Origin of the sequence: Veillonella sp. oral taxon 158 (assembly GCF_018376515.1) — a bacterium.
Taxonomy (GTDB): domain Bacteria; phylum Bacillota; class Negativicutes; order Veillonellales; family Veillonellaceae; genus Veillonella; species Veillonella rogosae.
In genome coordinates this window covers 115,343-173,013 of the sequence record NZ_JAHABE010000004.1, presented here as the reverse complement: position 1 = coordinate 173,013, position 57,671 = coordinate 115,343, and the positions used below count along the sequence as shown (strand labels likewise).

At 38.7% G+C, this 57,671-nt stretch carries 55 protein-coding genes and 2 riboswitches (2 of these 57 running past the window's edge); of the genes, 11 read left to right on the top strand and 44 right to left on the bottom strand.

The window, feature by feature from the left end:
- Together selD and KH364_RS04255 are read right to left on the bottom strand one after the other, a co-directional pair.
- Positions 1-954 carry the 5' portion of a selenide, water dikinase SelD gene (gene selD / locus KH364_RS04260; RefSeq protein WP_273298732.1) on the bottom strand. It extends 78 nt beyond the left edge of the window, so only the first 954 of its 1,032 coding nucleotides appear in the window; it begins with the start codon at positions 952-954; its stop codon lies off the left edge, out of view.
- 9 nt (positions 955-963) lie between these two features.
- A complete protein-coding gene (locus KH364_RS04255) occupies positions 964-1,167 on the bottom strand; it encodes a DUF951 domain-containing protein (RefSeq protein WP_004693828.1) in 204 nt (67 codons plus the stop codon).
- Between the two features lie 803 nt (positions 1,168-1,970).
- Here KH364_RS04255 and rbr point away from each other — a divergent pair.
- Positions 1,971-2,516, top strand: a complete 546-nt coding sequence (gene rbr, locus KH364_RS04250) for a rubrerythrin (protein ID WP_054748060.1) — start codon at positions 1,971-1,973, stop codon at positions 2,514-2,516.
- 191 nt (positions 2,517-2,707) lie between these two features.
- Here the strand turns inward: rbr and thiM are convergent, their stop codons facing one another.
- From thiM to thiW, 3 genes are read right to left on the bottom strand one after another with little or no spacing between them, the layout of a single operon-like run.
- The gene (thiM, locus tag KH364_RS04245) at positions 2,708-4,225 is read right to left on the bottom strand and encodes a hydroxyethylthiazole kinase (RefSeq protein WP_273298731.1); all 1,518 of its coding nucleotides are present in this window, start codon (positions 4,223-4,225) and stop codon (positions 2,708-2,710) included.
- A gap of 4 nt (positions 4,226-4,229) precedes the next feature.
- On the bottom strand, positions 4,230-5,072 hold the full coding sequence (thiD, locus tag KH364_RS04240) for a bifunctional hydroxymethylpyrimidine kinase/phosphomethylpyrimidine kinase (protein WP_273298730.1): 843 nt from the start codon (positions 5,070-5,072) through the stop codon (positions 4,230-4,232).
- Positions 5,072-5,551: an energy coupling factor transporter S component ThiW gene (thiW, locus tag KH364_RS04235; protein WP_265138495.1), complete on the bottom strand. Its 480-nt coding sequence runs from the start codon at positions 5,549-5,551 to the stop codon at positions 5,072-5,074. The genes thiD and thiW overlap by 1 nt, the downstream gene beginning before the upstream one ends.
- A 63-nt stretch (positions 5,552-5,614) precedes the next feature.
- A riboswitch (TPP riboswitch) is annotated at positions 5,615-5,709 on the bottom strand.
- An 82-nt stretch (positions 5,710-5,791) separates the two neighbouring features.
- Positions 5,792-5,897: riboswitch (TPP riboswitch) on the top strand.
- A 56-nt stretch (positions 5,898-5,953) separates the two neighbouring features.
- On the opposite strand from thiW, the gene cytX reads away from it, so the two are divergent.
- Entirely contained in the window at positions 5,954-7,150 is a 1,197-nt protein-coding gene (cytX, locus tag KH364_RS04230; protein ID WP_273298729.1) for a putative hydroxymethylpyrimidine transporter CytX, read from the top strand.
- Positions 7,151-7,361: 211 nt separating this feature from the next.
- Here the strand turns inward: cytX and KH364_RS04225 are convergent, their stop codons facing one another.
- The 3 genes from KH364_RS04225 to modA all read right to left on the bottom strand — a co-directional run bounded on the left by KH364_RS04225 (position 7,362) and on the right by modA (position 9,554).
- Entirely contained in the window at positions 7,362-7,991 is a 630-nt protein-coding gene (locus tag KH364_RS04225; RefSeq protein ID WP_273298728.1) for an ATP-binding cassette domain-containing protein, read from the bottom strand.
- Positions 7,992-7,999: 8 nt separating this feature from the next.
- Positions 8,000-8,668, bottom strand: a complete 669-nt coding sequence (modB, locus tag KH364_RS04220) for a molybdate ABC transporter permease subunit (protein WP_105081592.1) — start codon at positions 8,666-8,668, stop codon at positions 8,000-8,002.
- 97 nt (positions 8,669-8,765) lie between these two features.
- Positions 8,766-9,554, bottom strand: coding sequence for a molybdate ABC transporter substrate-binding protein (gene modA, locus KH364_RS04215; protein ID WP_105081591.1), 789 nt, complete (start codon positions 9,552-9,554; stop codon positions 8,766-8,768).
- A gap of 378 nt (positions 9,555-9,932) precedes the next feature.
- Here modA and KH364_RS04210 point away from each other — a divergent pair, with 378 nt between their 5' ends.
- Entirely contained in the window at positions 9,933-10,922 is a 990-nt protein-coding gene (locus KH364_RS04210; protein ID WP_273298727.1) for an AEC family transporter, read from the top strand.
- A 54-nt stretch (positions 10,923-10,976) separates the two neighbouring features.
- Here KH364_RS04210 and KH364_RS04205 read toward each other — a convergent pair whose 3' ends face one another.
- The 10 genes from KH364_RS04205 to glmS all read right to left on the bottom strand — a co-directional run bounded on the left by KH364_RS04205 (position 10,977) and on the right by glmS (position 20,373).
- Positions 10,977-11,852: a DMT family transporter gene (locus KH364_RS04205; protein WP_227283262.1), complete on the bottom strand. Its 876-nt coding sequence runs from the start codon at positions 11,850-11,852 to the stop codon at positions 10,977-10,979.
- A 102-nt stretch (positions 11,853-11,954) separates the two neighbouring features.
- Positions 11,955-12,245 (bottom strand): metalloregulator ArsR/SmtB family transcription factor, encoded by a 291-nt coding sequence (locus KH364_RS04200; protein ID WP_024063797.1) that lies wholly within the window; start codon positions 12,243-12,245, stop codon positions 11,955-11,957.
- Positions 12,246-12,438: 193 nt separating this feature from the next.
- Positions 12,439-12,885, bottom strand: coding sequence for a universal stress protein (locus tag KH364_RS04195; protein WP_105081589.1), 447 nt, complete (start codon positions 12,883-12,885; stop codon positions 12,439-12,441).
- Between the two features lie 170 nt (positions 12,886-13,055).
- Positions 13,056-14,327: a hypothetical protein gene (locus KH364_RS04190; protein WP_273298726.1), complete on the bottom strand. Its 1,272-nt coding sequence runs from the start codon at positions 14,325-14,327 to the stop codon at positions 13,056-13,058.
- 8 nt (positions 14,328-14,335) lie between these two features.
- Positions 14,336-15,094 carry an amino acid ABC transporter ATP-binding protein gene (locus KH364_RS04185; RefSeq protein ID WP_054748040.1) on the bottom strand — a complete coding sequence of 253 codons (759 nt, stop codon included), beginning with the start codon at positions 15,092-15,094 and terminating at the stop codon, positions 14,336-14,338.
- Between the two features lie 153 nt (positions 15,095-15,247).
- Positions 15,248-15,904: an amino acid ABC transporter permease gene (locus KH364_RS04180; RefSeq protein WP_009352132.1), complete on the bottom strand. Its 657-nt coding sequence runs from the start codon at positions 15,902-15,904 to the stop codon at positions 15,248-15,250.
- A 123-nt stretch (positions 15,905-16,027) separates the two neighbouring features.
- Positions 16,028-16,840 carry an amino acid ABC transporter substrate-binding protein gene (locus tag KH364_RS04175; RefSeq protein ID WP_273298725.1) on the bottom strand — a complete coding sequence of 271 codons (813 nt, stop codon included), beginning with the start codon at positions 16,838-16,840 and terminating at the stop codon, positions 16,028-16,030.
- 142 nt (positions 16,841-16,982) lie between these two features.
- Complete coding sequence (locus KH364_RS04170) at positions 16,983-17,459, bottom strand: hypothetical protein (protein WP_273298724.1); 477 nt, start codon at positions 17,457-17,459, stop codon at positions 16,983-16,985.
- Positions 17,460-17,495: 36 nt separating this feature from the next.
- Entirely contained in the window at positions 17,496-18,482 is a 987-nt protein-coding gene (gene trpS / locus KH364_RS04165; protein ID WP_273298723.1) for a tryptophan--tRNA ligase, read from the bottom strand.
- 58 nt (positions 18,483-18,540) lie between these two features.
- On the bottom strand, positions 18,541-20,373 hold the full coding sequence (glmS, locus tag KH364_RS04160; RefSeq protein WP_273298722.1) for a glutamine--fructose-6-phosphate transaminase (isomerizing): 1,833 nt from the start codon (positions 20,371-20,373) through the stop codon (positions 18,541-18,543).
- Positions 20,374-20,873: 500 nt separating this feature from the next.
- Here glmS and KH364_RS04155 point away from each other — a divergent pair, with 500 nt between their 5' ends.
- Entirely contained in the window at positions 20,874-22,286 is a 1,413-nt protein-coding gene (locus KH364_RS04155; protein ID WP_273298721.1) for a hypothetical protein, read from the top strand.
- A gap of 98 nt (positions 22,287-22,384) precedes the next feature.
- Here the strand turns inward: KH364_RS04155 and KH364_RS04150 are convergent, their stop codons facing one another.
- The 18 genes from KH364_RS04150 to KH364_RS04065 all read right to left on the bottom strand — a co-directional run bounded on the left by KH364_RS04150 (position 22,385) and on the right by KH364_RS04065 (position 40,897).
- Complete coding sequence (locus tag KH364_RS04150) at positions 22,385-22,612, bottom strand: hypothetical protein (protein ID WP_273298720.1); 228 nt, start codon at positions 22,610-22,612, stop codon at positions 22,385-22,387.
- A gap of 201 nt (positions 22,613-22,813) precedes the next feature.
- Positions 22,814-25,135: an ATP-binding cassette domain-containing protein gene (locus KH364_RS04145; RefSeq protein ID WP_273298719.1), complete on the bottom strand. Its 2,322-nt coding sequence runs from the start codon at positions 25,133-25,135 to the stop codon at positions 22,814-22,816.
- Positions 25,104-26,207, bottom strand: coding sequence for a ThiF family adenylyltransferase (locus KH364_RS04140; RefSeq protein WP_273298718.1), 1,104 nt, complete (start codon positions 26,205-26,207; stop codon positions 25,104-25,106). Before KH364_RS04140 ends, KH364_RS04145 begins: the two co-directional genes overlap by 32 nt.
- The gene (locus KH364_RS04135; RefSeq protein WP_273298717.1) at positions 26,197-27,288 is read right to left on the bottom strand and encodes a ThiF family adenylyltransferase; all 1,092 of its coding nucleotides are present in this window, start codon (positions 27,286-27,288) and stop codon (positions 26,197-26,199) included. The genes KH364_RS04140 and KH364_RS04135 overlap by 11 nt, the downstream gene beginning before the upstream one ends.
- Positions 27,281-27,724: a JAB domain-containing protein gene (locus KH364_RS04130; protein ID WP_273298716.1), complete on the bottom strand. Its 444-nt coding sequence runs from the start codon at positions 27,722-27,724 to the stop codon at positions 27,281-27,283. Before KH364_RS04130 ends, KH364_RS04135 begins: the two co-directional genes overlap by 8 nt.
- Positions 27,725-27,777: 53 nt before the next feature.
- The gene (locus tag KH364_RS04125; RefSeq protein WP_197922992.1) at positions 27,778-27,957 is read right to left on the bottom strand and encodes a hypothetical protein; all 180 of its coding nucleotides are present in this window, start codon (positions 27,955-27,957) and stop codon (positions 27,778-27,780) included.
- Positions 27,958-28,695: 738 nt separating this feature from the next.
- Entirely contained in the window at positions 28,696-30,051 is a 1,356-nt protein-coding gene (glmM, locus tag KH364_RS04120; protein ID WP_273298715.1) for a phosphoglucosamine mutase, read from the bottom strand.
- Between the two features lie 166 nt (positions 30,052-30,217).
- Positions 30,218-31,816, bottom strand: a complete 1,599-nt coding sequence (locus KH364_RS04115) for an FAD-dependent protein (protein ID WP_273298714.1) — start codon at positions 31,814-31,816, stop codon at positions 30,218-30,220.
- Positions 31,817-32,091: 275 nt separating this feature from the next.
- The gene (locus tag KH364_RS04110) at positions 32,092-33,012 is read right to left on the bottom strand and encodes a CdaR family protein (protein WP_273298713.1); all 921 of its coding nucleotides are present in this window, start codon (positions 33,010-33,012) and stop codon (positions 32,092-32,094) included.
- Entirely contained in the window at positions 33,009-33,821 is an 813-nt protein-coding gene (gene cdaA, locus KH364_RS04105) for a diadenylate cyclase CdaA (protein WP_009352084.1), read from the bottom strand. Before cdaA ends, KH364_RS04110 begins: the two co-directional genes overlap by 4 nt.
- 189 nt (positions 33,822-34,010) lie before the next feature.
- Positions 34,011-34,325, bottom strand: a complete 315-nt coding sequence (locus KH364_RS04100; RefSeq protein ID WP_009351937.1) for an XdhC family protein — start codon at positions 34,323-34,325, stop codon at positions 34,011-34,013.
- Complete coding sequence (locus KH364_RS04095; protein WP_273298712.1) at positions 34,315-35,043, bottom strand: XdhC family protein; 729 nt, start codon at positions 35,041-35,043, stop codon at positions 34,315-34,317. Before KH364_RS04095 ends, KH364_RS04100 begins: the two co-directional genes overlap by 11 nt.
- On the bottom strand, positions 35,027-35,839 hold the full coding sequence (yqeB, locus tag KH364_RS04090) for a selenium-dependent molybdenum cofactor biosynthesis protein YqeB (protein WP_273298711.1): 813 nt from the start codon (positions 35,837-35,839) through the stop codon (positions 35,027-35,029). Before yqeB ends, KH364_RS04095 begins: the two co-directional genes overlap by 17 nt.
- Positions 35,836-36,558 carry a nucleotidyltransferase family protein gene (locus KH364_RS04085; RefSeq protein WP_273298710.1) on the bottom strand — a complete coding sequence of 241 codons (723 nt, stop codon included), beginning with the start codon at positions 36,556-36,558 and terminating at the stop codon, positions 35,836-35,838. The genes yqeB and KH364_RS04085 overlap by 4 nt, the downstream gene beginning before the upstream one ends.
- A gap of 6 nt (positions 36,559-36,564) precedes the next feature.
- Positions 36,565-37,323 carry a selenium cofactor biosynthesis protein YqeC gene (gene yqeC / locus KH364_RS04080; RefSeq protein WP_105081578.1) on the bottom strand — a complete coding sequence of 253 codons (759 nt, stop codon included), beginning with the start codon at positions 37,321-37,323 and terminating at the stop codon, positions 36,565-36,567.
- A 42-nt stretch (positions 37,324-37,365) separates the two neighbouring features.
- Positions 37,366-39,660: a molybdopterin cofactor-binding domain-containing protein gene (locus KH364_RS04075; RefSeq protein WP_273298709.1), complete on the bottom strand. Its 2,295-nt coding sequence runs from the start codon at positions 39,658-39,660 to the stop codon at positions 37,366-37,368.
- Between the two features lie 2 nt (positions 39,661-39,662).
- Positions 39,663-40,115: a 2Fe-2S iron-sulfur cluster-binding protein gene (locus tag KH364_RS04070; protein WP_009351984.1), complete on the bottom strand. Its 453-nt coding sequence runs from the start codon at positions 40,113-40,115 to the stop codon at positions 39,663-39,665.
- Positions 40,115-40,897, bottom strand: coding sequence for an FAD binding domain-containing protein (locus KH364_RS04065; RefSeq protein ID WP_009352146.1), 783 nt, complete (start codon positions 40,895-40,897; stop codon positions 40,115-40,117). Before KH364_RS04065 ends, KH364_RS04070 begins: the two co-directional genes overlap by 1 nt.
- A 166-nt stretch (positions 40,898-41,063) precedes the next feature.
- Between KH364_RS04065 and KH364_RS04060 the strand changes: the two genes are divergently transcribed.
- Positions 41,064-41,948 (top strand): QueG-associated DUF1730 domain-containing protein, encoded by an 885-nt coding sequence (locus KH364_RS04060; RefSeq protein ID WP_273298708.1) that lies wholly within the window; start codon positions 41,064-41,066, stop codon positions 41,946-41,948.
- A 215-nt stretch (positions 41,949-42,163) separates the two neighbouring features.
- Here the strand turns inward: KH364_RS04060 and yfbR are convergent, their stop codons facing one another.
- From yfbR to KH364_RS04045, 3 genes are all read right to left on the bottom strand, one after another.
- Positions 42,164-42,754, bottom strand: a complete 591-nt coding sequence (yfbR, locus tag KH364_RS04055) for a 5'-deoxynucleotidase (RefSeq protein WP_009351919.1) — start codon at positions 42,752-42,754, stop codon at positions 42,164-42,166.
- A gap of 127 nt (positions 42,755-42,881) precedes the next feature.
- Positions 42,882-43,739, bottom strand: a complete 858-nt coding sequence (locus tag KH364_RS04050; RefSeq protein WP_273298707.1) for a D-alanyl-D-alanine carboxypeptidase family protein — start codon at positions 43,737-43,739, stop codon at positions 42,882-42,884.
- Positions 43,740-43,762: 23 nt separating this feature from the next.
- Positions 43,763-44,692, bottom strand: coding sequence for a mechanosensitive ion channel family protein (locus tag KH364_RS04045; RefSeq protein ID WP_273298706.1), 930 nt, complete (start codon positions 44,690-44,692; stop codon positions 43,763-43,765).
- Between the two features lie 164 nt (positions 44,693-44,856).
- On the opposite strand from KH364_RS04045, the gene KH364_RS04040 reads away from it, so the two are divergent.
- Positions 44,857-45,633, top strand: a complete 777-nt coding sequence (locus KH364_RS04040) for an adenosylcobinamide amidohydrolase (RefSeq protein WP_009351950.1) — start codon at positions 44,857-44,859, stop codon at positions 45,631-45,633.
- A 329-nt stretch (positions 45,634-45,962) separates the two neighbouring features.
- Here the strand turns inward: KH364_RS04040 and KH364_RS04035 are convergent, their stop codons facing one another.
- Genes KH364_RS04035 through KH364_RS04025 form a run of 3 tightly spaced genes read right to left on the bottom strand, consistent with a single transcriptional unit; the run spans position 45,963 to position 49,206 of the window.
- A complete protein-coding gene (locus KH364_RS04035) occupies positions 45,963-46,940 on the bottom strand; it encodes an asparaginase (RefSeq protein ID WP_009352004.1) in 978 nt (325 codons plus the stop codon).
- 38 nt (positions 46,941-46,978) lie between these two features.
- The gene (gene nadE / locus KH364_RS04030) at positions 46,979-47,746 is read right to left on the bottom strand and encodes an NAD(+) synthase (RefSeq protein WP_009352127.1); all 768 of its coding nucleotides are present in this window, start codon (positions 47,744-47,746) and stop codon (positions 46,979-46,981) included.
- Between the two features lie 8 nt (positions 47,747-47,754).
- Complete coding sequence (locus KH364_RS04025; RefSeq protein WP_273298705.1) at positions 47,755-49,206, bottom strand: nicotinate phosphoribosyltransferase; 1,452 nt, start codon at positions 49,204-49,206, stop codon at positions 47,755-47,757.
- A gap of 314 nt (positions 49,207-49,520) precedes the next feature.
- Between KH364_RS04025 and KH364_RS04020 the strand changes: the two genes are divergently transcribed.
- From KH364_RS04020 to KH364_RS04005, 4 genes are all read left to right on the top strand, one after another.
- Positions 49,521-50,969 (top strand): aminoacyl-histidine dipeptidase, encoded by a 1,449-nt coding sequence (locus KH364_RS04020; protein WP_273298704.1) that lies wholly within the window; start codon positions 49,521-49,523, stop codon positions 50,967-50,969.
- A gap of 343 nt (positions 50,970-51,312) precedes the next feature.
- Entirely contained in the window at positions 51,313-52,182 is an 870-nt protein-coding gene (locus KH364_RS04015; RefSeq protein ID WP_273298703.1) for a GTP-binding protein, read from the top strand.
- Positions 52,179-53,714, top strand: a complete 1,536-nt coding sequence (locus tag KH364_RS04010) for a permease (RefSeq protein WP_273298702.1) — start codon at positions 52,179-52,181, stop codon at positions 53,712-53,714. The genes KH364_RS04015 and KH364_RS04010 overlap by 4 nt, the downstream gene beginning before the upstream one ends.
- A 23-nt stretch (positions 53,715-53,737) precedes the next feature.
- On the top strand, positions 53,738-54,502 hold the full coding sequence (locus KH364_RS04005) for a TIGR03943 family protein (RefSeq protein ID WP_273298701.1): 765 nt from the start codon (positions 53,738-53,740) through the stop codon (positions 54,500-54,502).
- 183 nt (positions 54,503-54,685) lie between these two features.
- Here the strand turns inward: KH364_RS04005 and KH364_RS04000 are convergent, their stop codons facing one another.
- The gene (locus KH364_RS04000; RefSeq protein ID WP_273298700.1) at positions 54,686-55,252 is read right to left on the bottom strand and encodes a biotin transporter BioY; all 567 of its coding nucleotides are present in this window, start codon (positions 55,250-55,252) and stop codon (positions 54,686-54,688) included.
- A gap of 354 nt (positions 55,253-55,606) precedes the next feature.
- Here KH364_RS04000 and KH364_RS03995 point away from each other — a divergent pair, with 354 nt between their 5' ends.
- Positions 55,607-56,194 (top strand): PepSY domain-containing protein, encoded by a 588-nt coding sequence (locus tag KH364_RS03995; RefSeq protein ID WP_273298699.1) that lies wholly within the window; start codon positions 55,607-55,609, stop codon positions 56,192-56,194.
- 523 nt (positions 56,195-56,717) lie between these two features.
- Here KH364_RS03995 and KH364_RS03990 read toward each other — a convergent pair.
- Positions 56,718-57,671: the 3' portion of an O-acetylhomoserine aminocarboxypropyltransferase/cysteine synthase family protein gene (locus KH364_RS03990; protein ID WP_273298698.1), read on the bottom strand. Its footprint extends 318 nt past the window's final position; 954 of the gene's 1,272 nt are visible here — the last part of the coding sequence; the start codon falls outside the window, past its right edge; its stop codon occupies positions 56,718-56,720.

Genomic DNA, 57,671 nt, shown 5'->3' with positions numbered 1-57,671 from the left:
ATGTAAGGAATCAACTAATTGAGTCCCTTCGCTAGCAGGTACGGAGAAGAGTAAGCCCCCAGAAGTTTGTGGATCAAAGAGAATATCCGTCCATACAGGGTCCAAAGCCTGATCTACTTGAACGTCTGTTATAGCTTTGCGATTCCCATAGGATGCAGCTGGTACTAATCCCATCTGAGCCGCTTCGATGACATCATCAAAGAGAGGAATGTCGTAAGCCTTAATGTGTATTGTCACATCCGAGGCACTAGCCATTTCTACAGAGTGCCCCATAAGACTAAAACCAGTCACATCAGTACAAGCATGCACAGTATAGTTGTGAGCAACCTCTGCACCTACTCTATTTAAAGTACTCATGCTAGTGACAGCTTGCTCTGTACCTACAGGGAATAAATCTGCTTTCAGCGCATTATTCATGATACCTGTTCCAATACGTTTTGTTAGTACCAATACATCCCCTACTTGGGCCCCTTTGTTTTTCCAAATACAATTAGGATTTACTTGCCCTGTCACAGACATACCAAAGATGGGTTCTTTATTTTCTATGCTATGGCCACCTACGATAGCTGCACCAGATTCGGCGACAATTGAACCCGCGCCGTTTAACACGTCTGTTAATATTCCTTGCTCAACAAGAGGTACTGGAAAGCCTACGATGTTCATGGCAGTCAATGGAGTTCCACCCATAGCATACACATCGCTTAATGCATTAGCAGCGGCAATCTTACCAAATAAAACGGGATCATTCACCATAGGGGTGAAGAAATCTAAAGTCTGTACCAATGCCAATGTATCAGAAATTTTATATACACCTGCATCATCAGAACCAGTCATATCCGCTAAGACTTGGTCATTTGTAACAGGTGTCACTGCTTTCAAAACACGATTTAATATATGCGGACCGATCTTACACGCACAGCCCCCATTTGTCACATAGTCGGTAAGTCGTACCATAAGACCTCCTTACTCATTCTCTGGCAATCGAGAAACGATTTTCTTGACAGCCTTTTCAAATTTAGGGCGCGGCATCAGCAGTTGATGACCACAGCCGTTACATACGATGAGAAAATCCGTGCCAATACGTTTCACTTCCCACTCGTCACTACCGCAAGGATGTGATTTTTTCATCTTCACCACATCGCCTACATAATATCTAACAAATGCCATAGCGCCTCCTTTTACGTTAGTATGTATATACTTATTATACATAAATCAATTGATTCTATAAATATATCTTAATTCTATAGTTCAACCATCTTATATATAACAACATACTATTTATTCTATTTATTTTACTGAATCTATTTATTCTATCTTATTCTATTTACCGTTCTTATTTAGTTTATTCTGTTCTGTTTTACAATTTCTAACTTTGATTTATATGTCGCTTACCTGTTGATCAGTAATTATATTTAACATTTTATAGTTATAAGCCAAAAATAATTTTGGCTAACAAGCTCTATATTATGAGGAATTATTAGTACATCTAAAGAAAATAATATCAACAACTAATCAATAATGATTTTTCATTTAGTTATCATTCTCAATATCAAAATGACTATTTTTTGTAAATCCCATACTTTTCATTCTTTAAGAAACCGCATTCTTACTACGTTGATAATATTTATCATTTAGAAAATTTTCGAAATAAATTTTACAAAAACACTTGCATTTCTCATTTAGTATGTTACAATATAGTCAACAATGATTATTCGTTAAGTATACGGATAGCACATTGTATATAAAACTGTTAAGACGGCAAGTGCCGAAAAACACAAATAAGTAAGTACTATTTTAAGAGTTAGACAAGTGTCTATTTGATCTAAGAATAAGTTTTCTTACCAAGGCGAAGTCGCCCACGAAAATTGTAGAATAAGTATTCTATTATTTGAATTCACAACCAAGTGGTTATGAATATATAAGTTAAGTAACAAATTTGAAAATTATCGTAAGTACAAAGGAGTATTAAAATGGCTGAATTAAAAGGTACAAACACTGAAAAAAATCTTCAAGCAGCATTCGCTGGCGAATCCCAAGCATTCCAAAAATATACTTTCTACGCAGCAGCAGCTCGTAAAGCTGGCATGAACGAAATCGCTGATTATTTCGAAGAAACAGCTCACAACGAATCCGCTCATGCTAAATTGTGGTTCAAAGCTCTTCATGGTGGCGACGTATCTTCCGATATCGAAGCTAACCTTCGTGATGCAGCAGCTGGTGAAAACTACGAACATACTACAATGTACAAAGATTTCGCTGACGAAGCTGAAAAAGAAGGCTTTGCAAAAATCGCTTACCAAATGCGCGAAGTTGGTAAAATCGAAGCTCGTCATGAAGCTCGTTACCTTGCATTAGCAGCTCAAGTATCTGGTAACAAAGTATTCCACAACGACCAACCAGTAGCTTGGATCTGCGCTAACTGTGGCTATGTACACGTTGGTGAAGAAGCTCCTAAAGTTTGCCCAGTATGTGCTCACCCACAAGCTTTCTTCCACCGTTTCGTTGAATCCATCTAATCTGTAAGTACTACACTAACTAAACTAACAACCTGTAAGTACAGATTTTAATGAAACTATACATGTAAGTACACTTAATCTTACAGTAAGTACTGACAACTTCCTTAATAAAAAGACGATGACTCAAGTCATCGTCTTTTTTTGTGTTCTATTTACTATTAAAGAGTATATTCTATTATCTAATATACTAACTACTTAATACCATCAACTAAATGTTTAAATTCTTGCGCCGCTTCATAAGGACTATCTGCATGAGCAATAACAGAAATTACAGCCACACCAGAAGCCCCTGCTTGTAGTATAGGTTTCGCATTATCTAAAGTGATGCCACCAATTCCTACACATGGTAATGTTAGCCCTTCTGCTTGTAGTTCAGTAATTCGATTTGGTCCGCACGGTACTTGAGCGTCAGGCTTACTACTTGTAGCGTACATAGGTCCTACACCTACACAATCAGCGTAGATTACATCGGTCTTATGTAGTTCCTCCACAGAGTGAATAGAAATACCAACCACCTTATGGCCCACAAGATTACGCACCTCTTCTAGACGCATATCTTCTTGACCTACATGTACACCATCAGCATTAACAGCTACTGCTAAGTCTACATCATCGTTGATAACATAGAGTACATTGTACTTTGCACAGATTTGTTGTAATTGTTGAGCTAACTCTAGTTTCTGTTGCCCCACTAAGGTACCTACGCCCTTTTCTCTAAATTGGAAACAAGTCACACCGCCTCGACAAGCGTCCTCTACGATAGAGAGCAAACGATTTTCATTCAGTTCCACATCTTGCGTACCACTGATGAAATATACTTGTAATTGATCTGGCACAACTATAGGCCGTATACGATTTTCAGACATAAGCACCGCATCATCCAGTGTATATAAGCTATCCATAAAGGCTACACTAAAGCTACCAGGTTGTACGCCACTTACCTGCACTGCACTTTCACCGGCCAAACCATAGTATGCCAATGCATAGCCGAGAAACTCACCCATAGATAGTCTATTTTTACATGGATAATAAGCACTGAAGAAAGCCGCCAATACAGCCCCTAATAGACAGCCCGTGCCCGTTACAGCCGTCATAATAGGGTGTCCGTGTGGAACGGCAAATACCCGAGTTCCATCGGAAACATAATCCTCTTCGCCAGTAGCTACAACAGGACAGTTGATAAGGCGCGCTAGACGATAGGCGATAATAGCACTATCCTCGATCTGTCCTCCATCTACACCTTTACCGGTAGTGGATATATCTGCCTGAGTATTAGGACTTAAAGCATTGTAGATAGCTTTAATTTCACTTTGATTACCTCGTACTAATGAGATATCACCAGTCTTAATCAAGTCTAACACCACAGATAGACGATAAGCCCCCGCATGACAACCTACTGGATCTAAAACGATAGGAACCTCATGTTTCTTTGCCAGTGCTATGGCATCTTTGTAGTAACTAACTTTGTCTGGTGTAAGAGTACCAATATTGATGAGTAGCGCCGATGCATGGACGATGAGATTTTTCAAATCTTCACTACACTCACTCATCACAGGCGATGCGCCAATGGCGAGTAAACCATTGGCCGTAAAGGTCCTCACCACATCATTGGTAATACAAATAACGAGAGGGTTTCTCTGGCGCAAGATTTCTAATATATTGAGTTCAGGCCAAATTTGACCATTCATATATGGATTTTCATAGGTCATATCACTATCTCCTCTCGTCATTTTTCAAGAGCTCATCCATCGTTTCAGGTCCATTAGATAAGAGGCCATAAGCCATATGATTAACGGGACCACAGCCATTTCCCAGCCCGGGATTATGTTTAATAGCAAGTGCAATATAGTCCTTGGCAATACCAATAGCATCCATTACATCACGGCCCTTTGCAAGCTCCGCCGTAATCACGGCGGAAAAGGTACAGCCTGTACCATGAGTATGCACTGTATCATATTTAGGGCTTGTCCAAGTACGGACGCTACCATCTTTAGTGAAAGCATAATCCGTTGCATCTTCGCCTATGTGACCGCCTTTAATGATAACTACTTGAGGCCCTAAGTCCTGTAAGATACGATTCGCCGCCGTTGTTATGTCGCTTTCACAATTAATAGCCATGTCCGCTAAGACCTCAGCCTCGCTGCGGTTTGGTGTAATCACTGTAGCCGTCGGAATAAGTTTGGATTTCAAGAAATTTACTGCCTCATCTGATACAAGTTGGTCACCGCTAGTAGCAATCATAACGGGATCCATTACATAAGGAATTGGTTTACTCACATAAGGATAGATAAGATCCATCATCTCCGGCAAAGCAATCATGCCCGTCTTAACGGCTTGAGGTTCAATATCAGAATACACATCGTGTAATTGTCGGTCAATACTCTCTAGCGATAGATGTTCTACATGATGTACGCCCGTCGTATTTTGGGCTACCACAGAGGTAACAACAGCCATGCCGTATACGTGACGACTTTGGAAGGATTTCAAATCGGCCATAATACCAGCACCACCACTTGGATCAGTACCAGCAATTGTCAATGCAGTATGTAGTTTCATTATGCCTCCTTATGTAATAGATGACGACGAGATAAGATTTGTAATACTATGAAACCAATGCAAGCACCTGCCACAGAGCTCATGGCGAAGGATGTAATCAAAGTCAACAATGCCAAAGGTTTACCTAACAAGAAATTGGCTATAGGATAACTCACAAGAGCACCGATAAGGCCGGTACCAATGATTTCGCCTAGAGCCGCCGCCCATAGAGCGTTATATTTCTTATATAAATAAGCCGATAACCAAGCGCCAATCATGCTGCCAGGAAAGGCTAAAGGAGAACCTAGTGCCAATACATTGCGTAAACAAGATGTACTAAAGGCAGCACCTACGGAAAATCTTGCCCCCACTACAACGGCTAAGATAACATTAATCATATGTTGAAACGGAAAAATACGAGCCGGCCCAACAGGAATTGATGTAGTAGATAATACTACACCTAAGGCCACACATATGCTAGCAATAATCAGTTTTTTCATAATACCTCCAAACATATAAAAACAAGACCACTCCAAATGGAATGGTCTCGTAATAGTTTAGTATTATGTTGCACTCCACTTCCCTACGCCGGTATTATCTGGATCAGGTCTAGGGTTTTGAATGGTCAATCTCAGCAAAAGCACCCCTAGTGGCAATATATTTTTATACTCTAGTTATAACATCATTATACAATCTATGCAACAAAAAGAATTGACGGTTTTCTATTATCCGCATATAATGAAGCCATAACGGGGTGCTCACAAGAGTGGGCTGAGAGTAAGCTATCGCTTTAACCCATAACCTGATTTGGATAATACCAACGTAGGGAACATAGAGGATTAATAGCCGAGTTCCTTTTTGGGGACTCGGCTTTTTCTATGACTTCCTGGCAAGGAGGACGTATGAAAGACACATACATTACACAACCACAGTTCGCCATGATATGGTTTGGTGCCGCTCTATCTATAGCGGAAATTATGACAGGAACCTATCTGGCCCCCTTAGGGCTCACTCAAGGTCTATATGCCATCATACTGGGGCATATCATCGGCGGTATATTGCTCTTTGGAGCGGGCCTCATCGGTGGACGTTTACGGCAAGGTAGTATGAATACTACCGCCTTCAGCTTTGGCCCACTAGGGGCTAAAGGCTTTGCCGTTTTAAATATGCTTCAACTTATCGGCTGGACTAGCATCATGATCTACGATGCTATGTTAGCCTTACAAGAGCTAGCACCTCTATCCCCTATGATTTGGACGATAGCTATCGGAGCACTTGTCATCTTGTGGCTTTTCATCGGCCTCCACAATACGGGCTATATTCAAGCCATCGTATCAGTTCTATTGTTAGGACTCACCCTCTACATGGGCGCTCACATGATATCGCAGTGGCCTAGTGAAGGTATCCTTCTAACTAGCGGAAACATGAGTTTCATCGCTGCCCTTGAGTTATCTATTGCCATGCCACTATCCTGGCTACCTCTCATCAGTGATTATACCCGTGAAAGTAAAAAACCTTTCTCCGCATCACTTACAAGTGCTACAGTCTACACTGTAACAAGTATCGTTATGTACACCTTAGGTCTTAGTGCCGCAATCTTTGGCGGTGGCGACTCCATCATTACGATCATGATGAATGCAGGACTGGGCCTTGCGGGCCTTATCGTTATCATCTTCTCTACCGTTACTACAACCTTTATGGACGCTTACTCTGCAGGCGTATCTAGTACAACTATCTATAATGGTGCATCTAGTAAAGGTATCGCCGTCATCGTTACTATCGTGGGCACTATTGCAGCTATTCTATATCCAATGGATGATATTACAGACTTCCTATACCTCATTGGTTCTGTATTTGCGCCGATGATTGCCATCTTATTGGCGGACTACTTTATCAATCGCCAACAAGTACAAACATTATCCGCTTATCTCGTGCGAGGTCTTATTTGGGCCGTATCCGTTGGTTTATACCACTATATGTTACATAGTGAAAGCACAATAGGTGCTACATTACCAGCCTTTACAATGGCATTTGTCGTTACAGCTATCGTTGGATTTATAAGTAAAACAGCGCACACATCTGCTGAAATCAAGCAATAACAAAAATGAAAGTACATACACTGCTATCATTAGTATTAACTAGTTAAGAAAAAACACCTTCACAATCCGCCAGTAGTGAACTGCCTCCCAAAAATTGGACACAATTTTTGGAGCTGTAGTTCATAGGATTATGAAGGTGTTTTATGTATCTCTGTTTAATTTTAAAGTATTTTATCACTGTATCAAAACTATATGATTTGAATGTTTATCATCATTCAGCAATCGTAATAAGTCCGTTTTCACAGGTCCAGTGTCTATCGCCTACGCTTTCTGCTTCGCTTTCATCATGGGTAACCCATACGCAAGGTACATCCCATTCACGGATGATAGATACGAGATCCTCACGAACTTGTTTTCTCAAGTTCCAATCTAGTGCAGATAAAGGCTCATCGAGGAGCAACACAGTCGGTTTAGAGTAGAGAGCACGACCAAGTGCAACCCGTTGTTGCTCACCACCAGATAATCTACCCGCCTTAGTATGGCGGTATTTTTCTAAACCTAACCGTTGTAACAACGTATTACACATGTCAGGTGTGCCTCGTTTGCTATAGGTAATATTCCGTTCTACCGATAGATGGGGGAACACAATATTGCCTTGTGGCATATAGCCTACTTGGCGCTCTTGAGCGGGCACCCAAAGCTTTTTATCGCGATCAACCCACGTTGTTTCATCACATTGAATACTGCCAGTTGTGGGTTTCACGAGGCCCGCGATGCATTTGATAAACGTACTTTTACCACTACCGGACTGCCCAGTCAGCACAGTAATGCCAGACGGCAGAGCACCATCGGCTTTCACAGTCACAGAAGGTCTAGCTACAGTAAAGGAAAATGTAATCATAGAGCCTCCTAATTATTATCTGTATGGCGGAACAAGGAACCTTTTGTAATAAGGTGAATCCCGCTCAGTAACGCCAATGTAAGAACACAAATATAAATAACTAGCTCAAAGGCATCCATATACTGCCCTGCCTCTACATAGGAGTAGATAGCTAACGGCATAGTACGTGTTACCCTTGGAATATTACCAGCAATCAAGATGGTCGCACCAAACTCGCCCATAGCACGGCAGAACGCTAAAATACTACCTGTTAAAATACCTTTCCATGCGAGCGGTACAGATATGGTAAAGAAAATGCGTAGTTCTGAAGCACCTAATGTTCGAGCTACATCCTCCATATTATGATCTACGGACTGCAATGCAGAACGTACCGTTTGATAAAACAGTGGAAATGCAATAACAGAAGAGGCTATGACAGCACCAGAAGCGGCAAAGACGACGCTCATGCCATGAGCTTCAAGCCAAGCCCCAAAGGCATAGCCCGGTGTAAATACCATAAGCAGCGCAAAACCAACGACTACAGGAGGTAGTACTAGAGGCAATGTAATAAGAGCATCAAGAATAGCAATGCCGCCCCATTTACAGCGATTCATCCAGTAGCAAACGGCTAAGCCACTTAGGATAACAATAACGAGGGCAATGCTCGCCACCCACAGCGATAGCCAGAATGGACTCATGCCACTCCCCCTTTCTATATACAACAAATTTAGGCTATGTACAATATCTATATTGTACCATAAGAAAACGCTAGCCATGAGAGCTAGCGTTTTACCCTTATTTAGAAGTGGAGAAACCGTATTTCTCTAATACTTTTTGGCCCTCTGGGCTCATTACGTACTGGTAAAAGTCTTTTGCCAATGCATTGTCATATTTTTTAATGATACCAATTGGATAGATAACTGGATCATGAGAGTCTGCAGGTGTTACTGCGGAAATTTGAACGGCATCACCTGCTGCAATAGCATCCGTTTTGTAAATGAAGCCAGCATCACCAGCGCCTTGGCTAATAGATGCGGTTACAGCTTTTACATCTTTTGCATATACTACATTAGGCTCTACTTGTTCCCAAACGCCTAATTTTGTTAACACTTGTTTACCATAGTTACCAGCTGGCACTGTTTCAGGGTTGCCCAATACAATGCGTTTCACAGTAGCAATTTGATCTAACTCAACTTTAGGTTGACCTTTTGGAACTACGAGAACGAGTTCATTTGTAACGAATGGTTTTACATCACTTACAAGGTCTTTTTCTTGTAACATTTTCATATTTTTTTCGTCAGCAGAGATGAATAAGCTAGCTGGTGCACCTTGTTCAATTTGTTGACGTAATGTGCCAGAACCAGCAAAGTTAATAGCAATTTGATCGTCTGCTAAATTATGACTTTTTTTGTAAGCATCAGCCAGTTCTGTAAGAGCCCCTTTAAGACTGGCAGCAGCTTGTACCGTAATCTTTTCAGATGTACTTGGTTTACCTGTTTCTGCCGGTTTGCTTGCATCGTTACCACAGCCTACTAGAAAAGCAAGCATAAAAACGCTCATTAATACTAATAGAATTCGTTTCATAATTCCTCCTGTGCATCCCTCCGGACTCCACACTGTGAAAGCTATGGTCAAACCTTGAGACACATCGACTAACAAGAAACTAAATATACAATATATTCACATTATACTATAAATACATAGTTTAGGTCGTATGCAAAAGCTCACATTCTGCATAGATATTTCTGATGATTATGATTAGTAATCATAATAGATAAATTTTTAAACCTCAAATAATACATACTATGGTATGATAATACTATAGAGGATAAGAAAGTTCCGAGCAGATTTTGAAACTTATCCACTAATCATTCATATAATACTAACTGTATATTTACTCTATACAGTTATATAATAAGTTAATACTATGTCCTATTTTAATAAGAAACTCTAGGTGAGATAATGAATTTATTCGTATTAATAGGCCATATCTTTATGAATTCCATGATACCTATTTTAATACTTATAGGGGTTGGATTTATATTAGATAGAAAATTTAAACTTGATCTGTATACGCTGAGTAAGCTGAACTTCTACATATTATTACCTACTTTTATATTTAGAGCTATGTATGAAGCAAAGCTTAACTCAGGCACATTAGAAATTGTATTTGTTGCATTCTGTGTACTCATACTAAACTCCATACTATCGGATGTAGTTGGTCGAATGCAGGGTTATGACGTAGCCAAAATCGCGACCTTAAAAAACTGTGTTATGTTTAACAATGTAGGGAATATGGGTGTCGCCCTTGCTATATTTGTATTTACAAACGTCCCCTATGTTATTGATGGCGCCACCCCCTATGCAAACTTAGGTCTTGTAAGTGTCGTATCCATCATGATTATTCAAACCATCAGCAGTAATACGTATGGGTTCTACCAAGCTGGTGCGGGCAGGCTAAGTCCTCGAGATGCACTAAAAGTAGTGTTCCACATGCCAATGGTTTATGCCATCCCAATGGCTCTACTCTGCCAGTTGTTGCCCTTTGATTTACATGGTCTCTTCTTCTTTGCACCGCTTAATATCTTCGCCAACGCTTTCGTCGGTGTTGCTATGATTGCCTTAGGTGTACAAATTAACAGAACGCCATTAAACTTCTTTAAACTAGATGTTATGCTTGCAACGACGTTGCGACTTGTAATAAGCCCACTCATAGCCGCTGCTATGACCATACTCTTCATCAAGTTCTATGGCCCTATGCATCCAATAGCGGCTCAAACTATTATCATAACCTATAGCGTACCAACAGCTATCAATATGTCTCTCATTGCAATTGAAATGAAGAATAATCCTGAATATGCTACGCAAATCGTTATGGGCACCACCATTCTATCGGCAGTAACTATGCCTCTATTTATTACAATCGCCTATTACCTTTTCCCATTATATTAAAAATATAAAAATTATAAAAAAATCACTCATAGTCATCAACTATGAGTGATTTTTTTACGCCTTAGCATTTAGTCTCGTCAAACAAGTCACACAAAGTGTAACTATTATAGCACCTATAATTTCATTTAAGCCTAAGTGATGATTAAGAATAACTACATCTAAACCCAAAGTAACTATTGGGCCCATTGCACTAATAACTGCTGCAAGAGATGCACTAATTTTCTTTAGCCCAAAGGACATTAAGTATGATGGAACTATAGAGCAGAAAATAGCCAAGAAAATTAAATAAATTATAGTATGAGGTTGGAGTGCTACAATCTCCGAAAAGCCACCACTATTTAGTATAAAGCCAAAAAGTAAAAACACTGTAGTTATACACATATATGTACTAGTAAATATAGTAGGACTAATACTTAAAACGACCCGCTTACTATAAATCATGAATAAAGCCCAAAATATAGCAGAAACTAAAACTAATAACACGCCTATTAAAGTATTAGTAAAATGACTGTCAACAGTGGGATTAAACATAATCCCTAATCCTAAAACAGTAAGAATAATTAACACAATCTTTGAAATCGTAATTCTGGATAAATCTGATGATAGTAAAAATACATAGATAGGAAATGTAAATAAAACGGCACGTTCTAAAGAAGCAGAAATATATAATAACCCTATAAAGTCTGCCATAGACGAAATTAAATAAAGAACTGCTCCAACAAAAGAATAATAAAAAACTTGTTTTTTATTCACACTCTGCCAATTAAAATGAATCATTGGTAGGATAAAAAAAGGTAATGATAAAAGCGCTCTATATGCCAGAACACTCAAAGGACTTAATGAATCTAGATAAATTAACTTTGCCCAAATTGATTTGGTTGATAAAAATACCGTGGCAATAAATACCACAAATATACCTATATTTTTCATCAACAGGTTCACTATATATACATCTCCACTCTCATATCTAACATAACTAAAAACACCTTTCATTCATAATATGATGAAAGGTGTTCATTGTAATAAAATGTATTATTGATGAGATACGTGTTCCATACCCATTCTTACTAGACCTTCTACATGATCATCGTTTAGAGAGTAGTATGCAGTTTTCCCTTCCTTACGATAGGTTACAAGGCGTGCTTGACGTAATACACGTAGTTGGTGTGAAATAGCAGATTGACCCATTCCCATTGTTTCTGCAATATGATTAACACACATTTCATTTTCTAATAATAATTCTACTATTTTAAGGCGTGTAGGGTCTCCCAAGATTTTAAACAGCTCTGCTAGCTTTAGCAATGATTCTTGTTTGTCGCTCATATAGTCCCCCTTAATTTCATTCATATCCATGCTTATAATCTGTATTTCTTATGTATAACTAATCGATGTTTCTTAAATTAGATTGCTCATATGTAGAGCATACATATAAACATTATATCATTTTTATTATATTAAAAAAGAGACTTTGTAAAAACAAAGTCTCTTTTTGTAACATATCAAAACAGGATATGCATTATTTAATGATTAGTACAGGGCAAGTGGAGTGGCTTGTTACATAGCTACTTACGCTACCCATGAATAAGCCTTTCAAAGGACCAAGGCCACGGCTACCCATTACGATAAGATCAGCATCGTATTTTTTAGCTACTGCAAGTAATGCAGGTCCTGGGGAGCCAACTTCGAATACACTTTTAACTTTAACGCCTGTAGGAATTTCTTGCACTACATCGTTAAGAATTTCTTTACCAGTTTCTTCCATATCTTCAGCAATTTGCTCAGATACGTAGCCACCAGAGATTGGTGTTTGGTCGAAATTGGAAATAGCAGATACGATATTCGCAACGTGAACAACGATCAATTCAGCTTGGTTGCGGTCTGCTACTGCAAGAGCATGCTCTAATGCACGTTTAGCATTTTCAGAACCATCAGTAGGTACGACAATAGTTTTGTAGGTAACCATAATAACCCCTCCTATTACTAATCCCTCAAAGGGGATATGATCAAAGATCGTTTAGCCTATACTAATATATTCTAGACTATCAAGGAAAACTCCTCTTTTTCCAAAAGGATTTATTACATTATAGCACAAATTATACAGAATTATACAAATAAAAGAATATTATGTGTATATTAGAGAACTTGTGAAGATTGATTAGTATTGAGAGTCGTAGTCAGCTTAAATCCATCTAGTATATCGATAAGCTCATGTGTAGCTAAACTAACACCTGACGGACCAATCATACGTGCTACTGCTACATTGCCTTCATTACCAAGGATGATGGTAGCACCAAAGGATACTGGAGCCGCCGCCGATGTATCAGAGGTATTCGGATTTTTCATATGTCCCGCAAGATAGAACATTACATTTCCATCGATGATATGCGTTTCATAACGAGTAATGCTCGCCTTATTCACCTCAACCAGTTGTTTGAGGTAATAATCACCAAGCATTTGCTTACCCATCATCGTCGGCATCCCTGTGCTAACGGCTTGTACAGGGATTGTAAAAGACTCTACATCGAGGCGAATATTATGCTTAGTGAAAGCAATCTTACCTTTCTCGTTAAGACGAGTGAAGCCTTTTGGATACGTAAACTTGATGCCTTCTGCCACACTAATATCATTCGTTCCAGTTAAGAACTGTTTAACCCCTTTAATAGCATTAGAATTCTTTTTGTTGATTAGTTCAAAGGATGGAATCGTATGTTCCATCAAGCCAGCCTCCATGAAGTCCGCTTGAATTGGCGCATAGGTACTAACCAAATTATAGCGATGCGTAGGATCTTTATCCATAATGAATTCCGCTTCAAACACAGATTGTACCGGCTCTGTAGAGGTCATTTCTGCATAAGATTTCGGCGTTGTTTTATCCCAACGAGCAGATGTAGCGCCTTTCTTACTAAAGAAACCACCTACAATATCATTATGCTCAAAGGCATTGCTATGTTGACGCCAAATGCTCAAATACTCCTCACTAGACAGGCCCTTAATCGGCACACCATACCAAGTCGTATTCCATTCCTTTTGAGACACTCCATCTTGTGGTGTATTATTACGCTTTGTAAAAGACACCGTATAAGCATCATCTTGAGTTGGACCGGCTAAGTTGAAGGAATAACCTTGAATATGCTCGCTTTCACTACGCACATCCATATCTAGCATGACACCGTCGGCTACGCGCCAAGGAATTGTAAAAGTATAACCATTTTTATAGTCCTTAACTACCGTGTTCATTTGAGTAGCATAGGATTTATATTGGTCTGGCAAAATAGAGGCCGAATCCTTTTGAGACTCTACAATCGCCAAAGGTGTTTCAGGCATACCTTTTAAACCCTCTGCCATGATAGAGGTCGTCCCCAAAGCCATAACAGCAAGTGTTGCTGCAATCAAACGTAACTTCATAGGTCCTCCTATAACATATTATCCAAGAACGCTTTTGTTCTAGCGTTCTGTGGATTGTTGAAAATCTGTTCTGGTGTTCCCTCTTCTTGAATAACACCATCTGCCATGAAGATGACGCGGTCAGATACTTCACGAGCAAAATTCATTTCATGGGTTACGATAATCATCGTCATATGATCATCAGCCAATTGTTTAATCGTTTTAAGAACCTCACCAGTAAGCTCAGGGTCAAGAGCCGATGTAGGTTCATCGAAAAGCATAATTTCAGGGTTCATTGCTAAGGCGCGAGCAATAGCTACACGTTGTTGCTGACCACCAGATAAACGTGATGGATACATATCGCGTTTTTCCCAGAGCCCTACCTTCTTAAGTAATTGCTCTGCAATCGGTAGAATATCTTCATCCTTCATGCCTTTTACCATACGCGGTGCAATCATAATGTTGTCGAGCACAGTCATATGCGGGAATAAATTGAAGGATTGAAATACCATGCCCATGCGTAATAGCAAGTCATGTTGTGTTTCTTGGCTTGCATAGTTTACAGTGCCATTAGCATCAGTACTAGCAAGAACAGTGCCATCTACAGTAATTGAACCACCGTCGATAGTCTCTAACTGCCCTAAACAGCGCAAAAATGTAGATTTACCAGAACCAGAAGGTCCGATGATAGAAACAATTTCCCCTCTATTCATTTTGAGCGATACATCGCGCAATACTGTTTGATTGTTAAAGCGTTTTTCAATACGCTCCATATTTACAAATGTCATAAGTACCTCTTACATCGTCATATTCAGTATATAACTAGCGCCTCAAGTAAAGATATGTCATCTACAAGATCGCATCTATAGGCATCAAATAAAAGTATCTCACCTATAAACCTAGCTACATCATTACATACGACAAACTACTATAGAAATAGATTAATCTTCGTATACAGCAAATCTTCGTTCTAAGTAGTTGAAGATATTCGTCAAAATAAAGGTAAAGATCAAATAGAATATTGCTGCCACAAGGAATGCAGAAATATCAAAGTCACGTTGTACGATAGACTTCGTAATACGCAAGATATCATTCATCGCTAATACATACACGAGAGATGTATCTTTCAACAAGTTAATCGTTTCATTCGCAAGAGGTGGCAATACACGCTTAAACATTTGCGGCAAGATGATTTTTCGCATAGTTTGAGAGTACGTAAAACCAAGTACCTTTGCCCCTTCGTATTGACCACGAGAGATGGATTGAATACCACCGCGGAAAATTTCACATAAGTAAGCTGCGTAGTTTAATACAAAGGTAAGAACGGCTGCCGTCGCATCGTCCATTTGAATGGCCCCATCGGTAATGATTGGTAAAGCATAATAAACGAATAAAATTTGTAACATCAGCGGTGTACCACGCATTAAGTACACGAAAGCGTCTACTAGCTTATCTACTAAAGGCAATTTAGATAGACGCAACATAGCCATCAGGATGCCGCCTGGGATAGATAAAATCCATACAATACAGAACAGTGATACGGTTACCTTTAATCCATCGGCGATGGTTGGAATAATCTGCAATAAATAATCTAACATGGAATGCTCCTTCAAAACACGACTAGAGAAGAGGCATCTGGCCTCTTCTCTAGTGTACATTTCGTTCTTTAATTATCAGTTGTACCTACTGACCATAGTACTATTAGTATACCACGAATCGTACTATTTAGCATCGCTCTTATCAAGGTCTGCGCCGGAGCCTAACCATTTTTCAGCAATTTTATCAGCAGTGCCGTCTTTTTTCATTTCAGCTAAGATACCATTGATTTTATCACGCAAAGCAGTATCTTCTTTACGGAAACCAATAGCAAAGTTATCTACACCGTAATCAGTACCTTCTACGATTTTGTATTTTCCAGGCTCTTTTGTCATGAGGTAACGAGCGATAACACCATCAGCAATAACTGCATCTACACGTCCAATACCAAGATCCATGAAAGCACTTACGAAATCAGCATAGGATTTTGTTTCTTTAACAGTTTTACCGCTTTCATCCTTTTGTAATGCAGCTTCACCAGTACTAGCTTGTTGTACGCCAACCACTTTACCAGCAAGATCAGCCTTACCTTTGATGGACTCATCTTCATTACGAACGATGATGTATTGTTTGTCTTTCATATATACATTGGAGAACAAAATATTTTTCTCACGTTCAGGAGATACGGTCAAACCATTCCACAACGCGTCGATTTTTTTAGATTTTAGTTCCGCTTCTTTACTGGACCAGTCGATCGCTTTGAATTCTACTTCCATGCCAGCACGTTTAGCTGCTTCTTTTGCCAGGTCGATGTCAAAGCCTACAATTTCGCCTTTATCATCTTTAAAGCCCATTGGAGGGAAGCTATCATCTAAACCAATGACAACTTTCTTAGGCAATTCTGTATTCGCTTTTTTAGCGTCCCCACCACAACCCGTTACAAATACCATCATAGACACAGCTGCAAGGCCAACGGCCATCATCTTTTTCCAATTCATAACTATCCTCCACGGCATTATCGCCTAATTTCTACAAACTTTTATGATTCGTACAGTTCATTTTCTGTACCTGATGATTGTATTATACTTTAGTTCATTAAAGTTGTAAATAGTTAATTTGATGAATTTTTGATTTTTTAGTTTATGACTGCGTATGCTTATGGATGGCCTCTATCATGGCCATTTTGTCCTTATATGGTACTTGAGTTAAATCAAGGGGTATTACATAAATACCACCATGACCGTTCATAGCCTGCAATTCACGCCACCCTTCGGTAAAACCGATGATATGATCGTAATCGACAAAGACAAAATACTCATCCCCATTAAAGAGACTGTGAAAGTATTCTTTCACAGAAAAAGGCCTTCGCTTTAACACGAGGCCATTTTCACAGATAAAAGCTTGACTTTCACCTAATCTATGAAGGGTCCACAATATGACGAGCAACAACAGATAATACCATACGCGTTCTACCCAGTCTGAGGGCATATATTTTACGATTAACGCACATACCACAAGACCGATGATGCGACCGGTCCATTGGATTCCGCGATGTATTTCTAAGCTCTGTTGTACGGCACCTGATGAAAAGCGTTCCATCGCCTCTTGTTTCGTCATGGTTTTCCTCACAAATTGAAAGTCTACTATATGTTTTTATTTACGGCACAAGCCCATAGCTTGTTCTACCTTGCGGTACATTACACTAGCTTTAGCTTGCGCCTTAGCAGCACCTTCATCGAGAATGATATCGAGTTCAGGACTTGCAATCAATTCATTATAGCGTTGTTGAATTGGTTCAAGGGTTGCTACTAAAAGGTCAGCAATATCAGATTTGAACACGCCATAACCTTTGCCTGCGTACATTTCTTCAATAGCTTCGTAGCTGTCTTTTGTAATAGCACGGTAAATACCCATCAAGTTAGAAATGCCAGGTTTATTTTCTTTATCGTAACGCACTGCATTATCAGAGTCGGTTTGAGCCCGTTTCAATTTTTTCACAATCAAATCTGGCGCATCCAAAAGGCGAATTGTAGCATTTTGGTTGTCGTCAGATTTACTCATCTTCTTAGTTGGTTCTTGTAAGCTCATAACCCGAGCACCACCTTCGCCTACCTTAATATCAGGTACTACGAAAGTTTCACCAAATCTACGATTAAAACGCTCTGCCAAATTACGAGTCAACTCAAGATGTTGTTTTTGGTCATCCCCTACAGGAACATAATTAGTACCATATAACAAAATATCTGCCGCCATCAATGGTGGATACGTAAGCAATGCTGTAGGAATAGAGTCACCTTGCTTTTGAGACTTATCTTTGTACTGTGTCATACGCTCTAATTCGCCTACATAACTAATAGATTGCATAACCCAACCGAGTTTAACATGCTCAGGTACTTCGGATTGCACAAACAATGTTACCTTTTTTGGATCGAGACCAACTGCAAGGTATAACGCAGCCAAATTACGAGTATTTTGGAATAACTCTTTTGGATCTTGCGGTACAGTAATCGCATGTTGGTTAACGATGCAATAGTAACATTCATCAGTATCTTGATAGTCTAAGAAATTACGTAAAGCCCCCAAATAGTTGCCAAGTGTTAATTCCCCACTTGGTTGGATGCCGGAAAATATAACTGCCATAATAGTCTCCCTATATTGAAATAAACCAACAGTGCCGAAGCACTGTTGGTTATATATATTATTCTACGGTTACAGATTTAGCTAAGTTACGTGGTTTATCTACATCTGCGCCGCGTGTAATCGCTGCGTAGTACGCCAATAATTGCAATGGTACAACCGCAAGGATTGGAGCGATGAATTTATTTGCACGAGGCACATAGATTGTATGGTCTACATGTTTAGATAATTCTTCGTCACCTTTCATGCCAATACCGATTACAACAGCTTCACGAGCTTTTACTTCACGGATGTTGCTAATCATCTTATCGTACACATCTTCTTGTGTAGCCAATGCGATAACAGGTACGCCTTCTTCAATAAGAGCCAATGTACCATGTTTCAACTCGCCACCAGCATATGCTTCAGCGTGGATGTAAGAAATTTCTTTCAATTTCAAAGCGCCTTCCATCGCTACTGCGTAGTCGATAGCACGACCCAAGAAGAACGCATCAGATTTGAAGCCATAATGTTTTGCAAAGGCTTTCATATCTTCGTCTACTTCAAAGATTTCATGAATCAATGTAGGCAAGCTTTTAACACCGCAAAGGATTTCTCCGCCTAAAGCCGGATCCATTTTACCATTTAATTGGCCAAGGTATACAGCGAACAACAAGCCTGCTACCAATTGAGTAGTATACGCTTTTGTAGACGCTACAGAGATTTCAGGACCAGCCCATGTATATACAGTGTTATCTGCTTCACGGGAAATACTAGAACCTACTACGTTTGTAATGGCCAAGGATTTAGCGCCATGACGTTTAGCCTCTTTCAAGGCTGCCAATGTATCGGATGTTTCACCGGATTGGCTGATAACGATACATAATGTTTTGTCATCAGTCAATGGATTGCTGTAACGGTACTCAGATGCGATTTCCACATTTACAGGAATGCGCGCCAAGTTTTCAATATATTGTTTTGTTACAAGACCTGCATGGTATGCTGTACCACATGCAACGATGAGGATTTTATTGAAAGCTGCTACATCGTCAGCAGTCCAATTCAACTCATCAAAGATTACTGTTTTGCCATCTTCGGAGATGTGTGTACCAAATGTATCGCGAACTGCTTTAGGTTGGTCATGAATTTCTTTCAACATGAAGTGTTCATAACCGCCTTTTTCAGCAGCCTCTGCATTCCAGCTTACGTGGAATATTTCTTTATCGACAGCATTACCTTCACGGTCAAATACGGATACATTATCACGAGTTACGATCGCTAATTCGCCATCGCTCAAGATGTATGTATCACGTGTGTAGTTAATGATCGCTGGAATATCGGAGGCAACAAAGTTTTCGCCTTTGCCAAGACCAATAACCAATGGATTTTCTTTTTTAGTACAAATGATTTTGTCTGGCTCATCAGCACAGATGATTTCAAGAGCATACGCACCGTCAACACGAGCAAGCATGCGGCGTACAGTACCTACGAAATCGCCATCGTACATATCTGCCAATAAGTGAGCTACTACTTCAGTATCAGTTTCAGATTTGAAATAGTACCCTTTTTCGATGAGCTCTTCTTTTAAAGGCATGTAGTTTTCAATGATACCGTTGTGAACAACAGCAAATTTACCATCTTCAGAGGAATGAGGATGGGAGTTCATATCGGATGGACGACCATGAGTAGCCCAACGAGTATGACCAATACCTACAGTCCCTTCATTAGGATCTGCTTTTACAATCGCCTCAAGATTAGCTAGACGGCCAACCTTTTTTTGAATTTTGATTACATTATCAGCACCAATAACAGCGATGCCTGCAGAGTCATAACCACGGTATTCTAATTTCGCCATACCGTCCAATAAAAAATCAGATGCTTGATTAAAGCCAATGTATCCTACGATACCGCACATAAGTATATCCTCCTATAACTGGGGGCATTCTAGCCCCAGCCAACAACTAAGGCTAACAAATTAATGTTTTTAATTACTATTTTAACTATTCAACCAAATATACTTTGTCCCCATCGTTACCGATGGGATTTTTAATATCTGTTACGACATGAATGTGCCGGAAGAGCATCCGCTGATTATTCGATCACTCTTCACCTCGTCTACCCTAACGACTGCCTTCGCGGGTACTTGCGCTATTCGCCTTTACGAATTCGGACTTCCTTTCTATGATATACGGCAGAATTAGTACAAATATGAATTATGTACTGAGCTATATTATACTAAAAAAATCGATAAGATGTAAACCTCCGAACCTAATTCAGAGGCAATAAAAAAAGATTTTTTCTATACTTCACAGTATTTTCATTGTAAGAAATTATACTGCTATCAATCTATATTTTATACAATTAGATTTTACTATTCAAGTACAATCAATTTATACAATTTAGGAGAGAAATAGTATGAATAAAACAATTATAAAAAAGAAACATAAAACACATAAAAATAACATACAATACAGAAAATTACGCCGTTGGGTGCTCCCTGCCGTATTAGGTGCCGCCTTATCTACATTGGCCTTCATTCCAACCTTTGCAGCAGAAACACAAGCGAATACTAACGTAGCTGTTGTAACCACTACAGAACAAGCTCCAACTGTACCATCTGCTCAAGGTAGCACACCACCAAATGGTGCGCCACATGGCAAACCGCCTACTGGCATGGCACCACAAGCCGAAGTAGATCCTAGTACTTTCACAGGTACGTCTATAATAACAGAAAACAAATCTATCGCTCATGAGTTAATTGCTAATACAACATCTGACCAGAATGCTTTCATAGGCAAAAATAAAGCAGTCGTAACTATCGAAAACAGCGTTTTCGATAAAAGTGGTAATACTACAAGCGATGACAACAGTAACTTCCGAGGTCAAAATGCGGTCATTCTTGGTATTGATGGCAGCCAAATCAACATTAAGGGTAGCAATATTACATCTAACTCCAATGGTTCCAATGCAGTCTTTGCTACCGGTGAAGGTTCTGTTATCAACGTAGAGAATACTAATATTCACACTAAAAGCGATTCCTCTCGTGGTCTAGATGCTACGTATAAAGGCACAGTAAATGGTAAAAATCTAACGATCACTACTGAAGGTGCTCACTCTGCTACCCTTGCTACTGACCGTGGCGAAGGTACGATTACTGCGGAAGCCGCTAAACTGACAACCTCTGGCGCAGGTAGCCCTGTTATCTATTCAACGGGTAATATTACAGCTAACAATGTAAATGGCGTAGCTAATAACAGTGAAATTGGCGTTGTAGAAGGCAAAAACTCCATTACCATTACAAACTCAAATGTAACTGGCTACAAAGACAATGGATTTATGCTCTACCAAAGCTTCTCTGGTGATGCTGAAAGCGGTATTGCACGCCTTAAAGCAGAAAATAACACGCTCACAACCTACTCCACAGGTGCGTTCATCTATGTAAACAACACTACGGCTGAAGTAGATTTATCTAACAATGCTATTTCCATGCCTAATACTACTACCCTCGTGAAAGCAGCGGCTGACTCTCGTTGGGGTAAAACTGGCGAAAACGGCGGTCACCTCACACTCCGCGCATCTAACCAAGCATTAAGTGGTAACATCGTTGCTGACGCCATCAGCACCATAGCGCTAGACATGGCAAATGGCTCTAGCCTTGTGGGAGCTATCAATACCGACAATACAGCTAAAGAAGTTACAGTAAAAATCAGCAAAGACTCTAGCTGGACACTTACTGGTGACAGCTATGTAAAATCCTTAACTAACGAAGATACAACGAACAGCAACATTCACTTAAATGGATACAAACTCGTTGTGGCTGATAAATAATTCATATACATCAAATAATTTACAACATCTAAAAAATAAAGAGGATTGCGAGTAACAGAGCTCACAATCCTCTTTAACATTTAGGGCATTACCTTATGCTAATCATCTAATAAATCTCTTTCACGCATAATATCGTGTAGTGCTGATAATTCACCATCTTTAATACTCATAATATTACGTCTTGCCCTATCATTCAACTCTTCATAACGTCGAATTATCCATTCATCATCACGCCATTCATATTTGTCTTTATAATATCGTCTACCTTCTTGAAAATCATTATAAGATTCCTTAATACTTTCTTTAATTGAATCAAACAAGCCCATTATTTTCCTCCTTAACAAATTTCTTTTTATAGCCAATAATAATATCTCTAGCAATGCATTACTAAAAATCAATTTACTCCAAATATATAAATAACCGCTAAAGACTCTTTTATTTCACTATCATAATAAGATAAATATTTAGAGTTGGTTCCTAAACTGAATCAAGCTTCTTTTACCTATAGATACAGAATATTAATAGTTTTAAGTTATATCAGATAAAAACAAATCATACCATGATGATGAAGGATTACTAACTACTTTATCAATTGGCCCATATATTACCTTCACATAATTTTGATCATCAGTTATCATATCAATCATATAATTTGATAAATTACAAATAACATTAAAATCATGTTCTATAATAATACACGTATTTCCCTTGGAACATAATTGTTTAATCATATTCATAACTAATACTTTATCAGACGAATATAATCCGGCTGTTGGTTCATCTAATATAAATAATGAATTATTTTGTCTATTAGCTAAAAACTTAGCAATTTTTATCCTCTGAGCCTCTCCGCCAGATAGTGTCATTGTCAGCTGCCCAAGCTTCAAATATCCTAATCCAATTTCAACTAAAAACTCTAACATTTTAAAAACAGATACATGCTCTTTAAATATATCTTTAATCTCGGAAATAGATTCATCTAAAATATCAGAAATATTTTTTCCATTATATCTAACTTTTAATACATTTTCGTTAAAGCGTTTACCATCACAAGTCGGACATTTACAAAAAACATTTTCCATATATGGTAAATCTAATTTTATTCGTCCAACCCCATTACAAGTTTCACATCGACCATGACCTGAATTCATACTAAAATCAACCGGCTTTACTTTGTTCTTTTTTGCCAAATCTGTATCTGCTAAAACATTTCTAATATGCTCATATATCCCAAGATAAGAAATTAACGTTGATCTCGAATTCTTACCAATTGGTTTCTGATTTACAATATAAGCATGTTTAAAAGATTTTTTATATAATTTTTTACTTACATAATCATAAATAACATTCGCTAACGTACTTTTACCGACACCGGACTGACCGGTAATAGCTGTAATACAACCTACTGGTAATCGAATATCAATATCAACCAAATTAAACTTATTAATTTTTTTGATATCAATATACTCACATTCATCTAACTGCGAAGCTGGTAGAGAGTAATTTTTCTTATCACATAAGCCTACTATCCTACCTTCATCAATAACGAAGCCGCCTTGAGGGCCGCCACAAGGCCCCATTTCTATTACTTTATCAGCAGATAAAATATATGGTGAATTGTGCTCAATACTTACTACAGTATTCCCTTTCTCAACAAGGGACCTAGTAGCTTTAATTATTGAATTAATATCTTTATAATGTAACCCTTTACAAGGTTCATCTAGAATATATAAAAGGCCAGTTAAAGAGGAGCCTAATTGCTTCGATAATCTAACACGCTGACATTCACCTCCTGATAAAGTAGGAATTTTTCTCGATAATGATAAATACCCTATTTTCAGATCTATTAGGCCATCAATTTTATCAATGATGGTTTTGGTAAGATTTTTAATTTGTGCTATTAATGTATTCTTAGATATTTGAGTTTCCAATTTAATAAGATGTTTTTTCAGAATATATACTGGTAAAGACTCATAATCATATATATTGAGTCCATTAATTGTATACTTTAGAATATCCTCATTCAGCCCAGATCCATAGCAACTACTACACTCAGTTTCACCTAAATATTTTTCAATTGAAATAAATGTAGACGGTGTTCTAATATCTTTTAATAACACAGAAAGCTCTTCCATTGCGCCCTTAAGAAGAATACTTTCTTTTTTTCTTCTTCCTTTTGGTGTTTTATAAATTATCTCTATTGGATAGTTAATATTTCCATATAACAATTTATCCAACTCACTTACAGATAGATCATCGATAGTTTTTGTTATATCAATCTTGTAGTATTCGCACAATGCTTCAAGTTTCTTAATTGCAAGACTATCTTTACCACCTGAAAAAAAAGTAATCCCCCCCCGAATGAGCTTGACACTTCTGTCTGGTATCAATTTATTTAAGTCTACGCAGTACTCTGTCCCAGTTCCCTTACACTTTGAGCAAACACTTTTTGCATTATTAGGTGAAAAATAAGAGGGATCTACCATAACTTTATATTCTAAGTATACATATAAAGAATATAAAGTTCTCAAATAATAACTTATATCTGTAAACGTTCCTACTGTTGATCTCGGATTGGTATTATAATAATTTTGAGATAAATCCAATGCCGGTTTTAAATTAATTATATTATCTACTTTGGCCTTCTCTAATAATCTTTGCCCATATTGATTGGATACTAAGCTATCAAGAAATTCTCTTTGACATTCTGCAAATAAGGTATCATAAACTAATGATGACTTTCCACTACCAGAAGGCCCTATAAAACAAGTCCACTTATTAATAGGAATATCTAAATATATATGTTTTAAATTATTTTCATAAGCATTTTCTATCTTTATAATATCCATTATCTCCACACCATTCACAATCACTACGTTGATTATAATCTTTATACTTAATATCCATTGTATAGATATTAAACTCTCCTCGTCGATTTAGATTTGAAGGCAAAATGAATTTAGAGAGAACTTTAATAGCTTCCATCCCTATGAAGCTAGCAATAATTGCACAGGCCGGACCAAAACTCCCTACCTTACGATTTTTCACTTGTAATTTTTTTATATTAGTACTATCTATATTATTTTCTTCTTCAAGTGACTTTCTAAAACAATTTACACATGCACTTTTAAATGGAATAATTGTTTGCCCTAACAATGATAAATGTAAATTATATCCTCCACCAATTATATGTGGAATATTATGTTGCATACAGAACTGTCCTACAATTAGAGATGTCTCATCAACTGTCGGTTTATCTGCACAATTAATGATCAAATCAGCATCCTCTATCGAATTCCAAAATAAACTATCTTTATCCATAAATTCATAATATTTATGGATTTCAGTTTGAGGCTCCATACTCTTTATAAATGATTCAAAAGCATCAACCTTATATTCGCCAATAGAATTATAAAAATACCCCATTTGTCTATGCAAGTTTGAAGCTTCAACACAATCAGGATCAACTATAGAAATTTGTTTTACCCCGCTCTGGACTAAATTTGTGGCAACCCATGATCCAACCGCCCCAAGACCAATTATGACTACATGAGAGCTTCTGATGTTAGACCACATCTGTAACAAGTTTTCCTCTGATTTAGAGTACTCAGATAAAAACCTAATTACCCGTCGGTATTTATCATATCCTTCAAACTTATCAGTATCGTTAACAACATCTAAAAGTCCCTTAGTTTCTAAAAAATTGAGTAATCTAAGCAATTGGTTCTCATCAACATTATTATCCTGAATAAGTTGATTAATGTCCCTATTTCCATCTAATTGCAATACGATATTAAGAATATCATCATTTTTAACTTTTATTCTTACTTGGTGCCTTCGGCTAGTCTGAAAGAACTCTAAAATAGAATCACTAATTTTGACAACAGAAACACTCGAAGACAACTTTGGCTTATACATCATCTTTTTCTCCACAAACTGGGCACAACTTATTTTTTTGTACATTTAAATAGGTCAATTCCATCGTATCAAACAAAAACTCACCTCGTACTTTATATGAGTCTTCCATAGGAACTAAGGATAATAAATATTTAATTATTTCAATACTTGCAAAAGAGGCCGAAAATAATGATAAGCTACTTAAACCGCCTAACTCAGCACTACGAGCAACAACAGGATGTTTTTTAGGTTTCCACCCCTTAAGCTTTTCTTTAAAATACATCGCATAACATTCAACACATGGTGTTACTCCTGGAATAATCAGTTCACCGGTACTAGCCAAATGTGCATCAAATCCTCCTGCAATATAATGTGCCTTTTTATGTTTTACACAAACTCTCGATATTTTTGCTGCTGTATAGCCAATATATGGTTCATCTAATGTATTAATTATAAAATCAGAATCCATTATTAGATGATCTATTTTAGTATTAGGTTCTAAATATTGGTTTAAACACTCTACCTTGATATCTTTATCAATTTCTTTTAAAAATAGTCCTAATGCCTCCGTTTTATGTAGACCAATGTTTTTTTCTCGAAAAAATAAATGTCTACTTATATCAGAGTTCCTAACTATATTATCATCGAATAATATAAAGTTTTTAATTCCTGCCATAGCCAGCTGTATAGCAATAGTACTTCCTACTCCACCACAACCTAAAACTAAAATTTTATACTTAGATAATTTCTCTTGAGCTAAATATCCCTCTTCTTCAGTTTCAAAAAACTCTGAAAAATAATTTAGTTGTCTAGAATATCTAGCACTAACCGCCTTATTATTTTTATTATATACAGGAGTAATAATTCTATGATGTAAAAGAGCTTTTATTAATATTTTTATATCTGAAGGTTGTAAATTAATAATTGCTGATAATTCATAAAGATTAGATTTTCCATCTATAGCCTCTAACAAACTTATTGTAAGTCTATTTACTTTAAAAGTTTTTCGGACCCTGGTATTCATATAATAAACGGTTAAGAGAAAGTCATCGGTTAAAAATAAATCTACAGAGTCCTTTATTTTTAATACTATATTATTATCCATTCTTTATATTCCCTCGAATTGAAATCACATCCTCAATTGTTACAACTAAAGAATCTACTAACTCTATGTCAAATACTTTCAATAATTTTGCAATATATCTCGTTGTATTTATATCTGCATCCGTTATATCTAGTACACCACTAGGATGATTATGAGCTATTATCACTTTACTAGAATTAGTTATTAATGCTAACTTTATTAATTGATTCAAATGTATATTAACACTATTTACAGATCCGATTGATAAAACTGAATAATTCATTATTTTATTAGTATTATCAAGAAATACCGCCGCCAAGACCTCTATATTTAAGTCGCCTATTAATTGTAAAAAAACTGCATGTGAGCCTTCAACACCATACAAATAAGGAGTATCAACATCAAGCGATATCTCTCCCATTTTTTTTAAACATAGACCTATCATATTTAATTTCATAGCATTACCTAAAAAGCTGATATTACCTATATCGTAACATCAGCTTTTTACTTCTAATACTGGATTACACCACTCTCAATTTCAAGAAATTTTCCCCAGTCCTCTTCAGTTGCAAGAGATTGATTTCTAGTACAAACTCTTGTGCAGCAATCGGAACGACTACCAGAACAGTCTGCTGTATAATCAGCAAAAAGTTCAGATTCCTCAATTTCTTCAAACACTAAATCTGCCAATATTTCACCTCCAAAGTCAAATTTACAAGATTGTCTTGTATTTATCTCATTCTAACAATATTTTATTATCCATATTTTAACTTTTCATAAATCTTTCATAAAAATGATGAAAAGGATTCTTTTATAAGGAATTTCCCACAACTATATTATATTTTATTTGCAACTTAATCTAATGCTATATAATATCAACTTATAAAACAAACACTCTCTAATTCCCCTGTCTTAATACCTTATTTATCAAATACTTCATAAGAATTAATATCTTGCTATTACTTCGTATCTAGAGTATTCCAATATACTGCTGATTTTATAGATTTTATAGGATTTATAATTGATACTTAAATCACTCCCCCGCTAAATTTTAATTATAAATATACTACTCTTATCATTAATCTATGCTATGCCAAATAGAATTATTAACTTTAATAAGATCCCTATGATGAAATATCCACGCAACATGGACGGTTCCATTCGGTAACCATCCTAAATAAATATAAAATAAATACCCTCCTATATATGTTCCTGCAGCGACTTCAGGTAGGACGGAGTAAAGGGACATATATAGGAGGGTATACTTTTAATATGAAATTGTAGAATGGATTCACAATTATTAAAACCCATTAGTTTAATCTTAGTAGAGATGGTTCCTCGCTGTGGATTTCGCTTTCCGAAATCTTACACTCGGAACAAAGTGATGTGTGGGCTTCATCGTCGCAAGCTCCTCTGCCGCCTCACACCCTACTTTTCCGCTAACCCTTGTTCTCTACCGATAATATCAGCAATTTCTTGGCATAGTGCTTGTAGTTCTTCTTGGTTAGGACCTTCAGCCATTACGCGAATGAGTGGTTCTGTACCAGATGCACGAACTAGAACGCGACCTTCTACGCCAAGTTCACCTTCTGCTGTTACGATGGCAGCTTTAATAATATCATTGTCTTCCCAACCTGTTTTTGTAGCAACACGAACGTTGATAAGAACTTGAGGATATTTAGTCATAATGCCAGCCAATTCAGAAAGTGGTTGGTTTTTCTCTTTCATAAGAGCTGCTACTTGTACAGCTGTCAACATGCCGTCACCAGTTGTATTGTAATCCAAGAAGATTACATGACCAGATTGCTCACCGCCAACGGAGAGATTGTGTTCACGCATATATTCCAACACATAACGGTCACCAACAGCAGTAGCAAATGTTTTCATGCCTAATTCTTGAGCAGCTTTATGGAAGCCGATATTACTCATAACAGTACCAACTACAGTATCATCTTTGAGTTTGCCCTCTTCTTTCAATTTAAGAGCGCATAACAACATGATTTGGTCACCATCGAGAACTTGACCTTTTTCGTCAACTAATAAGCAACGGTCCGCATCGCCATCGTTAGCGATACCAAGGTCTGCATTATGTTGTTGTACAGCCACTTGCAAGCCTTCGATGTGCGTAGAACCACAGTGATGGTTGATGTTTAAGCCATCCGGATTTACGTTAATATTGATAACTTTAGCGCCAAGGCCAGCTAAAATTTCAGGGCCTACACTAGAAGCAGCACCATTAGCACCATCATAAACGATTGTCATGCCTTCCAAGGATGTATCGATTGTGTGACGTACAAAGTGAGCATAGAAATGAGCTAAGTTACTGTTGTGCTCTATTTTGCCGATGCCGTCACCTGTAGGGCGTGGCAATTCATTATCCGCACTTTGACGAACATACTCTTCCAATTGATCTTCTACTTCATCTGACAATTTGTAACCATTACCATCGAAGAATTTAATACCATTATCTGGATATGGATTATGAGATGCAGAAATAACTGCACCCGCATCAAAACCTTGTTGACGTACTAAGTATGCTACTGCTGGAGTTGGTACAACGCCTGCAATGACTACATTACCACCTACAGAGCAAATGCCTGCTGCCAATGCACTTTCAAGCATAGAACCAGAAATACGCGTATCGCGACCGATTAAGAACGTAGGATGTTCCTTTTCCTTACCAAAATGCGTAGCCGCTGCACGACCTAAATGATAGGCTAATTCAGGTGTTAAAAATTCATTAACAACACCACGTACACCATCTGTACCAAATAAACGAGCCATAATTATCCTCCTCTAGGGATTTGTGTACATCACAAGTCCTCATATATTCACTGTTGTGTATTATATCATATTATATACACCACACATATAGATACTATACAGATACAACTATATTACGGTATCAATATGAACCTATACTGTAGTTTACTTCACAATATATTACCAACTAGTTTGGTTTTGCGTATTTAGCCATACATAAAATAGCAGTTTCTGCTCCATCGAGGGCTGCGCTCATGATGCCACCAGCGTAGCCAGCGCCTTCGCCCATCGGGTAGAATCCACCTACAGTTGGAGAAACGCGCTCTTCGTTGCGTCCCATACGAAGTGGTGCAGAGGTACGAGTTTCAACACCTGTCATGCATACGGCAGGATCATCAAATCCACGAATGCGACGGCCCCAATACGGCAACGCCCGTTCTAATACGGATGTGACGAATGGCGGTAAGCAATCGTGTAAATCGCAGTTCACTACGCCCGGTTCATAACTATAGGTGCTATCTTGTACGCTAGGTGCCGGTGAAAGCCCCAAAAATTGACCTACTGTTTGCGCTGGCGCATGAAAATTAGAACCGCCCAACTCATAGGCCTTACGTTCCCATTCCCGTTGGAAAGCTACCCCATCGAGTGGATGCGTACCAAAGTCATCGGGACCTACATTAACTACGATAGCACTATTCGCAACACCGCTATCACGAGCATACAAACTCATGCCATTTACAACAACGCCACCATTTTCGGACGCAGAAGCTACAACTTGACCACCTGGGCACATACAGAAGCTATACGCTGTACGTCCTGTTTCTTTATCGTGGTATACAAGAGAATATTCTGCGGCACCAAGGCCCAAACTAGACGGTTCTACACCATATTGGGACTCATCGATTACAGCTTGATCATGTTCGATACGAACACCGATAGCAAATGGTTTTGCCGTCATTTCTACATTTCGTTTATGTAACATTTCATACGTATCACGTGCACTATGTCCTACACCAGATAAGACAACTGTGGTATCAATGCGCTCACTACCATTAACTTCAACACCTACGATGTGGTCATTTTCGATAAATAAATCTGTAATCTTCGCACCGAAACGAACCTCACCGCCCCATTCAATAATGCGCTCACGCATAGCTTTCACCATGGTACGCAATTTATCTGTACCTACGTGAGGTTTATGTTTATATAAAATTTCCTCAGGCGCACCAAATTCAACAAAATATTTGGAGATTTCGTGCAATCTAGGATGGGTAACGCGAGTCGTCAATTTACCATCAGAGAAGGTACCTGCACCACCCTCACCAAATTGAACGTTGGACTCAGGTTTAAAGACGCCCTCTTTCCAGAATGTTTCTACGTCTTCGCTACGAGTATCTACATCTTGACCGCGCTCAAAGACGATAGGACGGTAACCTTCACGGGCAAGGTAAAATGCGGCTAACATACCTGCTGGACCAAAGCCCATAACTACGGGACGATGTGCTAATGGCACATTCCCATAAACGATAGGCTCTGGATCTTCTGCTGTAAATACAGATACATCCTTTTGTTTGCTTAGTTTTTTCATAATTTGAGCTTCGTTATGAACCTCAACAAACAAAGTATAGACAAAGACAATATTTGGTTTTTTACGAGCGTCTACGGCGCGTCGTACAACGTGAATCGTTTCAATAGCGCCTCGCAATTGGGGATATTTCTTTTCTACAATATCCTTTATATCCGACTTGACTGTAACAGCCACGCGGAGGTTTATTATTCTAATCATATCTTTCCTATTTTGGCTCCCTTCAGGGGCAGCTTATATCGTTATTATTTGACCTAAATCCCTAACAACTGATCTACAAGAAAATGGTTATACACTTTTATTATACAACACTACTATAAAAGCTAATAGCTAATATAGGATTAATAAAAAAGGCCCTAACAGAGTATGTAAATAATACTCCATTAGGACCTTTAGCATCTAATTGTAATGATTGTGAAAGCTCTACCTGTACTACATTCAGCTGTACATTAAGTAGCATTCTTTTGAATCTCACATTAAGTAGCTTTCTTTTGGATTTCTACTTTTACTCGCACTGTTGAGGTATTACTATTGATGCCACTCGGTAAGACTAAGTTATAGGTACCTTGAATGGTTTCTGTAGCACCAGATATATCAACCGGTTCCGTTTGAATATCAGTAATTGTATCAATCAGTTCTTCACGGCCTGTAACCGTTAACTGCGTAGGTGTAGCAGATGTAGCTTTAACTTCGTAGCCCTCTAGTACAGTACCGATGGTCGGCACAGTAATAGGAACGGCTTTATTCTTACGCAATAAGTTAAGTTCATATTGTACTTGACCTTGATTTGGATTGATATGTACATCCAATACATTGCCAGCTATATCCCAAGCCTCTAAAGTACTTACAGCACTGAAGTTCTTAGTTTGTCCGGCAACATTGACCTTCATAACAACCTTGCTCACTGTATTAACTTGTTGCTTGCGCCCAGAAACAGTTACCTCTTTCGGCACAATCGTTACTGATTTCAAAGCAATGTCATCAGAGAATTTACCGATTGGAACAATTTCAACAGGAACCTTTCTTTCAGCATACTCGTCAACATTAATAGTGATATTGTCTGGTTTTACTTCCACAAGATTCATACCTGCAGGAGGCGTAAATCCAATAGTCACATTATTTTGACCTGGTTTTACACCAGACGCATCAATATAAGCTCGAAGATTATCTGACTTCATGGAAATAATCGTATCACGAGGGCCAGTCAATACAACACGTACTGTATCTGGTGCATCCTCTACGATATAGCCAGAATTGAGGTTTTGAACCTGTACAGGCACAGTATAGGTTACCTCCATCACAGGATTTTGATCCCGCATGATAAAGAACCACATGACGATAGCCGCTAGCAAGGATAAGAGCTTAGCAGGCCAGTTTCGTTTCAGATGAATCATCATTTGTTTGCCCTCCACTTCCACATACTAGTAATGGTTTGACGAGGGCGTTCCATAAAGGTGCGTAAAGCCTCCTTAATTTGATCCTCTGGTAAATGGCGATAAATATGACCGCCATAGGTATAAGAAATCGTACCTGTTTCCTCACTGACAACGACAACTACCGCATCAGTTTGTTCAGACAAACCGATAGCTGCACGGTGACGCGTACCTAGTTCAGTACTCAACGTACGGTCTTCAGTAAGCGGTAACAAGCATCCAGCTGCACGAATGCGACCATCGCGAATGATAAGAGCCCCATCATGAAGCGGTGTGCTCGGAACGAAGATATTTTTAATTAATTCACGGCTCAATACAGCATCCATTAAGATACCTGTATCTACGAAGTCATTAAGACCTACTTCTCGTTCAAACACGATGAGTGCCCCCGTATGTTCACGGGACATAACGCGTGCCGCCGCCATCACTTCATTGATAGCCATATCCATTTCCTCTTCGTTTACATTTTGAGCCTTGCTGAAAATACGGCCGCGACCGAGTTGCTCAAGAGCACGGCGCAATTCAGGTTGGAACACGACTGGTAACGCAAAGAGGAGTACAGTCATACTTTGTTGCAAAATCCAGTTAATAACATATAGATTGAACAGATGACTGATTAGATTTATTATTGCTAAGAACACGATACCTTTTAAAAGAGCAACGGCTCGTGTATCTTTAAGCATCTTATATAAATAATAAATACCTATAGCAACAACGAAAATATCAAGGATATCAAGTAGCCTAAAGGTATGTATAAGTGCGTCAATATGCATAAAAATAACTCCTTATACAAAATAATAAGGTACAGTCAATTCTATGACTGTACCTTATATTTTAACTCATTTTGAGAGTACTGTAAATTTAGAAACAGATACTCCATGAGTTTTTTCCATATAAATATATATTAATCTATAAAACAAATATTTTATATATATGCATTTTAAAGCAATCCCTTTGAACGCTTAAATGTTTTGTGTTTCAATCCACACATCCATTTGACCGCCGCAAACCATGCCTTCTTTGACAGCTACATCATCATCTAGTAAAACGTCGATACGACGGTGTGCTTCTTTTTTGTTCAAAGAATCAACTGCACTTAGACGAATTTCATTTTCTGCACGGCCACCACCGATAGTACCAAAGATGGAACCATCTGGGAATACAACCATAGAAGTACCTGCTTTACGAGGTGTGGATCCACGAGTATACAAAATAGTAGCAACAGCTAATGTTTCGTTTTTACGCTCCTCAAGATATTCAATAAACTCACGATTCATGGCTCACTCTACCTTTCCGCAATGAGCCGCCTTGTTTACCACGTACCACTGCCAAATATTCACTAACGATAGATAACGCAATTTCTTCCGGTGTTTGTGCACCAAGATCTAGCCCGATTGGAGCATAAACCATATCAAGCTCCTCTTGAGTCCAACCTTGCTCACGCAACACTTCAAAAGCGTAATGAATGCGCTTTTGACTACCCATAACTCCCATATACGTAGGCAAGTAGCCACGAAGTTGTTCAAGGCATATATTGTCGTACTCATGCGCACGCGTTACGATGATAAAACCATTATACTCATCAAGAGGTAAATCGTTCTTGAAGTTTTCTAAAGGCAAGCATTTACGTGTAACACGTTCATCAAAGAATTCAGGGACTACATATTCTGGACGGTCATCTACAACAGTGACACGACAGCCAATGAATAACAGTAAGTCTGTAATCGCTCGGCTCACATGACCAGCACCCAATACGAGAACGGACGGATCATTTTCTACAGGTTGTACGAAACATTCAATTTCGCCTACCATACATAGAGAATTAAGTTTTGCTTTATCTACTGTAAAACCTTCAATAGCGGTACCATATAGCACGCTACCATCTTCGGCATAAACAGTCTTATCCCCTTGACGAGGACCAGATAAAATAGTAACCATCAAGGTAGTTTCAGTAACCTGTAGACGGTCTTTCATCACATCATAGATTGTTTCCATCTAAATTCCTTTCATAATCCCACGCAGTAACAGCCTCTAAAACTCCGCCGCCAACAGCTAGGGATTTATCTGAAATACTATAACAATGAGACTCTTCACAACGAGCATCAACATCGGCCAGTTTAAAATGGTCCGACACAATGAGTCCACTCTTTAGAATGCCTCTAAGAATACCTGTAATTTTTGCCCGTACTGGTTCATCATCGACATAACCAATAACCTCATTAGCCTGTACAGAATCACCAATATGACGCTTTGCCGTAAATAGACCAGCCTTTGATGAGTGTATTACACGTTCATGAGTATAGCCACCTACATTGCCAGGAATACCTGTATTCGGCTGAGCAGGACCATCATAGATACAGCGACCTAAGTAATGACCACGCATTGTTTCGATGACTACATCTACATCGTCCCCTGCGGTAAACCCAGGCCCAACACCGATGACAAGCTCTGCATCATCACGTTTTGTACCTAGATTCTTCTTACTTAAAATACCATCTACTACAACAGCTGGTTTCAGTGTATCTAATAACTCTTCGTATGAACTAGTCACAACGGGAATTATCCCTTGTGCCAAAGTATCTTTCACTTCACTAAGGGCAACATGACGGGCTACAAAGCGTTCCAAAACCATTTCACCACGATGAACGGCATTACCGTAGCATACTTCTCGGCGAATCATAGTAGGAATCGCAATTTCACTAATAACCACGGGATAGCCCGCCCGTTTCAATCTATATACAGCGCCGGAAGCGATATCTCCGCCCCCGCGCATGAGCACTAATGGTTTCATAATGCCTCACTTTCACGATGTTTTAAACGCTCAAAATCATCGGGTGTGTCGATATCGTCACCAATATCGTCACGAATCCATAATTTCAAGACATAGTCCTTGCCATCACCACGAATGATGGTCTTACCGCCTTGATCCCCTTGGATCTGTTGTAAAGAATCAAACCAATGAGAACCAAAGAGAACGGGGTTTCCCGATTGATAGTTCTCCCCATAATGTGGGACAACGATAGTTTTTGAATGAAAGTTTTCACTAAATGCACTAATGACCTCATGTACGACAGCACTCGTCAGAAGAGGTTGATCCCCTACTGAGCAAAGAATACCATCTAACGGTATGGGCGATGTTTCTACTAAATGACGTACCCCCATCGCTATGGATACACCTTGTCCTAGCTGAGGATGCTCATTTCGAATCGCTTCAAAACCATAGGATGTGACAATAGGTTCTAGTTTTTCATGATCATCACCAGTAACCGCCACAAAAGGTAGTTTACATGACATCTCAGGTACTACCGGACCACCCCATCCACATTGAAGAGCCCCACAGACCGCATCTAGAACAGTCTTGCCACGCCAGGGCAAGAGCTGCTTATTACATCCCATGCGTTTAGCTTGTCCTCCTACGAGGAGGACAATGCCAATATGCAAAGGACGACGGTCTATGGGGTCTCTCATTGTACTGAAAGCGGTATTATAATTTGCTTTCACATTAGTCATGAGTACCTACCGACATTGAATGATGCGACGGATTTCGCAACTTGCTTTATATCCATCAGCTAAGATGATAGCAGAAATATCGCTATCCACAATATGATCAATAAAATCATCGATGATGCGATGTTGCACTGTTTCATAACCAGTACAGAATAGGATTTTTTTCCCTTTGCTGTATTGGAATAAACCTTGCTTGTGTAATACAAGATCAGCCAACATACGCGGTGTTACAATAGCCCCCATATCGCGCTTTACGATATCTTGAACGAGCTCAATATTATGTACGTGCTCATCATCAAGGGGAGCCCCTAGCATTTGTAGGTTAACAAGACCAATCGTAGTCTTTGTAAGGGTTGGAATAACAGGTTCACTCGTCTTAGGCGCCTTGAGCCATTTTTCCTTCGCCCCATCTGCTTCTACCACAATTTGCCAGTTAGGATGTAACTTGGATAAACCATCGATAAGATCACAATCTAAGGAGTCTACTTTTGTTCCTGTAATCCCAGAGAACCACGCACCACAATAACCATGTAATACACGATCAGTACAATACTCATCTGCTTCATTAATATTTTGAGTATAAATCGGTTTATAATGAGCAACCTGAGATTCATAAAGTCGAGTCGTAGTCGTAACTACGATGGGCTGACCTTTCAGCCGTCCATATTCTACTAGCTTTGAAAGCACAGTCGTTTTACCGCCTGCCCCAACAAGGGCAACGATTCCCGGCTGAATCAGTCGATTCCAATAGGATGTTTGTGATGTCATAGAACCAGGCCTCCTTAGAAAGTAACAAGAAATTAAAACTCTCTATACTTTATATTTCTCGTCCATAGCCATAAATACCTTCTCAGGTGTCATAGGTAATGTACGAACATCCGCACCAACTGCATTTTTAATAGCATGTTGGATAGCTGGACAACCAGTGTTAATAACAACTTCACCAATAGATTTAGCACCAAAACCGCCAGTTGGTTCATAAGACTCTACGAAGTCTGTATGTAATTCACCGATATCTTGACGAGTTGGAATTTTATAAGTCATAAGGTTATTAGTCTCTAAGCGACCATTATTAGAATAGCGTACATCTTCATATAGCGCCATGCCGATTGCTTGTACTACACCGCCCTCAACTTGAACGCGAGCCAATTTAGGGTTAATAACAGTACCGCAGTCGATGCAGGAATAGAAGTGAAGAGGAATAACCTTACCAGTTTGTTTGTCTACTTTTACCTCTGCAATAGATGCCATAAATGGAGGTGGGGATGTATGACTGCCCCATGTAGCGAAACCAGATAATTGTTCTGCTTTAACACCTACTAATAATTTCGGAGCTAATTGATGGATATCCATAGTTTTGGAGCCATCTTTTGTTGTGGCTACAACGCCATCAAATTCAACATTTTCAACATCTGTTTCAAAGAATTCTGCGAATTTAGCGATAATTTTAGTGCGCAATTCTTCAGCAGCCATCTTAGCAGCTGTACCAGTTACATACGTTGTACTAGACGCATAGGAACCTGGGTCGAATGGTACGATATCTGTATCGGATTCAACAACAGTCATATATTCCATAGGACAACCGATTACTTCGCAGGCCATTTGAGTCAATACAGTATTAGAGCCCATGCCCATTTCGGAAGAACCAGTGTACAATGTGTAGTTACCATCATCGCCAAGACGAATTTCTACAGATGCTACGTCGATATTAGCAACGCCAGAACCTTGCAACGCTAATGCCATGCCAAGACCGCCGCGATAACGCTCATCGATATCCCAAGAATGAGGGCGTTCATCCCAACGAGCCATTTCTTTTACGCGGTTTACTGTATCTTGGAATAGACCAGAGTCAAGATATTCATCTGGAGCGTATACCAAGCTTTGTTCACCTTGAGCAATCAAGTTCTTTTGACGCAATTCAGCAGGGTCAACGCCCATTTTATCCGCCAAATTATTAACAGCACACTCTAATGGCCATAACGCTTCTGTAGCACCATAACCACGGAAGGCACCGCCTGGAGTATGGTTCATGTAAACGCCTTCTGTACCGTAGTGAACAGCAATTGCTTTATTGTACAATGGTACGGATTTATGCTCACCTGCCGTAGTTGTCGTGAAGCAGTGAGTTGCATGAGCACCTGCATCTGTGATGGAATCCATGTCGATAACCTTGATGATACCGTCTTTTGTAGCACCTACGCGGATTTTCCATTCACGAGCATGACGTGTAGTAGAGCAAGTTTGCGATTCTGTGCGATCATATAAAAGGTAACAAGGTTTCTTCAATGTCCATGCTACAAAGGCTGTCATAATTTCTGTACAAGCCGTTTGTTTAGAGCCAAAGCCACCGCCGATACGAGGTTTTAATACGCGAACTTTAGTAGCTGGAATACCAAGAGCACGTGCGATGTGACGGCGAACATGGAATACGATTTGCGTAGAGGATACAATTACTACACGACCTAATGCATCTACATAACCAAAGCTTTGAAATGGTTCCATTGCTGTTTGGCGTGTAGCCTGGTCAAAGTAAGTACCATCTACTACATAATCACATTCAGCTAGTTCTGCTTCAACATCACCTACGCGTTTGTGATAGGATACACAAATATTGCGTTTATAGTCTTGACCTACAGGAATATTGTTATGAATATCATCTTCAGGATGCACTACTGTTTCATGGTCAATAGCTGTATGCATATCGAGTACAGGTTTTTGTACTTCGTATTCAACCTTGATAAGCGGCATAGCCTTTAAAGCTGTAGCCTCATCTTTAGCTACTACGAGAGCCACTTCATCGCCTACATAGCGAACTACAGGGTCTAAGATAAGCGCATCATAAGCAGATGGCTCTGGGTATGTTTGACCTGCTAATGTGAAACGAGTGTTAGGCACATCTTCATGTGTAAAGATAGCTTCTACACCGGGGATCAATTTAGCTTTAGATGTATCAATAGATTTAATGCGCGCCTGTGCATGAGGGCTACGAAGAACCTTAATAACGAGCGCATCTTTTGGAACAAAATCGCCTGTATAGGACGGCTTACCCGTCAAAATACCTTTAGAGTCAACTTTGTCATAAGCTTTACCAATGTGCTGTTTCATTATTATAGGCCTCCTTCTAAGAATTTACGAACCCCTCGAAGTTGTGATTCATAGCCAGTACAACGGCACAAGTTACCAATGAGGTACTCGCGGATTTCATCATCACTAGCCTTTGGATTTTTGCGTTTCAAATTGATAGCGCTCATCATCATACCAGTTGTACAGAAACCACATTGGTCCCCACCTTCACTAGCGATGCAAGCTGCTAGTAATTCAGCTTCTTCTTCTAAGCCTTCTAATGTAGTGATTTTATGACCTGGTGCACGGAATGTAGGATATGCACAAGATAATACGATTTCGTCGTCTACCCATACAGTACAAAGGCCACAGTTTGTTGTATCACAGCCACAACGTACGCTATAATAACCAAGATTACGCAATGTATCCAACAACATTTCGTCAGTTGGCACATTAACTGTTACATTTTTATTATTAATATTTAGTACGAGTTCCATTATTGTGCCACCTCCTTAGCTAAGCGTTGAACCATTGCTTTCACCATTTCCATGCGGTATTCTTTAGACGCATGGGAGTTAGATTGATAAACTAATTCTTCAGATGCCAATTGACCTGCTTCTTTTGCTGCAGATAATCCTTTTTCTGAAAACAAAGCACTTGCTTTTTCTGCTAATTGAGGCACGCCAGGTCTTGTACCGATGTACACTTCAACGCCTTTGTCATCACGGCGAAGAGCACCTGTCAACACTGGGAAATCGCCACGAGAGATGCGAAGTGCTTCCACAGCTACAGGCACATCTACTTTAGGAATGCGAATTTCCATGAGAATATCACGTTCTCTATACGTCATATAGTCTTGCATGGACATGCGACCACCTTTAAAGGTAACGATGTCTGCATGGACTGCCAACAATGCAGGAATGATATCGGAGAAGCCGAATCTACTAGCTACAGAGCCGCCCATAGTAGCTGTATTACGGAATTGAACGCCAAGGATTTCCTTAACGCCTTTAACTACGGCACCACCGCAGAATTGTTGTAATGGCTCAAAACGTTCCACATCTCCTTGTGTCGCCATAGCGCCAATTACAAACTCGTTCTCCTCTTCACGAACATAACGCAAATCAAGGCTTGCCATATCGATCACTGATGGCCATGTGCGTCGACCTAAACGCAACCAGCAACCGCCAGCTAGCATTGGAGCAGTTTTGTTTTTTGTGGCTAATTCATAAGCCTCTTCCACCGTCTTCGGTTGTAATACTTTCATAAATGCTAACATAATCTGTCCTCTCAATGGTATACTAATACTAACAGAACTTAGATGATAACCATAAAAATGCAAATATCATCGAACTACAAACCTAGAAGGAACTCATTAAAATCTATAGAAATTCCTCACATTTCTTATACTTTTATTGTACCAATAATTCGCTATGAAATCTACGATGAAATATATAAATTTACAAGAAATTTGCAAAGAACTGAATATTTATGAGTTTGGTGTCGCATCTTGGCCACTACCTGAGAATGCAAAATCCATTTTATACGAAAGTAATCCATGTCCCTTTACGGCTGCCAATGTAGAGGAAAGACTATTAGGAACATCCCTTTTTACACCTAAAAGTGCAATTGTTTGTCTTTTTCCATACTATGTAGAGCATAAATCTCCTTCCAATTTATCTCGCTATACATGGGCCAAAGATTACCATCTAGTCATCAATGAATATTTAAAAAAGCTTATTGAAAAATTACAAATAATGAATACAGACGCACAGTTCTCTATTCATTGTGACACCTCCCCTTTAGCCGATCGTTACATGGCATACTTAGCAGGTCTCGGATTTTACGGCAAAAATAATTGCTTCATCAGCCCTAAATGGGGTTCTTATGTGATGATTGGAACGATTTTAACAACCTTAGAACTAGAACCTGATACTCCACTAACTCAATCCTGCATGGAATGTAATCGCTGCATTACTGCCTGTTTAGGTCAATGCTTAGGGCATGATGAGTTTAAATTCGACACCTGTAAAAGTTACTTAACCCAGAAAAAAGGAGAACTTACTTTAGAGGAGGAGCATATCATAGCTAAAACGCCCCTCGTATTTGGCTGTGACGTGTGCCAAGAAGTGTGCCCGCACAACAAAGACATTCCTACTACACCAATTCCAGAATTCCAATCAGTAGAACCGTACATTGATATAGATGAATTAGATTCACTAACGAACAAAGAGTTCAAAGCTAAATACGGACCTCGTGCCTTCTCATGGCGTGGCAAAAAAATACTAATGAGAAATCAAGAAATTATTGAATCTAAAAAGATGTTATAAAAACATTATTTAAGATGTAAAATGGTTATAACATCTACTAAGATGTTATAGCTATTTTCTGTTTTAAGACAAATAAGCACTACGAATACTCCAGAAGTGAATATTTTCGAGAATAAAAAAAGACGACCTCTGGTGAACTGCACCCCAAAAATTGGACACAATTTTTGGAGGTGCAGTTCATGGTCGTCTCTTTTTATTTGTTATTTAGTTAATCATTATTTTATTTCGTAATAGTTTAACTCATCTAAGCTCTTACCAAGGGCTGGCATATAGGTTTCAAGGAACATATCTACCTCGGGCATGTTGAGAGCTTTTAGTTTTACTAATATGGAGTCATGTGCTTCTTTAAACTCGTCGTTTCCTGCCTTCAGTTCGTTCACACACTTCATATATGCCGAAATCGTATCTGCTGCCTTTACGATAGGCCATTCAGGACTATCTTCAGCATCTACGATTATAGGTTTATAAATAGATTGCAATCGTTCTGGCAAGGTAGAGAGCATCTTTTCTTGTGCTAAAGATTCAACTTCACCATAAAGCTCACGTAATTTGGGATCAAAGTACTTAATAGGTGTTGGCATATCGCCTGTAAAGATTTCACTCACCTCATGGTACATGGCAATAACCGCGACTTTATTAATATCTACATTGCCACCGAAGTATTCGTTCTTCAGAGCTGCCAAGTTATGAGCTACCATAGCCACTTCAAAGCTATGCTCTTGAATATTTTCTGTTTCTGTATTGCGCATAAGGCTCCATCGATTAATAAAGCGCATGCGTTTTAAAAAGGCAAAAAACGAACTCATATATCCCCCACTACATAATAAGTCCTGCAGTGCAGGACCTATTTTAATACTATTAATTTAACTATATAACATAAATTATACTACGCATGTTCTAGGTTTGCGCTAACCATACTCGAATCATAGTCAATTAAATTACACCCCGTAGTTTAAAGCCGTAATCAAGGAATTGTACAGCTTCTTCCCAACGATTATCATCATTAAGCATAACTACAATCATAGTATGACCATTACGCGTAGCAGATGCAATTAAACATTCCCCTGCCGCATTCGTAAAGCCTGTTTTCAAACCATTGGCACCAGGATATTTGTTGCGAATGAAATGATTCGTTGTCCGAATTGTTACGGGTGCACGATTTTGGTATGGCACCTTATAGTAATCATTAGCAACCTTATCGCGGAACATTTGGTATTTCATACCATACGCAGCAATCATCGCCAAGTCACGAGCCGTAGAGTGATGCCCCATTTGAGTTAATCCATGTGGATTTAGGAACACACTATTCTTTGCACCTGCTTTAGCAGCAATACGAGTCATATCTTTACCAAATTTTTCTACAGAGCCACTTACATTTTCTGCTACTACAACGGCCGCATCATTACCACTGGCAACCATCATGCCTTCGATAACAGCTTCTAATGTAATTTGATCACCTACACGAACGCCTAGATTAGATTCTTCCATGCTCGTTGCATAGCTACTAATAGTTGCTAATTCATCAAGTTGAGTACCTTTAAGCTCTAGTGCCGTTAACAAGGTAACCATTTTTGTAGTACTCGCTGGGTGCATCCATTTGTCAGGATTTTTAGCAAATAAAATTTCCTTTGTATCCGCATCAATGAGGACTACCGCCTCACCGACCGTAGATGGCGGTGCAATATATGCCGCATAGGAAATACTAGAACCCAGTAAAACACCCCCTATAAAGGCTATCACGAAAACAATTCGCTTCCACATCGTAAACAAATTCGTTGTTAAAGATATCATATATCTCACTTTCTACATTACATTTAACTTTCTTGACTATCATCAATGGCGATATTCGTTCCTGTTGCCTTTTTCTTAGTCCCTTTGATTTCACCAGTAGAGTTATCTACATTTTGAATATACACTACACGTTGAGGGTATGGAATATCGATACCATATTTATCGAACGCATCTTTTACATCAGACATAATTCCATATTGCACATCTAAGAAGTCTTTCGACTTAACGCGTGCATAGGCAGCTATGCGTACAGAGTTATCGCCAAATTCAGAAATACCAATTTCCATATTTTTAGGATTGAGTACACGTTTATCAGCAGCAAAAATATTTTTTAAGATTTTAATTGCTTCATGATGATTATTGTTATAACCAATATCAAAGACGAACGGGATAATTCTTTCGTGAGTATAAGCAATATTAGTTATAGCTTGGGAAGTAAGGATAGAGTTTGGTATATACACATTTCTTTGATCTTTAGTAGTGATAATAGTATACATAAATTGAATAGACTTAACACTACCTATAGTATCTCCAACTTGAATAACATGACCTGCTCTAAAAGGCTTAAATATAAGAATTAATAAGCCTGATGCCAAGTTAGATAAATTGCTTTGTAAGGCCAAACCAATACCTAAACCAAAGGCACCAAAGGCAGCTACAAAGGATGTAGTAGGAACACCAATTTGATTTAAGCAAATCAAAATTAGACCTACTAGCAATGCATAATTGATGATCTGTGTAATAAAGCTCATCGCAGCAGAGTCATAAGAGGCCTTAGTCATAATACGTACAGCAAAGGCTTTTACCCATTTAATAGCATAACGACCTACCCAAAATATAATAAGAGCTAATAATATATTGCCAGCTTGAGAAAAGAACCAATCTCGAAATTGAATCAATACATTCGCATCTTTAAACAGTATTTCTGATGCAGAATAAAAAATATTACCCATATTAAACCTCCAATAATAAAACTACATAAATGATTGAACGCATCTATTAATATGGTCATCATAAACATATATGCTATAATTTAATAAATATATTTTACACGATATAGTAAAGTTATTATATCGTTATATTACATATATAACAATCTAAATCTAGGGAGACTTACATGTTAAACAATCCATACGAAGCACCACAAGAGCTTGCTACCGGTGGTTATATAACCAAGGAGCTACACTCCGTTACAGTGCACTTTGACGATATTCACTATTCCCTGTCTAGCGGACAATTAAACGGTGGTTATCACCACACACTCGCTGTGCGCAACCAACAATTAACATATCAAATCGAAACAGAAAAAGATTTACCAGGTGGCTCGGTAGCCAACTATTTAGCACAAGAGTTCGAGCAAATCGATACGCCAGTCCATTTTAGTACAGCGCTTCTCACATCTGCTACAATGACACTACACGCCTATGCTAAGGTCGAGGAAAAAGATACTATCGTAGAGACTATCGTTACTGCAGGCTATGAAAAAACAGCCCATCGTGCAGGCACAGGGTATTGCTATGAAGAACGGGACGGAGCGTTTGTAACGCCTGGCACAATCAACATCCTCGTCTTTACGAATAAGGCCTTAACTGACAGCGCCATGGTGAAAGCTATGATGACCATTACAGAGGCTAAAACTGCAGCCCTCCAAGATTGGGGCGCTGAAAGTGTGAAACTCTATCCATTTATGAACGAGGATATTCCTGATGCACTCACAAAAGAACGCAACACCACTGCTACTGGTACCTCTACAGATGGCGTCATTCTCACCATCGATACAAATGGTGACGTCTTAACCGACGCAGGCACCTTCTCCTTGTTTGGGGACACCTTAGCAAAAGCAGTTTATGTAGGCGTACAAAGAGCATTAGAAAATGCTATCGACGCTGAATAAATATATCACATGCTCTACAAACGATATATTATTGGATGAAACGATATATCATTAGATCCATCGCTCACTCAATATATCATTTAATATACTGCTTATAAGAAAAAAGATAATACTCAAATGAAAACCGCACATCCTAGGCGATCGGGATGTGCGGTTTATTGCATATAAAACTGTTATACATAATATAACAGTTGAAAATGAATATCAAATTAAATTTTGAGATTCTATTTCAATTTCACTAAATAATTATATTAAGGCTAGTTATGGTAGACCATTTCTTCAACTATAAATAGCTACTTTAGATATTCATTTGTCTATTCATCAATCCATTAATATTTATAGAAGAATTGTTGTAACTTTTTAAGATTTTTAGTTCTTGTAAGACCTAGCATTAATAGGATGCGAGCCTTTTGTGGACTCAAGGTGTCACTTACGAGATACCCTGCCAATGTATCTTGAGGAACCGCAGACACCATACCACTGCCCGTACGAGAGGCACGTACTGTTGGGAACTTCGTATTTTGAGTAATTTGGCGTACATTTTGTGGAATTGTGCCATGACCGAGACCAGTTAAGATCAAGCCATCTGGATTTGTAGCAACCACACTCATAGGCACCATATCATCCATACCACCATAGCAAGTTAGAAGCACTACCCGTGGCAATTCTTTTAGATCCCTTACATCGAACTCAGAATCTTTAGTATGACAACGAGTGGAAGCTTTATAGTAATGAGCTATTCCATCTTGTACGATGCCAAGATGTCCTACTAATGGACTATCAAAGGTCGCTACATTTGTCGTATTACATTTAGACACATCACGTGCACCATCAATATAACCATTTAAAACGACTACTACACCTTTGCCTGCAGTTTCAGGAGTTCTTGCCACTTGAATAGCTTGTAATAGGTTAATAGGACCATCTGCACTAATAGCACCGGCTGGTCTCATAGAACCAGTAACGACAATAGGCTTATCAGTATGTACAGTAAGATTAAGGAAATATGCTGTTTCCTCCATACTATCAGTACCATGAGTAATAACAACACCGCCAATATCATCTTGATCAACTAATTGTTGCACTAGCTTAGACAAGTCTAACCAGTGTTTTACAGTAATATCGGAGCTTTCAATATTACTAAACTGAATATATGTATATGGGCCATATGGTTCTGTGCCAGGTACAGAGGCTAAGATTTCATCGAGTCCAAGTACGCCTGCTGTGTAACCTGTCAAATCTGTATCAGAAGCACCTTGCCCTGCAATCGTTCCACCAGTACCTATCAAAGCGATTTTGTTCTCCATATTACCTCCACTATATAAATATAAAGCAATTAATGTTGTTAAATATTTGGATTAAAGGACGGCATCATTTCTAATTTATGTTTATTGATGCGGTTCAAACGATCAATACGTTCCTTCGTTGCTAAATCTTCAATTTCGCCAGTTCTAATATAGTGGTCCAACATAGCATAAGTAAAGCCTAGTTTATCTTCATCAGACTGACCACTAAGACCATCGCTAGGAATCTTATCTACTAAATATGCGGGAATATCTAAAAGCTTACCAATTTGACGTACCTCTTCTACAACGAGTCGTGCAAGAGGACTAAAATCACCTGCACTATCACCAAATTTTGTAGAATATCCAACGTAATCTTCCGAGCCATTACAAGTATTAGCTACGCGAGCGCCGTTCGGCAAGTTTTGTCCCACTGCATAGAGTGTCGCCATTCGTAATCGAGGCGGCGTATTAATAGCTGCATCTCGAGACAAATCGTTTCTACCCGTTACAACGTCATAGCCTTCACCTTGAACAATAGCTTGCGTTAAGGCTTCGTAAGCAGCACCAATATTAACCGTTATATGAGGAATACCTAAATGCTCTACTACAGCCTTGGCATCGTCGATATCGGATTGAACACCGTTAGGCATGAGAACACCTACTACTCTATCTGCCCCTAAGGCTTCTTTGCAAAGAGCGGCTACAATAGTTGAGTCCTTACCGCCTGAGATACCAACAACGGCACTACAAGTGGGGCCATTTTGACTAAAGTAATCTCGAATCCATTGAATGAGGGCATCCTTTATAGCTTGTGGATTTTCTAACATAGGCCCTCCTATTTTTTCCGATAAATACGGTTCAATAAATCAAGTTTCAATTGATAATAGCTTAGACTCATATCAAGGTAATGACGATGAGGATTTTCAAAACGTTGTTCTTCAGGCCAAATTTCATTAGCCAATTGGTCTTTAACATATTGGCGAATTTCCTCAAGGGTTGGTAACTCTTTAATCAATTTACCGTCCTTGATGATGAGCTGTTTCATCTCTTTAAAAGTACAGTTTTCAAAGTATAATTCACGCCAAGGTTGCTCAGGGTTAATATAGCGATATGGCTCTTCTGTATCAGGTACCTCACGCAGCAAAGTCATTAAGTCTGCAATGGCACGACCTTTTTCATTGTATACGCGGTACACCTTTTTAAGACCTGGATTTGTAATTTTTTCAACGGCCTCAGAAATCTTAATACGAGGTTCCCATTTACCATCTTTCTCAATGCTTGCAATCTTATATACAGCGCCAAATACAGGATCACTCTTAGAGGTGATGAGTCTTTCACCTACCCCAAAGATATCGATAGGACCACCTTGAAGGAGGAGAGATTTTATCGTATATTCATCAAGGCTATTGGAAGCCATAATTTTACAATCTTCTAATCCTGCATCATCTAGCATGCGACGTGCTTTTTTAGCCAAATACGCAAGGTCGCCAGAGTCAAGACGAATACCTTTTAAGCGTTTACCCATAGGTTCTAATACATCTTTAGCAACCTGAATAGCATTTGGTACACCAGAATTTAATACATCATAAGTATCTACAAGGAATACAGCATTATCTGGATATACCTCAGCATAAGCCTTGAAAGCATCGTATTCAGAGCCGTAATACATAACCCAACTATGGGCCATAGTGCCGCTCACAGGAATACCAAATTGTTGTCCCGCTAACACCGTTGCAGTAGAGGCTACACCGCCAATATACGCAGCGCGCGCACCATATACGGCAGCATCCACATTATGAGCTCGACGAGCCCCAAAATCGGCTACCACTCGGCCATCTGCAGCACGAACAATACGGTTAGCTTTTGTAGCAATTAAGGATTGATGGTTCATCATAGTAAGCACTGCAGTTTCTACGATTTGTGCGTCTATGAGAGGTGCTACGATAGTAATAACCGGTTCATTAGGATAAATAATAGAGCCTTCAGGGAATGCGTACACATCACCTTTGAAGGAGAAATCTTTCAAATAGTCTAAAAATTCATCGCTAAAAATGCCTTGGTCGCGCAAATAAGCAATGTCACGTTCATCAAAATGTAAATTCAAAATGTACTCAACGATTTGCTCGAGACCACCAAAAATGGCGAAGCCACCCTTGTCTGGATTGCGTCTAAAGAAAACGTCAAATGCGACGCGATCCATTTCTTCTTGTTTCGTAAAGTAGCCGTGTGCCATGGTCATCTCATAAAAATCCATAAGCATACTGATATTGCGACTGTCATGTTGCATTAGTTCACCAACCTTCTAAAATCGAATGGATTTATTAAATCGTTAATCGTATACAATCATTATACAATATAATTCCTATATAGCTAGTATCTGCATTAGCTATGCTAATAATCATTCTTGTGATATAACTATATATATAAACTAATTATTTATATATTCCCTATGTATGTCTGTGAAAATCGTTACTATAAGAGGCTAAAACAAGCAATCTAAGCGAACTAATCATTCACTTAAGCCCTTGTTGTATAGCACTTGTTATAAGGCTTTTATTAGATAATACATATATGATTTACAAGAGAATGAAAGGTACCATTATGGAAACAATCGTTCAAGCAAAACGCGTATTAGAAATTTTTAAAGAAATGAGCCAAATTCCTCGCGAATCTGGCAATGAAAAAGGCATTAGCGATTACATCGTAAACTTTGCTAAAAACCTAGGTCTTGAAGCTCATCAAGACGAGATCTTAAATGTAGTTATCAAGAAGGATGCATCCCTAGGCTACGAAAGCCGCCCAAGTATCATCATTCAAGGTCATATTGACATGGTATGTGTAAAAGATCATGCTTCTAACCATGACTTCTCTAAAGATCCAATTGCTAATATCATCGAAGGCGAATGGATGCGTGCTGATCACACCACTTTAGGTGCCGACAATGGTATGGGCGCTGCTATGATGCTCGCTATCCTGGAGGATGAAAGCCAACAACATGGCCCTATGCAATTATTGTTCACCACTAATGAAGAAACAGGTATGGACGGTGCTTTTGCCCTTAAAGAAGGTCAAGTAACTGGTGATTACCTTATCAATCTTGATACAGAGGTTGAACATGATTTTACTGTTAGCTGCGCTGGCGGTTGCCACGTACATGTAAACATTCCATTGTTACGCGATAACAACCAACCAGGCTATGATGCGGGCTTGTCCATCACTGTAACTGGCCTTAAAGGTGGTCACTCTGGTATCGAAATCAACGAGCAGCGAGCAAACTCCAATCAAGTATTAACTCGCGTACTCTATGATATTCAACAACAATATCCTGTAAGCTTGGCATCTTTCGAAGGTGGCGTTAAGCATAATGCTATTCCATCTAAATCTGTAGCTGTTTTATCTGTACGCTCCGAAGATGTGGCAGCCATTAAAGCATTACTTGCATACCAAGAAAAACAATACCAACATGAATATGAAGTCGCAGACCCAGGTCTCAAATTCGTAGTGGAAGATGTAGCGACTCCAGAGGTAGTATACGCAGATGACACAACAGAAGCACTCATTACGTATATCTATCTTGCACAAGATGGGGTTCACTCTGTAAGTAAATCCATTCCAAACCTTGTAGAAACATCTAACAATATCGCTATTGTTCGTGAAAATGCACATACACTAGAAATAGTAATTTCTATCCGCAGCTCCAACAGCAATAGCCTTGAATTCTTGACTAAGAAAATGATGCTTCTTGCTAAAGCTCTTGGTGTATCTGCAGAGCGCACTGGCGGTTACCCTGCATGGGAATACGACAAAGGCTCTAAATTAGAAGAGCAAGCGATTTCCTTACATAACGAAATGTTTGAGACACCAGCCAATGTTAATGCTGTTCACGCTGGCCTTGAATGTGGTTTATTGAAAGGCATATTGCCAAATACACAAATGATCAGCTTTGGTCCTACAATCGTAAGCCCACATACGCCTACAGAACGCGTCCACTTACCATCTGTAGAGAATGTGTATGTATACCTCAAAGCATTGTTAGCAAAATTACAATAATATAGTCTCTCTCCATCCCTCCTATAGGGCATCCAGTTGAGCTCCCCTCACTGAATAATCTATAGGAGGGATTTTTTATAAATTTGTCAAAATATGTAAATAAATATTTATCCAAATAGGAGTATGTTTTCATATATATTACATAAGGCATACACCTTTTACTTACAAATAATTATGAATATCAACTACACTTGCCAGTATACTCATATAAAGTATATATCCCATAAATTTTAAAAAAGTCAGTTAATTCCTGATATATGCGTAATTTTATATATACCCCAGGGAGTATTTTCTGTGTTATCCTATGGGTGTATACTGTGTTTACATTACTCAGGAGGTGTATATGATTCCAATAGTTATCATATCCGGATTTCTCGGATCTGGGAAAACAACATTCCTACAACATATACTAAAAGAACATAAATCTACAGATAAAATTCTCATCATAGAAAATGATTTTGGCGAAACCAGCCTTGACGCGGTAAATCTCGCTAAATCAGGTGCTACCGTTCGCGAAGTTACATCTGGCTGCATTTGTTGTAGCTTACAAGGTAATTTTCAACAAGCATTGCTCGATATTCTCCAAAATTACGAAATTGATGTTATCTATATCGAGCCATCTGGTGTCAGCAAATTAAGTGAAATCATCCATACTTGTAAGGATGAAGAAATTGCAAAATCCGCCTATGTGCACGCTTCAGTTACGACCGTTGATGCAATGCAGGCACCTATGTTTATCAAAAACTTCGGGCTCTTCTTTAAAGATCAAATTACCCATAGCGATGCGATCTTCTTGAGCCATACAGAGGATATTCAACAAACAAGTATTACAAAACGTATGATTCGTGACCTTGCACCTAATACGCCAATCCACGAAGAAGCATGGGATACCCTTTCCCTGCGGGACTACATCAAACGACTCTATCATTGTCACGACGACAACTGCTTGCATGATGAACATCTATTTATGAGTCATACCTTTAAAGATTTGCGTACTCTCAGCCTCGTACAATGGAAAACCATATTAGAAGGCATGCCAGATACAGTACTTCGTGCAAAAGGTATTGTACCAACTACAGAAGGACCTCACGAACTTCAGTATGGCACACATTACTGTTCCCTTGCACCTACTGAGTCTACCGATTATAGCTTAGTCGTTATCGGCACAGATTTTAATGTACCAATGGTACATAACGAAGTGTGTCAATCATGATACCTGTTTATATCGTTACAGGCTTCATTGGCTCTGGTAAAAGCACCTTCATTAACGAACAAATACAACACCGTAAAAAGTTAGGTGGTACAGCACTTATTAGTGCCGAAGAAGGCAGTGTAGAGCTTATCAAAAAGCCATTACAGCTCGATGCAGATACATTGAGTGCTATCAGTCCTACGAATCCATCCTCTTACGACACTATAGCTAGTGAAATCGCAAACTATATAGAGCGAGTCAACCCCAAAGAAATTTGGATTGAGTGGAACGGCATGCTCGGCTTTCACCAATTGGAAACCTTGTTATATAGTGAAAAACTGAGCCATCTATTACAAATAGAAAAGGTATTATATATTTGTACAGATCAATTTGTATCAACCATATTACCTGGTTTAGGAAATGACGTAGCAAGTCAATTGTATAGCGCAGACTGTATTATCACAGAAACGCCTGCACATCACGCTTTATTGCGCACCTACAACGGAGAAGCAAAAATTGTTACACAACCTAGCCCTGAAAAGGTAGAGCAATTATGTCGAAATTCAACATGGGGCCTAATCCCTAATCTATTAGTTATCGGTATTACCACTTATATACTATTAGTTACTGCCTTTCGACACGATATTCCTTATTCCATACACCACTGCTTTGCCATTATTACGGGTCTCGTTATCGAAGCAATTCCGTTCCTCCTATTAGGAACCGTGGGCTCAACGGTCATTCGCTACTTCGTACCACAAAAGGTGTTATTAAAACTCTTGGGCGATCACTCTTGGAAAAGCTATGGTGCTGCTATGATTAGTGGTTTTGCATTACCCATCTGTGACTGTGCCATCATCCCACTATTTAAAGCACTCGTAGATAGAGGTATCCCTCTATCGGTAGCGCTTCTATTTATGCTGGCTAGTCCAATCATCAATCCCGTTACCATACTCTCTACGTGGTATGCATTTCCCGACAATCCTATGCTATCCCTATGGCGTATCGTGTTAGGCCTAGGTGTGGCCTTATTAGTGGCCCTATCCTTCCGATTCTGGCCTCTATCTACATCTACGATGAAAGTAAGAACGCCTCAGAACCTTAGCTATGAAGAAATCGTCTTAGAATCAGCTAAATCTAAGCATATTGATAAGAAACGGCTGTTAATCCATATGGAAAAAGAGTTTTCCCAACTCCTATTCTATTTCTCTATGGCAGCTGGCGTATTATCTGTAGTCCAAGTATATGGTAAGCCGTGGCTACTCAAGGCTGGCTTTACATTACCAGACTTCGCCGCCATTCCAATTCTATTAGTATTGGCGTTCTTCTTCTCTATTTGTTCTACATCGGATGCTATCATCGGCAAGTCCTTAAGCACTCTATTCCCGATTAGTTCAGTTATGGGCTTCCTCATCTTGGGGCCTATGTTAGATATAAAAAATATATATCTATTAAAACAATATATGCCTACTGCATTTATTGTGCGACTAAGCATAACCATTGCCGTTATGTCCTATCTAGCGGCTCTAGCATATCAATTTCTTTTAAGCTAATGATTACAAAAGGAGATGATTTCATGACATTAAGACTAAAAGATCGCTTTTCCATCGTGAAAGGCTTGCTGTACCTCACATTAGGTATTTGTTGTGTGTACCTCATCGTGACAGGTCGTTATTTAAACTATATCGCACCGCGTTACGAGCTTTTACTCGGAATTAGCAGCGTGGCCCTCATCTTAGGCGGTCTAGCGACGATTATTTGGGCTCCATCAAGATATTACAAACACAATTGGAAATCTGTAGTTCCAATTATTATCCCTATTGTATTGCTCATCGTTCCACCCGTACTCGTTCCATCTACAGGTGTTCACGGTGCCGTTCGCGTAAATGATGATACCAACAACTTTGACTTTACAAACGACGCTATTGGTGAGGTTATTACGGTTAATAGTGAAAGCAAAGAACCGGGCATTTCTAAAGAGAAAAAAGAAATCGTTTTAAACTCCGATAATTTCTATCAAACCATTGTAAAAGTCGGATCTAATGCAGAGCAATATAAAGATTACACTGTATATATGACAGGCTATGTAAATCGTGAAGATAATACATTAAAATCTAACGAATTTACTATTTCTCGCATGGCTATGGCTTGCTGTATCGCTGACGTCGCCCCTATCGGCATGACTGCATACAAAACAGATGGAGACAGCTTACAAAATGAACAATGGGTATCTATCGAAGGCAAAGTATCTACTCGAGACTTCCACGGTCGTCAACAACCATATGTAGAAATTACAAAAATCAAATCTGCAGAACCAATCTTAGGTTATGTATATCCATAAAACAGAATTAAACAAATAAAAACGAGGCTATATGCCTCGTTTTTAATAAGAATGATTAAGTTATACATAGATCTTACATTCCATACTTTTAAGTAAATTTAGAGATTCAAGCTGTATGCTAATAATCATATCTATATAATTAGAATATCTGTACAATTAAGATATCACAATAAACGCATTGTATTAGTGATGTAGTTCTTTGACGATTCGTTTACCCAAAGATGCTGCTACAGCACATAGGAAAATATCTGGACCTACTGGAATTAAGAAGCACGTAATAATAACAGCTTCAACGCCAATTGGTTTACCTAAATACAAGTTCATAATGAAGTATAGATAGACCATACCAAGGCCATATACAATTAATAGATTTAATATAGAACCCACTAATAATCGTTTAAAGGATAAGGTATCCATCGATTCAGCAATTCGCCCCACAACATAAGCACCAACCATAAAGCCAATCAAATAGCCAAAAGTGGGTTGTAAAATATAACCAGGACCGCCGCCAGAGGTGAAGATAGGTACGCCGATAAGGCCCAGTACAATATAAATACCTACGCTAGCAGCGCCTAAACGACTACCTAAGACAATGCCCGCCAATGTGGTAAATAAAATCTGCAATGTAAACGGACAGTTAGGTAATGGTACCCGTATGAAAGCACCTACGGCGATCAAAGCCACAAATAGTGCAGTCATTGTTAGCTGACGGGTCGTAATTCGAGTTTGTTTCGATACGGTAGAACTCATGGTATACCTCCATTAATAAGACAATAACAAACTACTACTTACCTAAATTAAAGCACTTGTATTTTTAATTGTCAACTTCAATTATTGACTTTTAGTTAACTATGTAGTCTAATACTATATATAACTATATATACTACATTTTTAAGACTTCTTATCTTTTTGACTATACCTTATAGTTATTGTCAACAGTTCATAATAACTAAAAGATATACTCATCTTCATGCAAAAAAACATTAATTTCATCTTATATTCATATAACAAGATTAAATTATACGTAAGTAGATTGAGTAAAATCTACTTTCACAAAATCGTAAAAAAACGAAACTTATAATTTGGTATCAGGAGGCATTCATTATGAAAAATGTTAAGAAAGTATCCAAAGTTTTATGTGCATTCGGCGTTAGTACAGTATTATTAGCAGGTGTAGTTGGCGCAGCTAGCAACCATGCTTACAACAATCATAGCAACTGGAACGGTGTTGGTAGCGTAGCTCCATCCGCTCAAGCTAACTATTCTGTTGATTACATGGGCGCTGTTACAGTATTCCATCAACAATTCCCTGGCGCATCTGTAAAATCTATTTCCTATGACGCTAAACACAACCCTTACTATGAAGTAGAAGGTTACTACAACAACCGTGAAGTAGAAATCAAAGTAGACGAAGCAACTGGTCAAATCGTTGGTAAAGAAGTTAAAGGCTACACAAAAGGCAACAAAGCTATCAACGTTCAAAACATCATCATCCCTGAAGTAGCTGAAACAAAAGCTATCGAAAAAGTTGGTGCTGACTTCCAAACTATGGAATGGACTGTTGAACGTGAAAACGGCCGAGCTGTATACGAATTCGACATGACAACTGGCGGCGGCAAAAAAGCTGAAGTTAAAGTTGATGGCATGAACGGTAAAGTTTTAAGCGCTAAAGTTAAAAACACAAAATACTAAGATTTTAAACTCATCAAGTGAACCCTATCCTAACCCACTTAGATGACACACTACACATATAACACACATACTATACACACAGTATCCACTGGATACGCTCTCTAACACAAACTAACACACAAACTCAAAGAGCCCGTAGGACTCACTACGGGCTCCCTAACTCCTATCTCACACAATAGGAAATGGTCTGTGTTCACACACCACAGACCGAACCTTACACACACTATACTCCCTTTAAAAGACCTTGGATCATTGAATCCAAGGTCTTTTTTGTATATAAACGCTATCCCATATGTTACTATCTCTATAGAGAGATTTGTCATACCTAAGATAATCTAATTTACTGTTAAACAGAATATATAATCCAACACAAAAAGACCTCCCACGCAGGGAGGTCTTTTGTATAAGTTTTATAGGTTTGATAGTTATATGTTCTATTTCTTAAGCGAGGTCTAGCTTAAGGATGTCATTTGTATTTTCTGAAAGTTTGATTTATAGCTTTTCTAAATGGAGAATTGAGAGATTATGCTTTATCTAAAGCTTGTGCCAAGTCTTCGATGATGTCATCTACATTTTCAAGACCGATGGACAAACGAATCATGTCTGGTGTTACGCCAGCAGATTTTTGTTGTTCTTCGTTAAGTTGTGCATGTGTTGTAGATGCTGGATGAATAACAAGGGATTTTGCATCGGCTACGTTAGCCAAGTTGGAGAAGATTTCCAAAGAGTCAACAAGTTTAATACCTGCTTCTTTTCCGCCTTTTACGCCGAATGTGAACACAGCACCAACACCTTTAGGGAAGTATTTATCAGCCAACGCTTTGTATTTGTTATCTTCTAATTCTGGATAGCTTACCCACGCTACTTTTGGATGTTTGCTTAAGAAGTCTACTACTTTACGAGTATTTTCAACGTGACGTTCTACGCGCAAGGATAATGTTTCAATGCCTTGCAAGATTTGCCAAGATGCAAGTGGAGTAATGCATGCGCCAGTATCACGAAGCAATTGAGCGCGGATTTTTACAGTGAATGGAATTGGTAAATCACCATATACTAAACCATTATAGTGTTCATCGCCTTCGGAGAAGCCAGGATATTTACCAGAACCTTTATAATCGAATTTACCAGATTCTACAACTACGCCAGCCAATGTTGTACCATGACCACCAAGGTATTTAGTAGCAGAATGAACAACTACGTCAGCACCATGTTCTAATGGACGGAACAAGTATGGAGATGCAAATGTGTTATCTACGATCAAGATAATGTTGTGTTTATGTGCAATATCAGCTACTGCTTGTACATCGATAAGGTTGATACCAGGGTTACCGATAGACTCGATGTAAACAGCTTTTGTATTTTCATCGATAGCTGCTTCAAATTCCTCTAAGTTATCAGGATTTACAAATTTAGTTTCGATACCAAGACGTGGCAATGTAGCTGTGAACAAGTTGTAAGTACCACCGTACAAAGTGGA

Excerpts from the sequence above, each read along its gene's own strand:
- KH364_RS04115 (WP_273298714.1), bottom strand. The coding sequence starts at position 31,816 with ATGATTAGAATAATAAACCTCCGCGTGGCTGTTACAGTCAAGTCGGAT.
- thiM (WP_273298731.1), bottom strand. The coding sequence starts at position 4,225 with ATGACCTATGAAAATCCATATATGAATGGTCAAATTTGGCCTGAACTC.
- KH364_RS04170 (WP_273298724.1), bottom strand. The coding sequence starts at position 17,459 with ATGACGAAACAAGAGGCGATGGAACGCTTTTCATCAGGTGCCGTACAA.
- thiW (WP_265138495.1), bottom strand. The coding sequence starts at position 5,551 with ATGAAAAAACTGATTATTGCTAGCATATGTGTGGCCTTAGGTGTAGTA.
- KH364_RS04195 (WP_105081589.1), bottom strand. The coding sequence starts at position 12,885 with ATGGTTACCTACAAAACTATTGTCGTACCTACTGATGGTTCTGAAAAT.
- KH364_RS04175 (WP_273298725.1), bottom strand. The coding sequence starts at position 16,840 with ATGAATTGGAAAAAGATGATGGCCGTTGGCCTTGCAGCTGTGTCTATG.
- yfbR (WP_009351919.1), bottom strand. The coding sequence starts at position 42,754 with ATGAGTTCGTTTTTTGCCTTTTTAAAACGCATGCGCTTTATTAATCGA.
- KH364_RS04095 (WP_273298712.1), bottom strand. The coding sequence starts at position 35,043 with ATGGAAACAATCTATGATGTGATGAAAGACCGTCTACAGGTTACTGAA.
- glmS (WP_273298722.1), bottom strand. The coding sequence starts at position 20,373 with ATGTGCGGTATCGTAGGATACATTGGCTTTAATCAAGCATCTGATTTT.
- KH364_RS04075 (WP_273298709.1), bottom strand. The coding sequence starts at position 39,660 with ATGAAACAGCACATTGGTAAAGCTTATGACAAAGTTGACTCTAAAGGT.
- KH364_RS04050 (WP_273298707.1), bottom strand. The coding sequence starts at position 43,739 with ATGATATCTTTAACAACGAATTTGTTTACGATGTGGAAGCGAATTGTT.
- KH364_RS04045 (WP_273298706.1), bottom strand. The coding sequence starts at position 44,692 with ATGGGTAATATTTTTTATTCTGCATCAGAAATACTGTTTAAAGATGCG.
- KH364_RS04205 (WP_227283262.1), bottom strand. The coding sequence starts at position 11,852 with ATGAAAAATATAGGTATATTTGTGGTATTTATTGCCACGGTATTTTTA.
- KH364_RS04085 (WP_273298710.1), bottom strand. The coding sequence starts at position 36,558 with ATGACTAATGTGAAAGCAAATTATAATACCGCTTTCAGTACAATGAGA.
- KH364_RS04015 (WP_273298703.1), top strand. The coding sequence starts at position 51,313 with ATGATTCCAATAGTTATCATATCCGGATTTCTCGGATCTGGGAAAACA.
- KH364_RS04185 (WP_054748040.1), bottom strand. The coding sequence starts at position 15,094 with ATGACATTTGTAAATATGGAGCGTATTGAAAAACGCTTTAACAATCAA.
- KH364_RS04020 (WP_273298704.1), top strand. The coding sequence starts at position 49,521 with ATGGAAACAATCGTTCAAGCAAAACGCGTATTAGAAATTTTTAAAGAA.
- cytX (WP_273298729.1), top strand. The coding sequence starts at position 5,954 with ATGAAAGACACATACATTACACAACCACAGTTCGCCATGATATGGTTT.
- KH364_RS04140 (WP_273298718.1), bottom strand. The coding sequence starts at position 26,207 with ATGATGTATAAGCCAAAGTTGTCTTCGAGTGTTTCTGTTGTCAAAATT.
- KH364_RS04145 (WP_273298719.1), bottom strand. The coding sequence starts at position 25,135 with ATGGATATTATAAAGATAGAAAATGCTTATGAAAATAATTTAAAACAT.
- KH364_RS04200 (WP_024063797.1), bottom strand. The coding sequence starts at position 12,245 with ATGAGCGACAAACAAGAATCATTGCTAAAGCTAGCAGAGCTGTTTAAA.
- KH364_RS04035 (WP_009352004.1), bottom strand. The coding sequence starts at position 46,940 with ATGGAGAACAAAATCGCTTTGATAGGTACTGGTGGAACGATTGCAGGG.
- thiD (WP_273298730.1), bottom strand. The coding sequence starts at position 5,072 with ATGAAACTACATACTGCATTGACAATTGCTGGTACTGATCCAAGTGGT.
- KH364_RS04210 (WP_273298727.1), top strand. The coding sequence starts at position 9,933 with ATGAATTTATTCGTATTAATAGGCCATATCTTTATGAATTCCATGATA.
- yqeC (WP_105081578.1), bottom strand. The coding sequence starts at position 37,323 with ATGACATCACAAACATCCTATTGGAATCGACTGATTCAGCCGGGAATC.
- cdaA (WP_009352084.1), bottom strand. The coding sequence starts at position 33,821 with ATGCATATTGACGCACTTATACATACCTTTAGGCTACTTGATATCCTT.
- KH364_RS04225 (WP_273298728.1), bottom strand. The coding sequence starts at position 7,991 with ATGATTACATTTTCCTTTACTGTAGCTAGACCTTCTGTGACTGTGAAA.
- nadE (WP_009352127.1), bottom strand. The coding sequence starts at position 47,746 with ATGTTAGAAAATCCACAAGCTATAAAGGATGCCCTCATTCAATGGATT.
- rbr (WP_054748060.1), top strand. The coding sequence starts at position 1,971 with ATGGCTGAATTAAAAGGTACAAACACTGAAAAAAATCTTCAAGCAGCA.
- KH364_RS04255 (WP_004693828.1), bottom strand. The coding sequence starts at position 1,167 with ATGGCATTTGTTAGATATTATGTAGGCGATGTGGTGAAGATGAAAAAA.
- trpS (WP_273298723.1), bottom strand. The coding sequence starts at position 18,482 with ATGGCAGTTATATTTTCCGGCATCCAACCAAGTGGGGAATTAACACTT.
- KH364_RS04025 (WP_273298705.1), bottom strand. The coding sequence starts at position 49,206 with ATGCAACATGACAGTCGCAATATCAGTATGCTTATGGATTTTTATGAG.
- KH364_RS04065 (WP_009352146.1), bottom strand. The coding sequence starts at position 40,897 with ATGTTAGCATTTATGAAAGTATTACAACCGAAGACGGTGGAAGAGGCT.
- KH364_RS04040 (WP_009351950.1), top strand. The coding sequence starts at position 44,857 with ATGTTAAACAATCCATACGAAGCACCACAAGAGCTTGCTACCGGTGGT.
- KH364_RS03995 (WP_273298699.1), top strand. The coding sequence starts at position 55,607 with ATGAAAAATGTTAAGAAAGTATCCAAAGTTTTATGTGCATTCGGCGTT.
- KH364_RS04110 (WP_273298713.1), bottom strand. The coding sequence starts at position 33,012 with ATGATGATTCATCTGAAACGAAACTGGCCTGCTAAGCTCTTATCCTTG.
- modA (WP_105081591.1), bottom strand. The coding sequence starts at position 9,554 with ATGAAACGAATTCTATTAGTATTAATGAGCGTTTTTATGCTTGCTTTT.
- KH364_RS04100 (WP_009351937.1), bottom strand. The coding sequence starts at position 34,325 with ATGAATCGTGAGTTTATTGAATATCTTGAGGAGCGTAAAAACGAAACA.
- KH364_RS04155 (WP_273298721.1), top strand. The coding sequence starts at position 20,874 with ATGAATAAAACAATTATAAAAAAGAAACATAAAACACATAAAAATAAC.
- KH364_RS04135 (WP_273298717.1), bottom strand. The coding sequence starts at position 27,288 with ATGGATAATAATATAGTATTAAAAATAAAGGACTCTGTAGATTTATTT.
- KH364_RS04060 (WP_273298708.1), top strand. The coding sequence starts at position 41,064 with ATGAAATATATAAATTTACAAGAAATTTGCAAAGAACTGAATATTTAT.
- yqeB (WP_273298711.1), bottom strand. The coding sequence starts at position 35,839 with ATGAAACCATTAGTGCTCATGCGCGGGGGCGGAGATATCGCTTCCGGC.
- KH364_RS04005 (WP_273298701.1), top strand. The coding sequence starts at position 53,738 with ATGACATTAAGACTAAAAGATCGCTTTTCCATCGTGAAAGGCTTGCTG.
- KH364_RS04180 (WP_009352132.1), bottom strand. The coding sequence starts at position 15,904 with ATGTTAGATTATTTATTGCAGATTATTCCAACCATCGCCGATGGATTA.
- modB (WP_105081592.1), bottom strand. The coding sequence starts at position 8,668 with ATGAGTCCATTCTGGCTATCGCTGTGGGTGGCGAGCATTGCCCTCGTT.
- KH364_RS04150 (WP_273298720.1), bottom strand. The coding sequence starts at position 22,612 with ATGGGCTTGTTTGATTCAATTAAAGAAAGTATTAAGGAATCTTATAAT.
- KH364_RS04130 (WP_273298716.1), bottom strand. The coding sequence starts at position 27,724 with ATGAAATTAAATATGATAGGTCTATGTTTAAAAAAAATGGGAGAGATA.
- KH364_RS04070 (WP_009351984.1), bottom strand. The coding sequence starts at position 40,115 with ATGGAACTCGTACTAAATATTAATAATAAAAATGTAACAGTTAATGTG.
- glmM (WP_273298715.1), bottom strand. The coding sequence starts at position 30,051 with ATGGCTCGTTTATTTGGTACAGATGGTGTACGTGGTGTTGTTAATGAA.
- KH364_RS04010 (WP_273298702.1), top strand. The coding sequence starts at position 52,179 with ATGATACCTGTTTATATCGTTACAGGCTTCATTGGCTCTGGTAAAAGC.
- KH364_RS04190 (WP_273298726.1), bottom strand. The coding sequence starts at position 14,327 with ATGAAGTTACGTTTGATTGCAGCAACACTTGCTGTTATGGCTTTGGGG.
- KH364_RS04000 (WP_273298700.1), bottom strand. The coding sequence starts at position 55,252 with ATGAGTTCTACCGTATCGAAACAAACTCGAATTACGACCCGTCAGCTA.